The following is a 55,455-nucleotide window of genomic DNA, read 5'->3' as shown; positions in this document are numbered from 1 at the left end:
GAAATAGCGGTTCTCGCGGGCGACCTTCAGCACATCCCACCAGGTGCACAGCTCGTGCAGGCGGACGCCGATACGGTCCATGTTGGTCTTCGACTGCGGGAAGATGCCGTAATGGAAGATCACGAAGCTGTCGGTCACCGTGGCCCCGCCGTTGCGCAGCGCCGTGACGAAGTTCTCCTTGCTCTTGCCGTCGGTGGCGAGGTCCTCGACCAGGATGACCCGCTGCCCCTCGGTCAGCACGCCCTCGATCTGGGCGTTGCGCCCGAAGCCCTTCGGCTTCTTGCGGACATACTGCATGGGCAGTTCCAGCCGCTCGGCGATCCAGGCGGCGAAGGGGATGCCCGCCGTCTCGCCGCCGGCCACCGCGTCGATGCTCTCATAGCCGATCTCGCGCTCGATGGTCTGGACGGCGAAGTCCATCAGAGCCTTGCGGGCGCGCGGGAAGGACACGATGCGCCGGCAGTCGGTGTAGACCGGGCTCGCCCAGCCGGAGGTGAAGATGAAGGGCGTCTCGGCGTTGAAATGCAGCGCCTTGATTTCCAGCAGGATCTTCGCGGCGGTGGCGGCGATGGTCGCCCGGTCACCATTGGTCGGGACGGGCAGGGCAGCGGCGGTGGTCATGGCCTAACGGCTCCCAGGGAGGCTCAAACTGTCCCGTGTGTAGCCCCCCGGCGTGCGAATCGCAATGGCCGGTCCTTGCCGGACGACCGGCCATAGGGTAGGTAATGAGGTAATGAGGTAAGGAGTCGGCGCATGGGAATGATTCGCAACGCCAAGGTGACGGAAAAAGGGCAGGTGACCATTCCCGTGGAGATCCGCCGCCTGCTGGGCATCGAAGACGGCGGCGGACCGGTGACCTTCCGCGAGGAGAACGGGGTGGTGGTGATCCAGTCGGCCCGGAAGCCGACCCTGCGGGAACTGGTCGCCGGCTTCGACCCGGAGCGCCACCGCCATGCGCCGGAAGAGCGGACCTGGGACGACGAGCCGAAGGGACGCGAACGGCTGTGAGCGGCTATGTGCCTGATGCGGGCGACATCATCTGGATCGACATGAGCCCGCAAGCCGGGCAGGAAACGGCCTTCCGTCACCCCGCGGTCGTCCTGACACCGTCTTATTACAGTGTGGCGACCGGTCTGGCACTGATCGTGCCGATGACGACCAAGGCGAAAGGCGGCAGCTTCGAGGTGCCGATGCGAGGGGAGCAACGGGCCAAGGGCGTTGTTTTGGCGAACGAGTTGCGCACCGTCGATTACGCCGCCCGGAACGCCGAGAAATTCGACCGATGCCCCAGCGATGTGCTTCGGACGATCCGTGACATCGGCGAAGCGCTGGTGCGCGGCGAATAGCCCGTCACTTCCCCGGCAGCGCCAGCGTGATGCAGCGGGTCAGCACAGGGTTGCCGGTCATCTCGCGGTAGGCCTGGACGATGGTGGGCTCGGCGGCCTTGCACTGCTCCATCGTGGCGAACTCGATGGTGGTCGGGCCGCCCTGGTTCAGGATGAACAGCAGAAGGATCACGCGGTCCATCGCTCAGCCCTCCGTCCGGTCGGGCGGTTCCTTGGCGAGAACGGCGCGGGCCGCCGCGGCGTCCTGGACGATCTGGTCCTTCAGTTCGGTGAAGCTGGCGAACTTGCGCTCCGGCCTCAGGAACTCGATGAGCTGCACGCGCAGGTGCTGGCCGTAGAGGTCGCCGTCGAAATCGAGGATGTGGGTCTCCAGCCGTTCCACCGTTCCGCCCACGGTCGGGCGGCGGCCCAGGTTGGCGACTCCGTCGCGCCAGACGGTGGACGGCCCCTGGTCGACGCCGGTCCGCACCGCATAGACGCCGAAGGCGGGGCGCAGATAGTCGGCCAGTTCCACGTTGGCGGTGGGGAAGCCGATGGTGCGTCCCTTGTGGTCGCCATGCTCGACGCGGCCCTCGATTTCCCAGGGGGAGCCGAGCAGCCGGGCCGCCTCGCGCGGGTTGCCGGCGACCAGCGCGTCGCGCACGCGGGTGGAGGAGTAGACGCCCTCCGCATCGTCGGACACGGGTCCGACCTCCGTCACGCCGAAGCCGTGCGCCGCTCCGGCCTGCCGCAGCAGGGCGGGGTCGCCGCCGCGCCCGTGGCCGAACAGGAAGTCGTAGCCGCAGACGACGTGCCGCACGCCCAGCCCGGCCACCAGATCCTCCCGGATGAAGGCGTCGGCGGTCTTGTGCAGGAAGCTGTCGTCGAAATGGCAGACGAACAGAAGATCGACCCCCAGCGCCTCGATGTGGCGGGCCTTGACGCGGAAGGGCGACAGGCGGAAGGGGGCGTCGTCGGGGCGGAAGACGGAGCGGGGGTGCGGTTCGAAGGTCATCACCGCCGACGGCGCGCCGAATTCGCGGGCGATCCGCTGGGCGGTGGCGATCACCGCCTGATGGCCGCGGTGCACCCCGTCGAAGTTGCCAAGGGCGACGACGGCCCCGCGGGCGTCCTCCGGCAGGTCGGCGGTGTGTCGGAACAATCGCATGCGTGCACGCCCTGATGGTCTGCGGGCCACGGACGGCCCCCGGAAACGATGGCGGCCCGCCATCGGGCGGGCCATGCCATGGGCGTCTTATATAGACCGGAGCCGGCGCGTGGTCTACGCACCGGCGACCGGCAAGACATTTCGGCGGAAAAAGGCTTGTCGGTGGAAAAAGGCTTGCCCGGAGGGCGGTCAGCCGCGGGTGGGGACCATCAGCGTGGCCTCGCCCTCGATCACCACCGTCTCGCCCACGGTGCAGACCGTGCGGACGATGACGCGGCGCTTTTCCGGGATCACCTCGGTCACGGTGGCGCGGGCGGTCACCGTGTCGCCGGCGCGGACCGGCGCCTTGAAGCGCAGGGTCTGGCCCATGTAGATGGCGCCCGGCCCCGGCAGCTTGGTGCCCAGAACGGCGGAGATGAAGCTGACGCTCAGCATGCCGTGGGCGATGCGGCCCTGGAACATGGTGCCGCTGGCGTATTCCTGGTTCAGGTGGACCGGGTTGGTGTCGCCGGAGATGCCGGCGAACAGAACGATGTCCGCCTCGGTGACCGTCTTCGCGAAGGACGCCGTCATGCCGACGGAAAGATCCTCGATGCAGTGGCCTTCGTTGTCCCTCTGGATCTGGCGAACATCGTCCATAACGCGGTTCCTTTTCATCAAGCACCGGCGAGGCGGCGCGACAACACGTATGGTGCGGTGCGATATATGCACTGCAACCACATGATGGCAACACGAGTCGCCTGAAATAGTGAAAAAATCTCTAACCTCTTTCGAAAGAGGAGGACAGTCGACGCGCTCCGCCTATTTCGGCGGTGCCGGCGATTTCAGCTCCGTGACAGTAAAGGGTCGGCGCGCGGTCAATTGATTTGTGTACTGATAAAAGGGCGTGCTGCGCCGCGGAATGCGGGGCGACTCGGGGGCGGCGGCTTGACTTCCCGGCTCCGCGGCCAACCGTCACCTTTCATCCACCGAACCGCTACGGAATCCGACCCATGCCCCACCGCTTCGCGCTGGTCACCGGCGGCACCTCCGGCATCGGCGCCGGTTTCGCCCGTGCCCTGTCCGCCGACACCGGCCTCCTGCTGGCCGCCCGCAACGCCGAGGCCCTGACCGCCACCAAGGCGGACCTGGAGACCGCCGGTCGCCGGGTGGAGGTGCTGGCCGCCGACCTGACCACCGACGAGGGGCGGAACGCCCTGATCCAGAAGGCGGAGACGCTGGAGATCGACCTGCTCATCAACAACGCCGGGTCGGGCGCCTTCGGGCCGGTGCTCGACAACGCACCGGAGGCGGAGCGGGCGACGGTGGAGCTGAACGTGGTGGCGACCACGGTGCTGACCCGCGCGCTGCTGCCCGGCATGATCGACCGGGCGGCCCGCGACGGACGGCGTGCCGGGCTGATCCTGCTGTCGAGCACGGCGGCCTTCCAGCCCATCCCGTTCCTTGGGACCTACTGCGCCAGCAAGAGCTTCATCCTGGCCTACGGCGAGGCGCTGGCGGCGGAGCTGAAGCGCAAGCCGGTCGATGTGCTGGTTCTGTGCCCCGGCGCCACCCGCACCGACTTCGGCAAGCGGGCCGGCTTCGCCCTGAACGCGCTGCCGGGGGCCGCCGACCCGCTGGACGTGGCGCGGGAGGGGCTGCAGGCGCTGGGGCGCCGCACCGTGCATGTGCACGGCTTCGGCACCCGCAACATGCTGCGCCCCTTCCTGTGGTCGCGCCACGCGGCGTCGGGTGGGCTGGGTGCCCTTCTGGCCGCCTTCGACCGCGGCCAGCGGGCGGGACGGACCTTCCGCCCGCCAAGGGTTTGAGCGCCCCGGATTTGAGTCTAGCGGTCCGATCCGGAGCCGGATTGCCGGTCGGCGCCGGACGAACCGGACCCGGACGAACCGGACCCGGACGAACCGGACCCGGACGAACCGGACAGGGCGGCGCCGTTCCTCTTCCTCTCGGACCCCGGCTGCTCCGCCACCTGTGTTTTGTCGGCGGTCTTGTCGGCTTTCTCGGCCTTGGCCTCGACCTTTTCCTTCACGGCTTCGGTCGGCTGCTCGGACGGCTTGGCCTCGACGCGGACCGGGGCCACGCCGTCCTCGATCATGTCGATCTGCTTGGCGGCCTTCTTCGAAAGGTCGATGACACGCCCATCCACATAGGGGCCTCGGTCGTTGACGATGACGTCGACGCTCTTGCCGTTGTCCTGGTTGGTCACGGTGACCTTGGTGCCCAGCGGCAGTTCGCGCGAGGCGGCGGTCGGCTTGTTCTGGTCGAACCGCTCGCCGCTGGCCGTCTTCCTGCCGTGGAACGAGCCGCCGTAGAAGGACGCCTCTCCCTCATGGACGATGACCGGTTCGCCCTCCTCGGTCCGCTCGACGGCGATCGGCGGGACCGACGCGTCCTTGGGGCTTTGCGATTTGGATGAGGGCTGTGCCTGGGCGACGGCCATGGGGGACAGGGCCAGGGACAGGGCGCAGAGCGCCACGGACAGTTTATGCGCCATGTGCATTCGCATGTACCTCCCATTCGGACATGGACAACATCCAAGGGAGGACGGGGGTTCCGCCGGATGGCCGGCCTCATGCCACGGGCTGGACCCGCCCGGCCCGTTGATGCTTCAATCATTCCCTCGACGATGGAGAGCGCAGGAATGGCCTTGTCCGTGGCTGATCTGGGGGCTGATCTGGGGGCTGATCTGGGGGCTGATCTGGGGGTGGAGCCGCGGTTCGGCTGGGTGACGATGGAAGACGGGACGCGCTTGCGCACCGCCCATTGGCCGGCGACCGCAAGCCCGCCGCGCGGCACCGCTCTGCTGCTGACCGGACGCGCGGAGTTCATCGAGAAGTACCGGGAGACGGCGGGGGAACTGCTGGCCCGCGGATTCCAGGTCTTCGGCTTCGACTGGCGCAACCAGGGCCTGTCCGACCGGCCCCTGTCCAACCCGCAGATCCATCATTTGGACAGCTTCGACACGCTCGCCGGCGATCTGGAGGAGGTGGTGGAGCGGCTGGTCCGGCCGCGGCATGAGGGGCCGCTGCTGCTGGTCGCCCACAGCATGGGCGGGCTGGTCGCCCTGATGGCCCTGCTGCGCGATCCCGACCTGTGCGACGCGGCGGTTCTGACGGCGCCCATGTTCGACATCTTCACCGGCCCGGTGCCGCGCCGCATGGCGGTCTGGCTGGCCGAGCGCCTCTGCACCCGCGGGCGTGCCGCCGAATACGCCTTCGGACAGAGCGACTACAACCCGGTGGAGGGGCTGTTCACCCCCGTCAACCCGATCACCTCCGACCCCCGCCGCTACGCCGCCTTCCACGACGCCTTCCGCGACCGGCCCGAGCTTCGGGTGGGCGGGGTCAGCTTCGGCTGGGTGCGGGCGGCGCTGCGCGCGTCCGACCACATCCGCTTCACGGCGCCGCTGGAGCGGGTGACGACTCCCATCCTGCTGCTGAGCGCCCCCGCCGACGCCGTCGTCCGCTCGGACTCGCACCGGCTGGCCGCGGCCCGGCTGGGCAACGCCGTTCTGAGGGAGTATCCCGAGGGCAGGCACGAGCTTCTGATGGAGCGCGACGGCATCCGCGACCGGGTGTGGGCGGACATCGACGAGTTCCTGGTCTCCGTGCATCTGTAGGCCGGGCTGTGCTAGGTCCTTGGCGCGGGCCGTCACCCGCCCACATGTGAAACGTTTCACGCCTAAGGGTCTGCCTTCCATGTCCGATTTTTGGCCCATGTCCGATTTTTGGAAAGAGTCCGGTTTCCATCTGCTGACGCGCGACGCCGACGGCTGGCTGGCGGTCACGCCGGACTTCCTGCGCGCCTATCTGATGCGGCCGGAGATGCGCCCGCCCGAGGACGCCTGCGAGACCGAGCACACGCTGTTCGCCGGTCTGCTGGACGATCCCGCGCGCCCCGTCCCGCCGGGCATGGTGGAGGCGCTGGCCGATGCGGACGCGCGGGAGAACTGGGCGGTCTGGCTGGGCTTCCGCGACCGGCTGCTGGCCGCCGGCACGGTCGAGGGCTGCTACCTCCGCCTGTTCCGCGAGGGCGCGCGGGGCGTGCCGGGGCTGTTCATCGACCAGATGGCCCATGTGATCCTGCGCAGCGTCCTGGACGGCACGCCGTCCGGCCTGCGGGCGCGGGCGGGGGAACTGTTCTTCCGGCCCCAGACCGTGTCGCTGGACGACGGGCGGGTCCGGCTGGCCGACAGCGAGACGGTGGAGATGCTGGCCGCGACCGGCGGCTTCGGCAGCCTGGGCCGGCTGGTGGTGGAGGCCGGGACCGCCCCGCGCTCCGTCGATCTCGACATCCTCGACGAGACCAATCACTCCCGCTACTGGGAGCGCGATTCGCGGCACGACACCGTGCTGGACGTCACCTTCGCCGCGGCGGGGCTGGACGCGCTGTGCCGCGTGCTGGAAGGCTGGGTGAAGCATTTCCTGGGGGTGGGGGTGTCGATCCAGCCGGTGCAGCGGATCAGCGACGAGCGCTGGGTCTGGCATGTCGGTCTGGACGGGGAGGCCACGGCGATCCTCAACGACCTCTACAACGGGGCCGACGTGGGGGAGGAGCGGCTGGCCCGCATCCTGTCCCTGTTCCGGCTGGAGTTCGCCGATCCCTCGGCCATGCGCGCCGACATCGCCGGGCGGCCCGTCTATCTGGCCCTGGCGATGACCGCCGACCGCAAGCTGCGCCTGAAGCCGCAGAACCTGCTGGTCAACCTGCCGCTGGCGCGGGCGAGCTGAGCGGCGGGCTCATATCCATAGTGTAAGTGTGTCTATTTGCCGCCCCCGGTTGCGGGCGGGCGCGCGTTTATAACGTCGTTTCCTGAGGGGGAAACGCCATGCAATTAAAAACAATGCAGCCAAAAACGATGAAACCGAATCTTGCCGATCCGCGTTGGGAGACGGTGGCTTGGCAGGATGGTTTCGGGGTCGGGCATCCGGTGATCGACGCCGACCACCGGCGCCTGTTCGAACTGTTCAACGAATTCGTCACCGCGGTGAACCAATACCGCGCGGACAGCGAGATCCAGGACGTTCTGGCGGAGCTTCTCGACTACACCGACACCCATTTCGACCGGGAAGAGACGCTGATGCGCCAGCACGGCTATCCCGGCTACGACGCGCACAAGGCGCTGCACGACAGCTTCATCCGCCAGCTTCACGACGTGAACAGCGCGCTGGACGCGGGCGGCGAGAAGGGCGCCTTCGTGCTGGGCTTCCTCGCCAAATGGCTGTCCGGCCACATCCTGGGCGTGGACAAGACGCTGGGCGCCTATCTGCGCGAGCGTGGGGTGGAGGCGTAAACTGGAAAACCCCCTCCCGCCTCGGGACGGAAGGGGGAATGGCCGCTTGCGCCGTTACTGCTTGTTCTGCTCGCCGCTGCCGCTGTTCTTCGGGCCGCGGTTCAACGAGGTCATGCTGTCGCTGTACTCGAACGCCGGCATGTCGCGGACGCTCGCCTGGGTGACGTCCCGCAACGTGATCGGGCCGTTGCCCGGCAGGACGTCGGCCAGAGCGATGTCCGCCGCGATCTCCTTGCCGCCGATGCCGAGGAAGCCGCCGCTCTGGATCACCAGGAGCTGGGCGTTTCCGTCCGGGCCGAGAATCACGTCCGTCACCTTGCCGATCCGCTCGCCGTCGGCGCCGATCACCGTGCGGCTCATCAGATGCTCGACGCTGGCCCCCTGCGGCGCGGCGCCCGGACGGGAGGTCTCGCTCTGGTCCATGATGACCGAATTCTGGGCCGGGGCGGAGCCGCCGGCGCCGGTCTGGGCCACCGCGGCGCCGGTTGTCAGCGCCAGGGCGGACAAGGTCGCGATCACCGTCTTGTGCATGGAAGGTCTCCTCTCTCCACGGAACCGCCCCTTCCAACCGGGGGGAGCGCGAAAGGTCACGCCCGCGCGCCTGTGACATGAAGGAGCGACTCGGGGACCGTTCCGGAGGCTCCGCGGCGGGGCCGGTCCAGGGCGCAAAGGAGGGGCGATGGGGGAGGGGCGGGAGAAGGGCGTACCGCCGATTCGCTCCCCGTGAATCCTGCGGTTCCACGGCCCCGCCGACCCCGCGAAAATGACGGATTCCCTACAGGAAGCGGCCATCGGGGACCTGCGCCGCGGCTCTAAATGTAGGGGGTCGGCGGTTTGCCGCGGGAACCGCTCGGGGGGTGGCCCGTTGTACAGGGCGCGCCATATCTAGGAGGCAAGCCCGCGTCAAGCACACAATATGTTGGGTCGGGTCTTGCTTGGCCCAAAGCTTGAGGCTAGGATGCGCACCAACATACAGGGTGTTGCGTTCGTCAGCCAGCGCGAGCTGAGCCGCACGGAGCGCGACGCCTTTGTTCGCCAGCCAGAGGGAGCACGAGTCACATGCGGGTCCAGCGTCGTTTCACCAAAGAGGGTCAGGATGCTTACGCCGCTCTCGGCTTCCGCCGCACGACGAGCGAGATCCGCAACCCTGACGGCTCTGTGGTCTTCCAGCAGACGGACATCGAGGTTCCCGACAACTACAGCCAGGTCGCCAGCGACATCCTGGCCCAGAAGTATTTCCGCAAGGCCGGCGTTCCGGTCGCCCTGAAGGCGGTCGAGGAGAACACCGTCCCGTCCTGGCTGTGGCGCAAGACCGCCGACGAGGCGGCGCTGGCGGCCCTGCCGAAGGAGAAGCGCTATTCCGGCGAGAAGTCGGCCAAGCAGGTCTTCGACCGTCTGGCCGGCACCTGGACCTACTGGGGCTGGAAGGGCGGCTATTTCGACACCGAAGCCGACGCCCGCGCCTTCTTCGACGAGATGCGCTTCATGCTGGCCGCCCAGATGGCCGCCCCGAACAGCCCGCAGTGGTTCAACACCGGCCTGCACTGGGCCTACGGCATCGACGGCCCGAGCCAGGGCCACTTCTACGTCGATTTCAAGACCGGCCTGCTGACCTCCTCGGCGTCCGCCTACGAGCACCCGCAGCCGCACGCCTGCTTCATCCAGTCCGTCGCCGACGATCTGGTGAACGAGGGCGGCATCATGGACCTGTGGGTCCGCGAGGCGCGCCTGTTCAAGTACGGCTCCGGCACCGGCTCCAACTTCTCCCGCCTGCGCGGCGAGGGTGAGAAGCTGGCCGGCGGCGGCAAGTCGTCGGGCCTGATGAGCTTCCTGAAGATCGGCGACCGCGCGGCGGGCGCCATCAAGTCGGGCGGCACCACCCGCCGCGCGGCCAAGATGGTCACGGTGGACATGGACCATCCGGACATCGAGGCCTACATCGACTGGAAGGTGACCGAGGAGCAGAAGGTCGCCGCCCTCGTCACCGGCTCCAAGATCTGCCAGCAGCACCTGACCGCCATCATGGCCGCCGCCCAGGACGGCCAGGACCCGAAGGTCAACAAGGAGCTGAAGAAGGCCGTCGGCGCCGCCCGCAAGGCGCAGGTGCCGGAGAACTACGTCCAGCGCGTGATCCAGTTCGCCGGGCAGGGCTTCACCAGCATCGAGTTCAAGACCTACAACACCGATTGGGATTCGGACGCCTACCTGACGGTGGCCGGCCAGAACTCCAACAACTCGGTGCGCGTCTCCGACGACTTCATCCAGGCCGTCCTGAACGACGACGAGTGGAACCTGATCCGCCGCACCGACGGCAAGGTCCACCGGACGCTGCGCGCCCGCGACCTGTGGGACAAGGTCGGCTACGCCGCCTGGGCCTGTGCCGATCCGGGCGTGCAGTTCGACACGACCATCAACGACTGGCACACCTGCCCGGCCTCGGGGCGCATCAACGCCTCGAACCCGTGCTCGGAGTACATGTTCCTCGACGACACGGCCTGCAACCTCGCCTCGCTGAACCTGATGTCGTTCCGTCTGAAGGACGGGTCCTTCGACGTCGAGGCGTTCGAGCACGCCTGCCGCCTGTGGACCATGGTGCTGGAAGTCTCCGTGCTGATGGCGCAGTTCCCGTCCAAGGAGATCGCCCAGCTTTCCTACGAGTTCCGCACGCTGGGCCTGGGCTTCGCCAACCTCGGCGGCCTGCTGATGGCGTCGGGCCTGTCCTACGACTCGGCGGAAGGCCGCGCCTACTGCGCCGCCATCTCCGCGGTGATGACCGGCGTCGCCTACGCCACCTCCGCCGAGATGGCGCAGGAGCTGGGCGCCTTCCCGGCCTATGAGCAGAACCGCGACCACATGCTGCGGGTCATCCGCAACCACCGCCGCGCCGCCTACGGCGAGATGGAGGGCTACGAGGGCCTGTCGGTCAAGCCGGTGCCCTTCGTCGCCGACGAGTGCCCGGAGCCCGAGCTGGCGATGGCCGCCGTCCGCGCCTGGGACATGGCGCTGGAACTGGGCGAGCAGCACGGTTTCCGCAACGCCCAGGCCACGGTGGTCGCCCCGACCGGCACCATCGGTCTGGTCATGGATTGCGACACCACGGGCATCGAGCCGGACTTCGCTCTGGTGAAGTTCAAGAAGCTGGCCGGCGGCGGCTACTTCAAGATCGTGAACCGTCTGGTGCCGGAGGCCCTGCGCACGCTGGGCTACACCCCGGACCAGATCGCCGCGATCGAGCGCTACGCGGTCGGCCACGGCACGCTGAAGGGCGCGCCGGGCGTCAACCACGAGACGCTGGCGGCCAAGGGCTTTCCGGCGGAAGTTCTCGAGAAGCTGGAGGCCGGTCTCGCCACCGCCTTCGACATCAAGTTCGCCTTCAACCGCTGGACGGTCGGCGCCGACGTCATCGTCGACACGCTGGGCATCCCCGCCGAGCAGATGGACGCGCCGGGCTTCGACCTGCTGACCGCCCTGGGCTTCACCAAGGCCGAGCTTGAGGCGGCGAACACCTTCTGCTGCGGCGCCATGACGCTGGAGGGCGCGCCCTTCCTGAAGGACGAGCACCTGCCGGTGTTCGACTGCGCCAACCCCTGCGGCCGCATCGGCAAGCGCTTCCTGTCCTGGGAATCGCACATCACCATGATGGCCGCCTCGCAGCCCTTCATCTCCGGCGCCATCTCCAAGACCATCAACATGCCGAACACGGCGACGGTGGAGGAGTGCAAGGACGCCTATCTGCTGTCCTGGCGCCTGGGCATCAAGGCCAACGCGCTGTACCGCGACGGCTCCAAGCTGAGCCAGCCGCTCTCCGCCGCCCTGCTGGACGACGAGGAGGACGCGGTCGAGGAGATCGTCGAGGCGTCGAACGCCGCCCGCAGCCAGATGGTGTCCGAGCGCATCGTCGAGAAGGTCATCGAGCGCATCGTCGAGCGCAAGCGCACCGAGCGCGAGCGCCTGCCGCACCGCCGCAAGGGCTACACCCAGAAGGCGACCGTCGGCGGCCACAAGATCTACCTGCGCACCGGCGAGTATGAGGACGGCCGCATCGGCGAGATCTTCATCGACATGCACAAGGAAGGCGCCGCCTTCCGGTCGCTGATGAACAACTTCGCCATCGCGGTGTCCATCGGCCTGCAGTACGGCGTGCCGCTGGAAGAGTTCGTGGAGGCCTTCACCTTCACCCGCTTCGAGCCGTCGGGCATGGTGACCGGCAACGACACCATCAAGATGGCGACCTCGGTCATCGACTACATCTTCCGCGAGATCGCCATCTCCTACCTGGGCCGCACCGATCTGGCGCACGCCACGCCGGAGGATCTGGTGCCCTTCACGGTCGGCAGCGGCGACAAGCAGGGCGACCTGCCGGAGACCGGTTCGGTTCAGCCGTCGGACATCGTCCGCAAGGTCGCGTCCACCGGCTATGTCCGCAACAACCTGCGCGTCCTGAACGGCGGGCAGACCCAGCGGGCCTCCGCCGCGGCGGCCCTGGCCGCCACCGGCACCGCCCAGGCCACGGCGTCCGCCGCCCACGCGGCGGTGGTGACCAGCCCGGCGGTCGGCGCCGCGGTGGTCCATGCCGGCGGCACGGCCCCGGTCGGCGGCACCACCGGCACGGCCTACGGCGGCAGCAGCAGCGACCAGCGCTACGACCGCATCCGAGAGGCGCGCGCCCGTGGCTACGAGGGGGATCAGTGCGGGGAGTGCGGCAACATGACGCTTGTCCGCAACGGCACCTGCCTGAAGTGCGACACCTGCGGCTCCACCACGGGCTGCAGCTGAGGCCAGCCGGTTCCATCCCCGGCATGGCGTGGAAAAGGGGAGGTCCTCGGACCTCCCCTTTTTTCATGCGCGCCCCGCCGAGGGCGCGTTCCGGCGCGGGACTGAAATCAGACGGATCAGACGGGGATGTTGGGGAAGACCCGCCCGGAGATTTGGGCATCGGCCGGCTCCGCCGGAACGGCGCCGCGCTCCTTCAGCCAGCGGGCGAACTGGCGGTCGGCGGAGTTGATGTGCAGCATCAGCCATTGCGGCAGGAAGGTCGCCAGATAGTCGGCGATGTTCTCCTCCGGCACGTTGCCGGTGGTGAAAACGTGCAGTTGCTCCCAGGCCAGGGAGTGCTGGACCAGATGATCGGGCAGGAAGGGATAGCCGGCCTCTTCCATCACCTTCTGCTCGCTGGCGAAATGGATCTCGGTGTAGACCACCGCCTCGGCCAGCGTGCGGTAGACCTCGTCGCGCGAACGGCCTTCGGCGACGGCGGCCTGGAACGCCTGGACCAGCCCGATCCAATGCTTGTGCTGGTCGTCGATGTCCTCGATGCCCAACGCAAGATCCTCGCTCCAGACGAGATCCTGGAAATTCTCGACGGGCATGTCCATGATCGGCAAGGCTCGGCCTAAAGTGTTAATGATTCGGTCATAATAGTTCGGGTTGTAAGTGCATCAACGGTTTGGGCTGAGATAAATTGTCGCAGGATCGAGCGATGACCGTGGCGTGAGTCCGGGGAGCGTCCTTGCCGGACGGTGGCTGCGGGTCAATATGCGGGGCCTGTGCCGACACAGCCGACGGGATGCGCCATGAACCGCCGACTCCGCCTTCTGCCGCTGCTCGCCCTGATGGCGCCGCTGGCCCTGCCGCCGCTCCACGCCGCACAGGCGCAGGAGCCAACGCCGAAAGCGGCGGAGCGGTCCGGCGGCGCGTTCGACGCCCAGCGCAGCGAGACCCAGCACCAGTTGCCGCTGCCGTCCGGCCCGGTCGCCTATACGGCGGTGGCGGAGTTCCTGCCCCTGCGCGACGGCCCGCGCGACGAGGTGGCGGCCCGCGTCTTCACCGTCTCCTACACGCTGAACGGCGCGCCGCGCGGCCGGCGGCCCGTGGCCTTCGTGTTCAACGGCGGGCCGGGGGCGTCCTCGGCCTATCTGCATCTGGGGGCGCTGGGGCCGAAGGTGGTGGGCTTCAACGAGGACGGGTCGCTGACGCGTCCGCCGGCCCCGCTGCTTGACAATCCGGACAGTTGGCTGGCCTTCACCGATCTGGTCTTCGTCGATCCGGTCGGCACCGGCTACAGCCGCGGCGTCCGGCAGGATGGCGACCGCGAGGAAGGGAACCGGAAGGACGAGGACCCCGGCAAGCGCTTCTGGTCGGTCGATGCCGACAGCCGCTCCATGGCGGAGATCGTCCGGCTGTGGCTGACCCGCAACGGGCGCTGGGAGTCGCCGAAATTCCTGGTGGGGGAGAGCTACGGCGGCTTCCGCATCGCCAAGATGGCGAACCGGCTGATCGACGACACCGGCATCGCGGTCAACGGGCTCATCATGGTCTCCCCGGTCGTGGATTTCGCCACCATCCGCGGCGGCGGGGGGCTTCTGGTTCCGGCGCTGCGGCTGCCCTCCTACGCCGCCTCCGCCGCCGCCAACGGGCTGGTCCCCGGCACGCCGGAGCAGGCGGCGGAGGCGGCGGAGCGCTACGCGTTCAACGGCTATCTCACCGGGCTGGCGGGGCTGGACCATCGCCGGGCCGACGCCGCGCGGGGCTTCTTCGCCGAGGTGGCGCGGACCACCGGCCTGCCGGAGGATCTGGTGACCCGATTCCGCGGGGACGTTCCCATCGACATCTTCGCCCGCGAGCTGCTGCGCGGGCAGGGGCGGATCGCCAGCGTCTACGACGGCACCTTCACCGCCGCGGACCCCGATCCGTCGGCGGCCCGCATTCCCTTCGATCCCTTTCTGAAGGGCACAGTGCCGACCTACACCACCGCCTTCGCCACCTACGCCCACGAGTGGCTGGGTGTGCGGACGGAGGTGCCGTTCGACCTTCTCAGCGACCGGGTGAACCGGGGCTGGGAATGGCCGCGCTCCGGCCAGCCGAGCGCGGTGGACGACCTCCAGACCGCCCTGACGCTGCAACCCGCGCTGCGGGTGCTGATCGCCCATGGGCGCACCGACCTCGTCACGCCCTACATGGCGTCGCGCTGGGTGGCGTCCCGCCTGGAATTGCCGGAAGGACAGGCCGACCGGGTGGCGGTGACCGTCCATGAGGGCGGGCACATGATGTACACCCGCGCCGCCGGCCGGGCGGCCCTGGCCGCCGACGCGCGGGCGCTGGTGGAGGCGGCGCTGCGGTAGCGGGGCAAAAAGAAACAGGCGCCCCGGTGGGGGCGCCTGCTGCGCAATGCGTTGCTTCGGCCTGTGGTCGCCGGCTGACCTTGCCGGTTAGAACAGACGCAGGATCGACTGCTGCGACTGGTTGGCCAGCGAGAGGGCGATGGTGCCGAGCTGCTGACGGGTCTGCAGCATCAGCAGGCTGGCGCCTTCCTCGTTCTGGTCGGCCAGCGTCAGCTTGTTGGCGCCTTCGACCAGCACGTCGCTGAACTCCTTGGTGAAGGTCTCGCGGGTTGTGATGATGTTCAGGTTGGTGGACAGCGTCTGCGACGCCGACCGCAGCGTCTGCTTGGCGTAGTCGATGCTGGCCACCGCCTTGTCGATGTCGGAGCGGTCGGTCCAGTCGTTCTGCGCGTAGTCCAGACGCAGGCCCTGGCCGCTGGTCGACAGGTTCTGGGCCTTCACCGTGATCGCGTTGGTGTTGCGCTCGTTGAGCTGCACCGTCAGGTCGTTCGAGGTGTTGGCGTCGGTCACCTGCACCGTCACCAGGTTGGCCGCCGAGTTGGCCGAGGCCGCCTGCTTGATGGTCTTCTGGTCGACGTTGAAGCGCACCGTGCCGGTGTCGAACGCGAAGGCGTTCTCGCCTTCGGACAGCTTGCCCTCGCCACGGTTGGACATGCCGTCGCGGGTCACCGTCGAACCGTTCAGGTTGCTGACCTGGATCTGGATGTCGACCTTCTTCTCGATGGTCGAGATGCCGTTGCCGCCGTTGGAAGCCTGCTCCAGCAGCTTGCGGTCCACCGTGAAGGACACGACCGTGCCCGACGCGAAGCTCTCGGAGATGCGCTTGGTCAGCGAGTTCTCGGCGCTGGCCTTGACGGTCATCTCGCGGGCGGCGTTGGTCGTCGTCGCACCGGACAGGGTGATCGTGCCGGTGGCGTTGACCGACACCGTCTGGACGTCCTTGCCGCTGAGGCGGCCACCAGTGTTCAGGGCGTTGGAGATCGAGGCCTGGAGCTGCGAGGCGATGTTGGCGCGGGCGTCCTGGCCGACCGCGACGTCACCGGAGGTGGCGGTGTAGGTGAAGGTCTGGTCTTCGACCGTGATGGTGAAGCTGTCGCCGGCTTCGACCGTGCCGCCCAGAGCCACCTGGGTGACCTGCGCCGTGCCCGTCCGCGCCGCTTGGGTCATGTTGGCGGCGATGGACTGGCTGTTGTCGAAGTAGGTGATGGTGCGCGATTCCTTCCCGTCGGTGACGATGAAGGACCGTTCGCGGCCCGCGGCGCCGCGGACCTCGATCTGCACGTCGGAGAAGCTGCCGAGCGAGGTGGTCATCGTGCCGGACAGCTTCAGGCCGACCAGGCCGTGGGCCATTTCGGCGCTGTTGATGTCGCCGGCCGCACCCTCGATGGAGCCGTCGCCCTTGACGCGCACCGTGTAGATGTCCGGGGACACCACGTTGGTGACGCGGGCGTTCTCGATGCCCTGGATGGTGTTGACGGCGCGGCGCGACGCGCTGGTGGAGTCCATGCGCAGGCCGTTGCCGGCCAGCAGGTTCTTGCCGGCATAGCCGCTGTCGCCGGCGAGCTTGTCGATCTGCTCCTTCAGCGCGTTGAACTGCGAGGCCAGAGTCTTGCGGGTGGCGACGGAGCCGGCGTCGTTGCCCAGAGCGGAATAGGCGGCGGTGGTCAGACCGCGAGCCTGCTCGATCATGCTTTCGATCGCGGTCACGCCCTTGTCGGCGGCCTTGATGGTGCTGATCGACTGACCCATGGCGTCCTTCAACGACGACAGGTCACCGGCGCGCTGGTTCAGGCTCTTCGCTGCGAAGAACGAAGTCGGGCCGTCGAGCGCCGAGTTGATCTTGTTGCCGGTCGAGAGGATGTTCTGCTTGACACCGATCTTGTCGTTCACGCTCTGCAGTTGCAGCAGATTCGTGCGCATTGACGCGGTGAGTGTGACGTCGTTGATGGCCATGGTTCCAAGTCTCCTTCTGAGGCTCGCCCCGCGGCTGGTGCTTGAAACCGAAGCGAGGCAACGTGCATTTGCGCAGCCCTCCTCTATCAAGACCCGTGCCAACTTCGAGACAGGTTGGTAAGTGACTGTTGTAAAAGGAAATGACCGAAGCTTACGCGGCGGGCCGCCCGTCGGCGGCGGGACGGTCCTTTCCGGGGCGGCGGAAAGTTTTGCCGGGCAGGAACGGCGTTGCCGCCCAGACTCCGGGACAAATCTTCCCAGTTGGACGGTGTGCGAACGGTGCCGGTAAGCCCTTGGTGGCGGCGTCCGGGGCGGCTATCGTCGGTCTGTTCCGGGCGCCGGGGCGCCCGCAAAGAAGACGGAGGGATGAAGCATGGCCGGACGCATCGAGGCGCGGCTGAAGGAACTGGGGATCGAGCTGCCGCAGGCGGCGGCCCCGGTGGCGGCCTATGTGCCCTACACGCAGTCGGGCAGCACGCTCTACGTGTCGGGGCAGGTCACCGTGTGGAACGGCGAGCGCCGCTTCATCGGCAAGCTGGGCCAGGATTTCACGGTGGAGCAGGGGCAGCAGGCGGCGCGGCTGTGCGCCCTGAACATCATCGCCCAGGCAAAGGCGGCCTGCGGCGGCGATCTGGACCGGGTGGTGCGGGTGCTGCGGCTGGGCGGGTTCGTGAACGGCACCCCGGACTTCCACGACCAGCCCCTGGTCATCAACGGCGCGTCGGAACTGATGATGGAGGTGTTCGGGGATGCCGGGAAGCACGCCCGCGCCGCCGTCGGCGCCCCGTCGCTGCCGGGCAATGTGGCCGTCGAGGTGGACGCGATCCTCGAACTGGCCTGATCGCGGCCCGGCTTGAGGATGGGGAGGCGGGCCTTGCCGCAGCGCGGCGGCGCGCCCACCTCCCTCGGCGTAGCCGCGAAGGAGGGAGCATGCCCGTCGGCAAGGACACCGGCGCCGGGGACGGCATCACGGTCAAGGTCCTGACCGGCATCGGTCTGGCCGACCCGCAGGACTGGGACGCCTGCGCCGGGCCGGGCAACCCGTTCCTCAGCCACGCCTTTCTTCTGGCGCTGGAGGAATCGGGATCGGTCACCGGCCGCACGGGATGGCAGCCCAGCCATCTCGCGGCGCTCGACGGGGCGGGCCGGATCATGGGGGCGGTGCCGCTCTATCTGAAGAACCACTCCTACGGCGAGTATGTCTTCGACCACGCCTGGGCGCATGCCTACGAGCGGGCGGGAGGACGCTACTACCCGAAGCTCCAGTGCGCGGTGCCCTTCACCCCGGTGCCGGGGCCGCGCCTCCTGGTCCGGCAGGATGTGGGGAGGACGGGCGCGGGGGAGGCGGTCGCCAACGCGCTGATCCAGGGGATGGAGGAGGTGGCGCGGCGCTACGGCGTGTCCTCCGTCCATGTCACCTTTCCGGAGGAAGGGGACTGGCGCCGGCTGGGCGAGGCCGGCTGGCTGCTGCGCGAGGGCGTGCAGTATCATTGGGAGAACCGCGGCTATGCCAGCTTCGACGACTTCCTGGGGACGCTGAATTCACGCAAGCGCAAGGCCATCCGCAAGGAACGGCGCGAGGTCGCGGACAGCGGCGTGCGGCTGCACAGCCTGACCGGAGCCGACCTGAAGCCGGAGCATTGGGACGCCTTCCACCGCTTCTATCTGGAGACCGCCGACCGGAAATGGGGCGGCGGTTACCTGAACCGCGCCTTCTTCCGCTTGCTCGGCGAGACCATGGCCGACCGGGTCATGCTGGTGATGTGCGAGGACGGCGGGGAGTGGGTGGCCGGCGCCTTGAACCTGATCGGGACGGAGGCGCTGTACGGCCGCAACTGGGGCTCCGACGGGCGTTACCGCTTCCTGCATTTCGAGGCTTGCTATTACCGCGCGCTGGACTTCGCCATCGAGCGCGGCCTGCGCCGGGTCGAGGCCGGCGCCCAGGGCGAGCACAAGATCCAGCGCGGCTATCTGCCGGTCCCGACCTACAGCGCCCATTGGGTGGCCGATCCCGGCTTCCACCGCGCGATCGCGGATTACCTGCGCCGCGAACGGCCCGGCGTGGCGGCGGAGCGGGAAGCGTTGATGGAACTGTCGCCCTACCGCCGGGGCGAACCGGGAAGCGATCAGTAAGGCACGCGGTCGGGCTTGGCGGCCCATTCGTCGAAGACGGCGCGGGCCTCGTCGGCCAGAAGGCGCTGCATGGGAATCGCCCGCCGCTCCAGCGGCAGGGCGATCTCCGTGTAGAGGAAGGCGTCGTCGAAGCCGATGGCCGCCGCGTCGTCGCGCGCGTTGGCGTAGACGATGCGGTCGATCCGTGCCCAGTAGATCGCCGCGAGGCACATGGGGCAGGGCTCGCAACTCGTGTAGACGGTCGCCCCTATGAGGCTGAAGGTGCCGAGATCGCGGCAGGCGTTGCGGATCGCGACAACCTCGGCGTGCGCCGTGGGGTCGTTGGAGGAGGTCACGCAATTCCAGCCCTCGCCGATGATCCGCCCGTCCCGCGCGATGACCGCGCCGAAGGGGCCACCGGCGTTTCCCTGCATGTGGGCGCGGCTGAGTTCGATGGCGCGGCGCAGGCACTCGGTGTCGAACGTCGTCATACGCTGTCTCTCCCGACCATGACCATGATGGCGTTCAAGGGGTTGGCGGTCACCGGCACCGGCGGGCCGGCATGAGCGCTCGGCAATGCAGGGGCGGCGGACAATCGGGGATTTCCTCTTTACTGATAGTACACAAGGGGTAGTGTGGGGGGAACAGCCGACCGACGGAACCGCCCGATGACCGACCGCACCATGGAATTCCTGAAGCAGGTGCGGGATCATCTACTCTACCTCAAACTGAAGCCGGGCGGCGTGCGTCTTCAGGCGAAGGGCGTGGATCTGTCGAGGCTGCGGCTGAAGGGATTCAACCTCCAGACCGCCGTCCTCACCCAGGGCAATTTCTCCGATGCCCAGCTCGAAGAGGTCAGCTTCGCCATGTCCGACCTGTTCGGGGCGAATTTCAGCCGGGCGAAGCTGGCGGGCTCCTCCTTCGCGCGGGCGGACCTGCGCGGGGCGAATTTCCAGAAGGCCAACCTGACCCGAACCGACTTCGAAGGCGCCGACCTCCGCCCCGGTCAGATCCTGGCCTATCGCGGAAGCCGTGACGCGGACGAGGAGGACAGGCTGCCCGCCAACCTGACGGGCGCGCGGATGGACGGCGTCAGCTTCAAGGGGGCCGACCTCAGCCACGCCGAACTGGCCGGCACATCCATGGCCGGCGGGGATTTCAGCAACGCCAACCTGTTCGCCGCCAATCTGGCGGGCGCCGACCTGACCGAGGCGAACTTCACCGGGGCCAAGCTGAAGCGCGCGGTGCTGAACGGCGCCACCCTGACCCGCGCCGTCCTGCGCAACGCCGACCTGCGCGAGGCGACCCTGCGCAACGTGGACCTGACGGTGGCGGACACGCTGGGCGCCAACCTGAACGGCGCCGTCTATATGAGAAACGCGGACGCTCTGCCGATGCCGGTCCGCAGCGTGCTGGACGCGCACATCCTGTGGATCAACAGCGGCGGGCGCGCCGGGCTGCGGGCGGACTTCTCCGGCATGGAGCTGCGTGGGTTGGACCTGACCGCCTGCGACCTGTCGGGCGGCGTCTTCCGCAACGCCAATCTGGACGACGCCCGGCTGTCCAACGCTTCGCTCTCGCTGGCCGATTTCGGCGGAGCCAGTCTGCGCCGGGCGCGGCTGGACCAGGCGGTGCTGACGGGGGCGAACCTGAGCGGGGCCAACCTGAGCGGGGCGGACGCCCATGGCGCCGATTTCGGCATGGTGGACCTGCGCAACCCGGACGGCACCCCGACCGGGCGGAGCTGGCCCGCCAACCTGATGGGCGCCACCCTGGCCGCCGCCGACCTGCGCGGCGCGCGGCTGACGGGGGCGAAGCTGGCCGGCGCGAGCTTCGAGATGGCCAACCTCGCCTCCGCCGACCTGCGCGGCTGCGACGACGCGGCGGCGGACCTGTCGAAGGCCAGCCTGACGGGTGCCCGCCGCGGCCCCCTGGAGACGCGCCCGCCGCGCGAGGGCGGCGGGCTCATCGCCCTCTGATGGCAGGCTTCAGCCCCAGGCGGAGAGCACCGCGGCGGCGGTGGATTCGCGCAGAGGGGTTCGCTCGGGCGGGGTGCCGCCATCGACCCGCAGACCCATCAGGGTTTCCACCAGCGGCTCCGGCCCCGTCGTGATGCGAATCTGGCGGCGGGCGGCGATGTGCGGATGGTCCGGCATCTCCGTCAGCGTCGGCAGCGCCTCGAAGCAGCAATCGACGGGGTCGAGCAGCGCCTTCCAATCGGCGAGGCTGCGGCCGGCGAACAAAGCGGCCACCTCTTCGATCAGGGCGGTCTGGGGGAGCGGGTCGGCCTGCCGGGCGATCCAGTCGGGGCGCTCCACCGCCTCGCAGAAGCCTTGCCAGAACTTCGCCTCCAGCGCCGACAGCGTGGCGAAGCGCCCGTCCGCGGTGCGGTAGATGCGGTAGCAGGCGGCCCCGCCGGACAGCAGCGCCTCGCCGCGGGCCGAAACCTGCCCGCGCGCGTCGGCGGTCAGGTTGAAGCCCTGCCAGCCCAGCACCGTTTCCATGATCGACAGGTCGAGGAAACAGCCCTCGCCGCTGCGCTGGCGCCCGAACAGGGCGGCGACCACCGCCAACGCCGTCTGATGGGCCGAGGCGAAGTCGGCGACGGGAGGGTGGCTGATCGAGGGGTGGTCCGGCGTGCCGGAGGAGTCCAGCCCGCCGCCGACCGCCATGTAGTTCAGGTCGTGCCCGGCCCGCCGGGCGTAGGGGCCGGTGCTGCCCCAGCCGGACAGGCTGGCATGAACCAGCCGCGGGTTCAGAGCGCGCAGCCGCGCATGACCCAGCCCCAGCTTGTCCAGCACGCCCGGCCGGTAGCTTTCCACAAGCGCGTCGGCCCCGGCGATCAGCCGTTCGAAGGAGCTGCGGTCGCCCTCGTCCTTCAGGTTCAGGCGGATGACGGTCTTGCCGGCGTTCAGCAGCTTGTAGGCGGCGGTCATGCCGTCCGCATCGGTGGGACCCATCTTGCGCAGCGGGTCGCCGCTCGGAGCCTCCACCTTCACCACCTCCGCGCCGAGGTCGGCCAGCATCTGGGCGGCGTAGGGACCCGGCAGATACTGGCCCAGGTCGATGATGCGCAGTCCGGTCAGGAAGGGCAGGGGCATGGTGCGTTTCCTCAGTGTTCTTTGTCGTGGGGACGGCCTATCCGTCGCTTTTGCGGATTGTCCGTGATGCGGCAGTAAGCGCGCAACCCTCCGGAAGGTTCCCTTCTCGCCACGAGGGAGAGGGATGGAGTCTGTGCAACCTGTTTCCTTTCACGGTAGAACCCTTTCCATCGTCATTATCCAGGCCGATGGCAAGGAGAAGAGCATGTTCAGGACCAAAGAAAAGAAGGTTGGCAAGTACAAGGTCTACAAGGATCACCGCGGCGAATGGCGATGGACCTTCTACGCCGTCAATGGGGAGGTCATCGCCGTCAGCAGCGAAGGCTACAGAGATGAGCGCAACTGCCAGCACAGCATCACCCTGATGAAGACATCCGGTGATGCGACCGTGGTGGTCGAGGAATGATGGCCGAGTGAATAAAGGCCGGGTGAAAAAGGAAAGGGGGCCTTGCGGCCCCCTTTCCTTCACGTTTCTTGCGGACCGGCGTCATTCCGCCAGTTCGTGCACGACCTCGTCCTCGTCCTCGTCGCCGGAGCGCCGCTTGCGCGACCCTTCGGTGTACTCGAAGGCGGGCTTGTCGTCCTTCACGGTCACCTTGACCAGGCCGCCCTTGGCGAGCTTGCCGAACAGAAGCTCCTCCGCCAGCGGCTTCTTCAGGTGCTCCTGGATCACGCGGCCCAGCGGACGCGCGCCGTAAAGCGGGTCGTAGCCCTTCTTGCCCAGCCACTCGCGGGCCAGATCGTCGAGTTCGATCGTGACGCCGCGGTCTTCGAGCTGCGCTTCCATCTGCATGATGAACTTGTCCACCACGCGGTTGATGACCTCCCGGGTCAGCGGCGCGAAGGGGATGATCGCATCCAGACGGTTGCGGAACTCCGGCGTGAACAGCTTCTCGACCGCTTCCATGTCCTCGCCGACCCGGCGCTCGCGCTCGAAGCCGATGGCCGGCTTGGCCATGTCCGCGGCGCCCGCGTTGGAGGTCATGATGAGGATGACGTTGCGGAAGTCCACCGTCTTGCCGTTGTGGTCCGTCAGCTTGCCGTGATCCATGATCTGCAACAGGATGTTGAACAGATCCGGATGCGCCTTCTCGATCTCGTCGAGCAGCAGCACGCAATGCGGATGCTGGTCGATGGCATCGGTCAGCAGGCCGCCCTGGTCGAACCCGACATAGCCCGGAGGCGCGCCGATCAGGCGGGAGACGGTGTGCCGCTCCATGTATTCCGACATGTCGAAGCGGGTCAGCTCGATGCCCAGCGTGAGGGAGAGCTGGCGGGCCACCTCGGTCTTGCCGACGCCGGTCGGGCCGGTGAACAGGTAGTTGCCGATGGGCTTCTCCGGTTCGCGCAGGCCGGCGCGGGCCAGCTTGATGGCGGAGACCAGCGCGTCGATGGCCTTGTTCTGGCCGAAGACCATGGTCTTCAGGTCGCGCTCCAGGTTGAGGAGCGTTTCCTTGTCGTCGCGGCTGACCGACTTCGGCGGGATGCGGGCGATCTTGGCGACCACCGCCTCCACGTCCTTGACGGAGATCTTCTTCTTCCGCTTGTTCTCCGGCAGCAGCATCTGCGCGGCGCCGACCTCGTCGATGATGTCGATGGCCTTGTCCGGCAGCTTGCGGTCGCCGATGTACTTCGCGGACAGTTCCACCGCCGACCGGATCGCGTCGTTGGTGTAGCTCACCCGGTGGTGCTTCTCGTAGTAGGTCTTGATCCCCTGGAGGATCTTGATCGCATCCTCGACCGTCGGCTCGTTGACGTCGATCTTCTGGAAGCGCCGGACGAGCGCCCGGTCCTTCTCGAAATAGTTCCGGTACTCCTTGTAGGTCGTCGAACCGATGCAACGCAGGGAGCCGGAGGCGAGGGCCGGCTTCAGCAGGTTCGAGGCGTCCATCGCACCGCCCGAGGTCGCACCGGCCCCGATGACCGTGTGGATCTCGTCGATGAAGAGGACGGCACCTTCCGTGGCCTCCAGTTCGGAGACGACGGCCTTCAGGCGCTCTTCGAAGTCGCCGCGGTACCGCGTACCGGCGAGCAGGGAGCCCATGTCGAGCGCGAAGATGGTGGCGCCCTTCAGCACCTCCGGGACCTCGCCATGGACGATGCGGCGGGCCAGCCCCTCGGCGATGGCGGTCTTGCCGACACCGGGGTCACCGACATACAGCGGGTTGTTCTTCGACCGCCGGCACAGGATCTGGATGGTCCGTTCGACCTCCTGCTCCCGTCCGATCAGCGGATCGATCTTCCCGCTGGCCGCCTTCTTGTTCAGGTTGACGCAATAAGCCTCTAGGGCTTCGCTGCCTTTCTTCACGACCTTCTCCGCCGCCGCGTCCTCGTCGGCACCGGTGACCCGCTTGGTTTCGGAGCGGCCCGGAGCCTTCGCGATTCCGTGAGAGATGTAGTTCACCGCGTCGAAACGGGTCATCTCCTGCTCCTGCAGGAAATAGACCGCGTGGCTTTCGCGTTCAGAGAACAGGGCGACGAGCACATTTGCTCCCGTCACCTCCTCACGCCCCGACGACTGGACGTGGATGGCCGCGCGTTGCAGCACCCGCTGGAAGCCAGCCGTCGGCTTCGCATCATCGGGCCTGTTCGTGATGAGGTTCGCAAGCTCGTTGTCGAGGTAATCCGACAGTTCGGCGCGCAGGCGGTCCAGATCGACTCCGCAAGCGCGCAAGACGGCCATGGCATCGGCGTCCTCGGTCAATGCGAGCAGCAAGTGTTCGAGCGTCGCGTATTCGTGCCTGCGCTCGTTCGCATGGGCCAGGGCTCGGTGCAGCGTCTGTTCCAGGTTACGCGACAGCATCTGTGGCCTTAATCCTTTTCTAGCGTACATTGCAGCGGATGCTGGTGCTGGCGCGCAAAATCCATCACCTGCGTGACTTTCGTCTCCGCCACCTCGTAGGTGAACACGCCGCACAAGCCCACACCCCGCCGGTGCACATGCAGCATGATCCGTGTCGCCTCCTCGCGCGACTTGGCAAAGAAGCGCTCCAAGACATGAACGACGAATTCCATAGGTGTGTAGTCGTCGTTCAACATCAAGACCTTATACATCGAGGGCTTTTTAGTCTTAGGCTTGGTTTTTATGACCACGCCCGTGGTGGTGCCCTCGTCGCCGTGCTTGTCGTTTTCGGCCATGGTCTCAACAGGTCAGCATCGCGATGTACGTCGCATGAATGATATGAGAACTCCGGGCGCGGTGGGAAGGGTCCGTTTTCGGTGTCTCCCCATTTGGGAGAGGCCCTTTCGGAACGGAACCAGCCCGATTACCCCGGAATTGGTGGAATTCGCGTGTGTTGCGGCGGAACCGCCGCACCGGCGTGCCAAAAATGGCACGCACCGCACCCGGACCATGTCCGCCGGCCCCAAAATGAACAAGCCCGGCGGTCAGGACCGCCGGGCTTTCCCGGAATTTCACAATGCCGTGAGGCGGCAGGATTTTAAGCGGTACCGCCTCGTGCCGCCCGCACCCCCGGACGGTAGTGTCCCGGAGGTGACGGACTCGGGAGCCGCCCCGGCCCTGCGGCCGGGTCTGCGGGATTGTGGGCTCCGGGTCATTTTGTCTCAGGCCGCCGGTATCAGGCCGCCTTCGTCACGACCGGCTTCGACAGCGTCGCCACGGTGAGCTGGACGCGGTCGTTGATCGGCGCGAAGGCGTCCTTGGCGGTCTTCAGCGACAGCTCCTGCAGCTTGGCGCTCTCCTTCACGAAGGTCTCGAAGCTCGCCTTGGCGAAGCTGCTCTGCAGCTCGACCAGCTCCTGCACGGTCTTCACGGCCAGCAGGGCCTTGCCGGTGGCGGCGCCCTTCTCCAGCGAGGACTGGGTGTAGGAGGCGACCTGCTTGCCGGCTTCCTCGGCGCCCTTGGCGACGATGGTGCCCGACTTCACGACGGCGTCGACGTTGCCCTTGGTCAGCGCGGTCAGTTCGTCGAAGCTCTTCATGATCTGAGCGGAGGCCTTCTCGAACTGCTCCTGCTGGGACTTGACCAGGCCGTCCACGTTCTGCTTGGCGGCGGACACGGCGTCTTCGAAGGTCTTGGTGGCGGCGGCGAACTTGTCGGTCATGGAACGGCTCCTCGGATCTTGTCGGGTTGACCCGCGCCGGACCCACCGATTGGCGACCGCGCGGATGTTCGGTCGGGTGACCCCGTGGTTTCGGGCGTCGGACCGATGCTGCAATGCAGCATGACTAAACTTAGGGCAGGCTCCCGTGCCTGTCAACGGGTTTTTGTGCGGTGCACAAAAACCCTGGCGCGTCCCGGCGGCCCTTTCGACACGCGAAACCCGACCGTCGGGAAACGGCCGGGTTTCGCGGTTCGGCGCCGGTGCCGCGTCAGGCGGCCAGCGGCTTGGACAGGGTGCTGACCGTGACGGACACGCGGTCCTTCAGCGGGGTCAGGGCCTCGGTCGCGATGCGGGTGCCGAGATCCTGGAGGCGGGAGGATTCCGCGACGAAGGCGTCGAAGCTGGCCTTCACGTAGTCGCTCTGGAGATCGACGACCTCCTTCAGCGACTTGGCGGTCAGCAAGGCCTTGCCGGTGGTGACCGACTTGTCGAAGGACGCCTGGGCGTAGGCGGTCACTTCGCGGGTCAGCTCCTCCGCGCCCTGGGTGGCGATGCTGCCGCTCTGGATCAGCGCCTCCACGTTGGCCTTGTTCAGGGCCTGAAGTTCGGCGGAGATCTTCAGAAGCTGGGACGACAGCTTCTCCACCTGCTCCTTAGTGACGGAGGCGGTCTGCTCGAACGTCTTCGCGGCCTGCTCCTGGCCGGCCTTGACGAAGCCTTCGACCTGTTCCTTGGCCTGGATGGCGGCGCTTTCGAAAGCCTGGGTGGGGGCGGTGGCCGGCTTGGCCTTCGTCACGGTCGTCATGCCTTGCGTTCCTTCCTTCTTCGAAGCCCGGCGCGCGCAGGATTCGGGACGGCGGACCGTCCGCCTGCGGGGCGCTGGTCGGCTGCGTTGGGGATGGCCCGGACGGGGCCGGGCCGGAAATGCTGCGGTGCAGCAATGGCTAAACTATGGGCAATCGTTCGTGGTGTCAACAAAGAATCTTGTGCATTGCACAATATATCAGTCGTCGCTCACCCAAATGCTTGCCGGTACAGGGCAAGCCCTTCCGTTCCGCAAAGCGGGAAATCCGATCCACTTCGCATCGACTTGAGCGGTGCCTTTACCAAAGCTTTACCGTCGGTCGCGCCCAATCCTATCCTGCCCGCCGAAGGGATGCGCTTCGGCCAAAGGTCAGACCAACCGCGGCGAAACGCCGCAGCTTCCAGTTCGGGAACGTCCTTTCATGACCTACTGCCTCGGCATCAAGACCCGTGACGGCCTGATCGGCCTGTCGGACGGGCGCATCACCAGCGGTTCGCAGCTTTCCTCGGCGCGCAAGGTGACCATGGTGGGCGGCGGCGGCGACCGCTTCTTCATCCTGAACTCCGGCCTGCGCAGCGTGCGCGACAAGACGCTGGCCTACCTGCGCCGCGACATGTCCCGGCGCCGGGGCGAGAGCTACCCGACCATGCTGGACGCGCTGTCGGCCTTCACGGCCTGCCTGCGCCAGGTGGCGGCGGAGGACAAGGAGGCGCTGGAGGCGTCCAAGCTGGCCTTCAACCTGCACGCCATCATCGGCGGCCAGCTCGCCGAGGACCGGGAGCCCTACATGTTCCTGGTCTATCCGGAGGGCAACTGGATCGAGGTGGACGAGCGCACGCCCTACCTGTCCATCGGCGCCACCGCTTACGGCAAACCGATCCTGGACCGCGCGCTGTCCTACAGCACGGACATGCGGACGGCGCTGAAGATCGCCTACCTGTCCTTCGACAGCACGCGCTTCTCGTCCAACGACGTCGGCTTCCCCATCGACATGGTGACCTTCAACACGCAGGAGCGCCTGTGGCGCCAGTCGAACTTCGATTACGACGATCTGGTCGAGCAGCGCCTGTGGTGGAACCGGAACATCACCGAACTGGCCCGCCGCATGCCGGACGGCCCGTGGGTGGACACGTTGCTGTCCGAGGGCGCCCGGGCGGCGGTCGCGGAGGAAGAGGTCGTGTAACCTCTTGCCTCCTCTACTTCCCGGCGAACAGCCACGCCCCGAAGGGCGCGGTGGGGCCGACCAGACCGTCGCGCCCCACCTGGACTTCGAACACCACCCCCGCGCCGTCCACCCGACCGCCGGTCGGCAGGGTGCGCGGCGCGTCCTGGGGGCGTGGCAGGGCGGGGTAGGGCACGCCGGTCCCCTGGCCGCTTCCGTCCAGGTCCTTCAGCGGCCCGTCGAAGCGGATGTCGGCGAAGCGGTCCGAGGGGTATGGATAGGCGTTGAAGAACCAGCTTCCCCGCCGGCAGCCGTTGATCAGCCAGTAGACGCCGTTGGACGGCAGCCGCACGCCGCTGGGCGCCGGTTCGAAGGCGCCGCTTTCGTAGAGACGCAGGACGAACAGGGCGAACTGGCGCGGCGAAAGCTGGGCCTTGGCCACCGGGCCGCGGGCGACCGCCGCCGGGTCGTCCAGGTCGATGCGTGCGAGGTCGGTCGCCTCCAGCACGCGGGCTTCGACGACGGCGCCGCCGGTGCTGCGGTCGCCGACGATGTCGTAGGTCCGCACATGCTTCTGGTAGTCGGCGTTGAAGACCAGCCGGTAACGGTCGGTCCCGCCCTCGGTGCAGGCGGCGCGCAGGTCGTCGCCGTTGAGGTAGCTGACCCAGGTCAGCTTGCGCGCCACGGGGTTGTCCGTCGGCCCGACCGAGGCGCAGCCGGCGAGAAGCCCCGCCGCCGCCAGCGCCGCCAGCCCGATGCCTTTTCCTCTTCGTCCATCCCGGACGGCAGCGCGCGGAATCGTCGGACGTCGCTTGGGCGGGCGTCGCTTGGGCGGGCGTGTCATGAGGTGCCTCGCGTCCGGTCAGGAGGGATGGGGTCGTCCTGCGCTTCGGAAAAACTCGCTTGTCGGGAAAATGGATTGGCGGTCGCGCTCCTTCAACGCGGTTCGCCCCCGACGGGTCCCCGCCCTATCCAATTTCGTCACAGCGTTGCCCAAGAAGTCGAAGCGGGAAATTAACGAATTGTCGCTAGACACTGTTTTGCATGGAATTTACCATTGCGCCAAACAGCAAGTATTAGCCTTTGGCGGGGGCATCATGAACGTAACGGGCCGGACCGTTCGAAGCCTGCTTTTGTCGTTCGCTTGGCGCGGGCGCGAAACGAAGGGAGAACAGGCCAAAGAACGTTTGGCGGATCGACGTTCGACTCTGGGGCGTGCCTTCGGCATTACCCCTTTCGTTCGATGGATGCATGGGGCCGTGCCGGCCGCGCTGGTCCTGGCCGCGCTCCTCCTGGCGCCGCTGCCGGCGCTGGCCGCCAAATACGCGGCGATCGTCGTGGACGCGCGCACGGGTGAGGTGCTGCACGAGGAGAACGCGGACACCCTCACCTATCCGGCGTCGCTGACCAAGATGATGACGCTCTACCTCACCTTCGACGCGTTGGACGAGGGGCGGCTGCGGCTGGACCAGGCGCTGCCGGTGTCGGCCTGGGCGGAGGCGCAGTCCCCGACCAAGCTGGGGCTGCGCGCCGGCAGGACGCTGCGGGTGGAGCAGGCGATCCTCGGGTTGGTCACCAAGTCGGCCAACGACGCCTCCGTCGTCCTGGCCGAGGCGCTGGGCGGCAGCGAGGCCAAGTTCGCCGAGATGATGACCCGCAAGGCCCGCGAGCTGGGCATGCGCAACACCGTGTTCCGCAATTCCAACGGCCTGCCGAACATGGAGCAGGTGACCACCGCGCGCGACTTCTCCATCCTGTCGCGGGCGATGCTGTCCGACCATTCCCGCTATTACCCCTATTTCAGCCGCCGCAACTTCGTCTATGGCGGACGCAGCCTGCACAACCACAACCGGCTGATGTCCCGCTACGAGGGCATGGACGGCATCAAGACCGGCTACACGGTGGCCAGCGGCTTCAACCTCGCGGCGTCGGCGGTGCGCGACGGGCGCCGTCTGGTGGCCGTGGTGCTGGGCGGCAAGTCAGCGGCCTCGCGCGACGCCCGCATGGAAGCGATCCTGGACAAGGCGTTCAACAAGCCGAGCCGCGGCCAGGAGGCGCCGGTCGTCGCCCGTGCCGGAGATGACGACGAGGCGCCGCGCTCCACCGCCAAGGGCAGGCCGCCGGCCAAGCCGGAGACCATCGCGCAGCTCGCCTCCACCGTCTCCACCCCCGCCGCGGTCCGCCCGCCGGCCCGCGACGAGGAGACCGCCGGCGGAAAATGGGGGGTGCAGGTCGGCGCCTTCTCCACACGGGAGGCCAGCAACCGGGCGCTCAGTCAGGCGACCAAGCAGGCCCCCTTCCTGCTGCGCGCCGCCAAGCCGGCGGTGACCCCGGTGAAGGCCAACGGTTCCACCGTCTTCCGCGCGCGCATGGTCGGGCTGGACGAGAAGACCGCGCGCAAGGTCTGTTCGGAGCTGACCCGCAGCGGCCACCGCTGCGTCCCGGTGTCGCCGAACGAGAAGCTGTAGGCCATCAGACCCGCCGCGCCTCCCGCACCAGCGCGGCGGCGAGGTTCACGGACAGCGACAGGATCATCAGGATGACGCCGAGGCCGAGCGCCAGCGGCAGGTCGCCCTTGCTGGTCTCCAGCGCGATGGCGGTGGTCATGACTCGGGTGACCCGGTCGATGTTGCCGCCGACGATCATCACCGCCCCGACCTCCGCCGAGGCCCGGCCGAACCCGGCCAGGACGATGGTCAGCAGGCTCCAGCGTGCCTCCGACAGCAGGGTGACCAGCGTGGTCAGCGGCCCGGCCCCCATCACGCGCAGCAGGTCGGCGTAGTCCTCCAGAAGATCCTCGACCACCTGCCGGGTCAGGGCGGCGACGATGGGAACGATCAGCACGGTCTGCGCCACGATCATGGCCGTCGGGGTGAACAACAGCCCCAGCACCCCCAGCGGGCCGGACCGCGACAGGATCAGGTAGACGATCAGCCCCACCACCACCGGTGGAAGTCCCATCGTCGTGTTCAGGAAAAGCGTCACCGCGCGCCGCCCCGGAAAGCGGAAGGCCGCCACGGCGGCGCCCAGCGGCAGCCCGATCAGGGCCGACAGAAGGACCGCGGTCAGGCTGACGCGCAGCGACAGGGTGACGATCCCCACCAGGCCGGGGTCGAGGTCGGCGATCAGGTGGAAGGCGGTGACGAAAGCCAGACCGAACTCATGCATACCGGTACTCGTACGTGGAAACGGGGTCCCATCGCTTCCATCTTGCGGGAGCCGATCATCCGCCGCTTGCCCCGGCGCGCGATCTTCCCCACTCTTCCGCTCATGGACCTCTCGGAATTCACCATAAAGCCGGACCCGGCGAATCCCAAGCTGACGGAGCGTGTTTCCGGGCTGGATCAGGACGGGCGCCCGGTGGAAGCGTCGGTCACCGTGGAACGGCCGCTGACGCTGTACCTGAACGGGCAGGAGATCGTCACCATGATGACGATCGCCGACTACCCAGACTATCTGGCGGTCGGCTATCTGCTCAACCAGAACATGCTGAAGCGCGACGACCGGATCACCGGCATCGACTATGACGAGGAGATCGACACCGTCGTCGTCCGCACCGAGCGCGCCACGAATTACGAGCAGAAGCTCAAGAAGAAGACGCTGACCTCCGGTTGCGCCCAGGGCACCGCCTTCGGCGACGTGATGGAGACCTTCGAGTCGGTGCGGCTGAACCCCGACGCGCGGCTGAAGACCTCCTGGATTTACGCCCTGTCGAAGAAGATCAACCTGACCCCCAGCCTGTATCTGGAGGCGGGCGCCATCCATGGCTGCGTGCTGTGCCAGGAGGACCGGCCCCTCATCTACATGGAGGACGTCGGGCGCCACAACGCGGTGGACAAGGTGGCGGGCTACATGCACCTGCACGGCGTTCCCGCGCACGACAAGATTTTCTACACCACCGGGCGCCTGACCTCGGAGATGGTCATCAAGACGGTGCAGATGGGCATCCCGATCCTGCTCTCCCGCTCCGGCTTCACGGCCTGGGGGGTGGAACTGGGGCGGCAGGCCAACCTGACCATGGTCGGGCGGGCGAAGGGCAAGCGCTTCCTCGCCCTGGCCGGCACGGACCGTCTGGACTTCGACGCCGATCCGGCCTCGGTCGGCGACGAGGGCGGGCGCCACCAGCGCAAGGGGAGCCGGGATGAGGCCCGCGATGAGGAGTGAGGGCATTGCCGGCGTTCTGCTGGCCGGCGGCCTGTCGCGGCGCATGGGCGGCGGGGACAAGAGCCTGCGCACCCTCGGCGGGCGCAGCATCCTGGAACGCATCGTCGCCACCGCGCGCCCGCAGGTCGGGCCGCTCGTGCTGAACGCCAACGGCGACCCGGCGCGCTTCGCCGCCTTCGGCCTGCCGGTGGCGGCGGACGTGGTGGAGGGCTTCGCCGGGCCGCTCGCCGGGGTGCTGACCGGCATGGAATGGGCGCGGGCCAACGCGCCGGACTGCCGCTGGGTGGCCAGTTTCGCGACCGACGCGCCCTTCATTCCCGCCGATCTGGTCGCCCGCCTGATGGCGGCGGTGGAGCGCGAGGGGGCCGACCTTGCCTGCGCGCGCTCGGACGGGCAGGAGCATCCGGTCTTCGGGCTGTGGCGGGTGGACCTCGCCGACGACCTCCGCCGCGCCATGGTGGAGGAGGACATGCGCAAGGTGGACGCCTGGACGGCCCGCTACCGGCTGGCCGTTGCCGACTTCGCCACCGATCCGGTAGACCCCTTCTTCAACACGAACCGTCCCGACGATCTGGCGGAGGCGGAACGGCTGATGGCGGCAGGGCTGGTGCGATGAGCGAGACCCTCAATAAAACCGAGACGATGGCCCTGGGCATCGTTCTGGAACGCCGCAAGGGCGTCGGTCCCTGGGCGGAATGGGTGTGGCGTCCGGTGTCGGTGATCCCCGGCGCCCCGGCGGTGGACGGCCCGTGGCGCCTGCTCCGCGAGGGGGATGACTGGGCGCAGTTCCACGCCGCCACCCTGCCGCTGGAGCTGTTCCGCAGCGACACGGAAGGGTACAAGCTGAACCTGTCGCAGGAGCCGCCGCGCCTCTGGGTCGTGCTGCGCCCCGACGAGACGGGGGAACCGGGGGGCGTGGTGCCCTTCGTCGTCACCGCCTCCGCCCATGAATGCGAGGCCTATCAGGTGAGCGGCGTGGAGACGGTGGAAACGGTGCCCATGCCGCCGGAGGTCGCGGCCCTGGTCCGCGACTTCGCCGAGCAGCACCATGTGGATGTCCCCTTCGTGAAGCGCGAGCGCAAGCGGCACTTCCCGAAGCAGGGGTGATGAGGTTCCGGCGCTGGGCCCCCTCCCTAACCCTCCCCCACCTTCGGTGAGGGAGGGGACTTGAAGCCCTCCCCCGCGAAGTGGGGGAGGGTTGGGTGGGGGCCCAGCGCGACACCCGAAGTCCCCCGCGACCGCTTCCGAGACACAGCCATGACCGACGAACCTTTCCTTTCCCGCTGGTCGCGCCTGAAGCGGCAGACCGCCGCCCCCGTCCCGCAACCGGTGGAGCCGCCGTCCGAGGAGCCGCCCGCGCAGCTTCCGGCGGAGGCCGCCGCATCCGCGGAAGCCGCTCCGGACGCCGCCCCCGAAGCGGAAGACCCGCTGAAGGACCTCCCGCCCGTCGAGGACCTGACGCTGGAGTCCGACTTCACCCCCTTCCTGCGGACGGAGGTTCCGGAGGACCTGCACCGGCAGGCGCTGCGCAAGCTGTGGACCTCGGACCCCGTCTTCGCCAACGACGACGGGCTGAAGGACTACGCCGACGACTACGCCAGCCTGTTCACCGGCTCCTCGCCCGTGAAGACGCTCTACCGCGTGGGCAAAGGGTTCCTCGACGCCGTGGACGAGGCCGCCGAGAAGGTCGACGAGGCCGTGCCTCAACCGACGGCTGCGTCCGCCGCCGAAGACGGGAATGAAAAAGCGGCCATCCCCGAAAGTCCGGAACCGCAGCAGATCGCCTCTGCTTCGCAAGAACCGGACGGCAATATGATAAAAAAAGCATAACGCCAGTCCAGCCAAAGACCCGATACACACGCTTCTATGTCAACCTTTGTTGACAAGCGCCGCGATTCTGCCCTTTAATAGCCCTATCCCAAATGTTAAGCCCCTGATATGGCGAGGCTTTTCGCGGGTGCAATATGAGGTTGTCGGTCCAGGGCGTCTCGGGCGCCGGCCCATGATGCCGTGAGCCTTCAACGGGCGAGCCAATGCGCCGCCGTTGTTGCGACGGATGGGGCCGGGTGCCGGGGTTTTGCCGAACTGGTCCTTTTGTCGTGTCGGGAGGGATGAACGCCGTGTCCGTGACCGGTGAACATGATCCGTCGGCCTTGCCGCCGGAGGAAATGCAGCGGGCGCAGCTCTACGCCCTGCTGGCGCGCCTGCTCGCCCGCCCGCCCGGCGGGGAGTTCCTGGCGGCGCTGGCGGCGTTGGAGGGCGACGGCAGCCCCCTCGGGCAGGCGCTGACCGGTCTGGCGGAGTCCGCCCGCGGCACCGGCGCCGCCGCGGTCGAGGAGGAGTTCAACACCCTCTTCATCGGCGTCGGCGGCGGCATCCTGTCCCCCTACGGGTCCTACTATCTCACCGGATTCCTTCACGAAAAGCCGCTGGCGGAGCTGCGCGGCGACATGGCGCTGCTGGGCATCGCCCGCGCCGACGAGGTGAAGGAACCCGAAGACCACATCGCCGCCCTGGCCGAGATGATGGCGGGCCTCATCACCGGGGCCTTCGGCGCCCCGGCGGATCTGGAGGCGCAGCGCCGCTTCTTCGACCGCCACATCGCCTCCTGGGCCGGCGCCTTCTTCACCGATCTGGAATCCACGCCGTCCGCCGCCTTCTACCGCGCGGTGGGCACGCTGGGGCGCCGGTATCTGGAGGTCGAGGGGAAAGCCTTCGATATGGCGGCGTGACCGGACACCGGCACCGCCGCCGCAAGGACAACAAGAACGAGGCCGGCCCGCGACAAGGCCGGTCCAACCATGAAAGCCCGGAAACCGGGCGGCACATCGGTCTTCAGTCTCGGGGAAGCCGCGAAGAATAGGGTGAAGCAATGATCGACAAGAAGGAAAAGACCACGCTTGCGCGGCGCGACCTGTTCCGCGCGGCCGGGTTGGGCGTCGGCGCTCTGGGCGCCGCCGCCGTTGGCGCCGTGACGGGCGTGGAGCCGGCGCAGGCCGCCGAGCCCGCCCCCTCCAAGGGCTACCGCGAGACCGACCATGTCCGGACGGTCTACGAACTGAGCCGCTTCTAAGAAGGACCGCCGCACATGCTGACAAAGAAGAAGGCGGCTGCTTCCGGCGGCCGGTCGCTCGCGAAGATGGTTTCCGGCTTGACCGGTAACACCGTCGACCGTCGTTCGTTCCTCCGCACCTCCGGCATCGCCGCCGGTGGCGCCGCCATCGCCGCCACGATGCCCTTCGGCATGGTGAAGAAGGCCGAGGCGGTGACCGCCACCCCCGCCGCGGGCGCGCCGCTCAAGCTGGTCAAGAACGTCTGCACCCACTGCTCGGTCGGCTGCACCGTCACCGCCGAGGTGCAGAACGGCGTCTGGGTCGGCCAGGAGCCGAGCTTCGACAGCCCGATCAACCTGGGCGCCCATTGCGCCAAGGGCGCTTCGGTGCGCGAGCACGCCCACGGCGACCGCCGCCTGCGCTACCCGATGAAGATGGTGGACGGCAAGTGGACCCGGATTTCCTGGGACCAGGCCATCCAGGAAGTCGGCGACAAGCTGCTGTCCATCCGCGAGAAGTCCGGCCCGGATTCGGTCTTCTGGCTCGGCTCGGCCAAGCACAGCAACGAGCAGGCCTATCTGATCCGCAAGTTCGCCGCCTTCTGGGGCACGAACAACGTCGACCATCAGGCCCGCATCTGCCATTCCACCACCGTCGCCGGCGTGGCGAACGTGTGGGGCTACGGCGCCATGACGAACTCGTACAACGACATCCAGAAGTCGCGCGCGATGTTCTTCATCGGCTCCAACGCCGCGGAGGCGCACCCGGTCGCCATGCTCCACATCCTGAAGGGCAAGGAGCAGAACAACGCGCCCCTGATCGTCGCCGACCCGCGCTTCACCCGCACCGCGGCCAAGGCCGACGAGTACATCCGCTTCCGTCCCGGCACCGACGTGGGCCTGATCTGGGGCATCCTCTGGCACATCTTCGAGAACGGCTGGGAGGACAAGGAGTACATCGCCAAGCGCGTCTACGGCATGGACGAGATCCGCGCCGAGGTCGCCAAGTGGACTCCGGAAGAGGTCGAGAAGGTCACCGGCGTTCCGGGCTCGCAGCTCAAGCGCGTCGCCCGCACCCTGGCCTCCAACCGTCCGGGCACGCTCGTCTGGTGCATGGGCGGCACGCAGCACCACATCGGCAACAACAACACCCGCGCCTACTGCGTGCTCCAGCTCGCGCTGGGCAACGTGGGCGTGATGGGCGGCGGCACCAACATCTTCCGCGGCCACGACAACGTGCAAGGCGCCACCGATTTCGGCGTCACCTCGGACTCGCTGCCCGGCTACTACGGCCTCGCGGAAGGCGCGTGGCGCCACTGGGCGCGCGTCTGGGACGTCTCCTATGACGAGGTCCTGGCCCGCTTCAAGGACAAGAAGCTGATGGAGGCCACCGGCATTCCGGTGTCCCGCTGGTTCGACGGCGTGCTGGAAGCCAAGGAGAACATGGACCAGCCCGACGCCATCAAGGGCATGGTCTTCTGGGGTCACGCGCCGAACAGCCAGACCCGCCTTCCCGACATGAAGAAGGCGATGGAGAAGCTGGAACTGCTGGTCGTCGTCGATCCGTACCCGACGATGACCGCCGTCCTGTCCGACCGCAAGGACAACTTCTACCTGCTGCCCGCCGCCACCCAGTACGAGACCGTCGGGTCGCGCACCGCGTCCAACCGGTCCGTCCAGTGGTGCGACAAGATCTTCGAGCCGCTCTTCGAATCGAAGACCGACCACGAGATCATGTACCTGTTCGCGAAGAAGTTCGGCTTCGCGGAGCCGATGTTCAAGAACATCAAGCTCCACGGCAACGAGCCGGACATCGAGGACATCACGCGGGAATGGAACCGCGGCATGTGGTCGGTCGGCTACACCGGCCAGTCGCCGGAGCGTCTGAAGCTGCACATGCAGCATCAGGGCACCTTCGACAAGACCACGCTGCGCGCCAACGGCGGTCCGTGCGACGGCGACTTCTACGGCCTGCCGTGGCCCTGCTGGGGCACGCCGGAGATGAAGCATCCGGGCACCGCCAACCTCTACGACAACTCCCTGCCGGTCGCCGAAGGCGGCGGCGCCTTCCGCGCGCGCTTCGGCGTGGAGCGCAACGGCGTGACGCTGCTGGCCGAGGGCGCCTATCCGGTCGGGTCGGAGATCAAGGACGGCTATCCGGAAGTCACCTACGCCATGCTGGAGAAGCTGGGCTGGACGGGCGACCTGACCGAGGCCGAGATGGCCGTCATCAAGAAGATCGGCGGCGAGAAGATCGGCGCCGTGTCCTGGACCACCGACCTGTCGGGCGGCATCCAGCGCGTGGCGATCAAGCACGGGCTGAACCCGCCGGGCAACGCCAAGGCGCGCTGCGTGGCCTGGAACTTCCCGGACCCGGTGCCGGTGCACCGCGAGCCGCTCTACACGCCGCGCCGCGATCTGGTCGCCAGCTACCCGACCTACAAGGACACCAAGTCCTGGCGCCTGCCGACGCTCTACAAGTCCATCCAGGACCGCGACGTGTCGAAGGAGTACCCGATCATCCTCACCTCCGGCCGTCTGGTCGAGTATGAGGGCGGCGGCGACGAGACCCGGTCGAACCCCTGGCTGGCCGAGCTGCAGCAGGACATGTTCGTCGAGATCAACCCCTTCGACGCCAACAACGCCGGCATCAAGGACGGCCAGATGGTCTGGGTCGAAGGCCCGGAAAAGGGCAAGGTGAAGGTCAAGGCCATGCTGACCGAACGTGTGGGCCGCGGCGTCGCCTTCATGCCCTTCCATTTCGGCGGCCATTTCCAGGGCCAGGATCTGCGCGCCAAGTACCCGCAGGGCGCCGACCCGATCGTGCTGGGCGAGGCGGCGAACACCGCCACGACCTATGGCTACGACTCGGTCACGCAGATGCAGGAAACCAAGACCACCCTCTGCCGGATCTCGGCGGCCTGAGACGCTAGGAGTTCATCACCATGGCCCGCATGAAATTCCTCTGCGACGCGGACCGCTGCATCGAATGCAACGCCTGCGTCACCGCCTGCAAGAACGAGCACGAGGTGCCCTGGGGCATCAACCGCCGCCGCGTCGTGACCATCAACGACGGCAAGCCGGGTGAGCGGTCGATCTCCGTCGCCTGCATGCATTGCTCCGACGCGCCCTGCAAGGCCGTCTGCCCGGTCGATTGCTTCTACCAGACCGAGCAGGGCGTGGTCCTGCACAACAAGGACCTGTGCATCGGCTGCGGCTACTGCTTCTACGCCTGCCCGTTCGGCGCCCCGCAGTACCCGCAGGCCGGCAACTTCGGCACCCGCGGCAAGATGGACAAGTGCACCTTCTGCGCGGGTGGTCCGGAGGCAGACAACACGGACGCGGAGTACAAGAAGTACGGCCGCAACCGTCTGGCCGAGGGCAAACTGCCGCTCTGCGCCGAGATGTGCTCGACCAAGGCCCTTCTCGCCGGCGACGGTGACAAGGTGTCGGACATCTACCGCGAGCGCGTGGTCGCCCGCGGCTTCGGTGCCGGCGCCTGGGGCTGGGGCACCGCCTATCAGACGAAGGCGGGATCGTGAGCGTGATCCGTCGCACCGTCTGTCTGATGGCGCTTCTCGTCGGCACCCCGCTTCTGGCGGGGTGCAACGAGGAGGAGCAGGCGCGCCCGATCCATATGGAGAAGGGCGTCTACCGCGGCGCCGCGGACACCAACCTGTCCGTGGACCAGATCCGGGCGCTTCAGCAGCGCTCGGACGGCCAACGTTTTTGAGGGGCCGTTTCTGATGGGCGCGGTTCTGAAGGGAAGGGCTGACGCTATGACGTCGAATCATTCCAAGGGTCGGCTGGGCAGGACTCTGCACATCGTGCTTCTGGGCGTCGCCATGCTGGCCCTGACGCTGGTCATGGCCAACGTCTCCTCCGTTTCGGCGCAGACGATGCCACCCGTCGCCAGCCAGCCGGCGGGCGGTGGCTCCGAGGTCGACATGTGGCGCGGGGTCCGCTCCGGCGAGCAGGGGTATGTCTCCATCCCCAACAAGAGCGCCGGCGTCCTGGTGCAGTCGGAAGGGGAGGCGTGGCGGTCGGTGCGCAACGGCCCGCTGTCCACCTATGGCGGCTGGGTGCTTGGCGGCATGCTGGGTCTGCTGGTCCTGTTCTTCCTCGTGCGCGGGCGCATCCGGATCGACGGGGCGAAGACCGGACGGACCATCCAGCGCTTCAACGCCTTCGAGCGGGGCGTGCACTGGCTGACCGCCGGGAGCTTCATCGTCCTGGCCGTCACCGGGCTGAACGTGCTGTACGGGCGCTACACCATCCTGCCGCTGCTGGGGCCGGAGGCGTTCGCCGCGATGACCCAGTACGGCAAGTTCGCCCACAATTACCTGGGCTTCGCCTTCATGCTGGGCATCGTCCTCATCTTCGTGATGTGGGTGAAGCACAACATTCCGGAGCGCAACGACATCACCTGGGCGCTGAAGGCCGGCGGGCTGTTCAGCAAGGGCGTCCATCCGGCGGCGAAGAAGTTCAACGCCGGGCAGAAGGTGATCTTCTGGGCGACGGTGCTGGGCGGTGCGGCGCTGGGTTACACGGGCGTGCAGCTCCTGTGGCCCTTCTCCTTCGCCTCGATGGCCGACATGCAGCTTTACCAGCTCATCCATGCGGCGGTCGCGGTGGTTCTGACCGCGGTCATCATCGCGCACATCTATATCGGCTCCGTCGGTATGGAAGGCGCCTTCGACGCGATGGGTACGGGCGATGTCGAACTCCAGTGGGCGCGCGAGCACCATTCGCTGTGGGTTCAGGAGGTGACGGGCGAGACGCCCGGTCGCCATGGGGGCCATCACCATGGCCGTCACCGCGCACCCGCCGAGTAAGGACACCATCCATGCGTTCTTTCCTGATCGGCCTGCTGTTGGCCGGGGCGGCTGCCGCTCCGGCCTTCGCCCAGAACGCGCCCGTGCTCAAGCCGGCGGCCGAGGTGAAGCGGGTCGTCGAGCAGACCTACAACGTGCAGGTTCTGCGCGTCACGGAAGCGGAACTGGAGGACGGCACCCCCGTCTACAAGGTCGCCGCGATGATGCCGGGGACCGCCGGGAACGCCGCCTTCATGGTCAACACGCTGACCGTCGATGCGGCGACCGGCCTCGCTCTGCCGCCCTTCCGCCACCACGCGGCGGGCTACAGCCTGCCCCTGGGCGGCAGCTACGAGCCGAACCGGACCTCGAACAACCCCGCGGTCGCGCGCGGGCACACCTGGCGCTGATACCTGTTACTCCCTGACCGGTGGCTGCGAGGCCGCCGGTCTTTTGCCTTTCGGGAGGTGGATCGGGCATGGGGATGGGGCACCGTTCGGAAAGTCCGCCTTGTCATGCCCGTCATCGGCTGTTCGCTCTGGCCGTTCTGGCGCCGCTCCTGATCGTTTCCCTGCCGTCCCGCGCCGCCGATCTGGTCGGCCACGGCGCCATGGTCAACGCCGTCGCGGTGTCGCCGGACGGCGCCCGCGCCCTGACCGGAAGCTGGGACTATTCCGCCATTCTGTGGGACCTTCCCACCGGCGTCCGGAAGGCGTCCTTCCACGAGCACGCCGCTGGAGTGACCGCCGTGGCCCTGTTGCCGGACGGCAAGCGCGGCCTGACCGGCAGCCGCGACACCGCCATCATCCTGTGGGACCTGGAAAGCGGACGCCCGTTGCGCCGTTTTGACGGGCACACCGGCACCGTCGCCGGTCTGGCGGTCGCGCCGGACGGGCGGAGCTTCGCATCCGCGGGCTGGGACTCGGTGATCCGCCTCTGGGACCCGGAGAGCGGCGCCCTGCTGCGGACGCTGGAAGGGCATGGCGCCAACGTCAACGCCGTGGCCTTCACGCCGGACGGCGGGCGTCTGGTCTCCGCCGGGTATGATTTCCAGATCCGCGTCTGGGACGCCGCGACCGGGCAGGAGAAGGCCGTTCTGGAAGGGCACGAGGGCAGCGTGAACGGTCTGGCCCTGTCTCCCGACGGACGGCTGGCCGCCACGGCTTCCAGCGACGAGACGGTCCGGTTGTGGGATCTGGAGAGCGGCACGCTCCTGCGCACGCTCTACGGGCATACGGGATTCGTCACCTCCGTGGCTTTTTCGCCCGACGGCAAGACCCTGCTGTCCGGTGGGGGAGGGGACCGGCGCGTCCGCCTGTGGGACGCCGCGACCGGGCGCTCGCTCGCCTCCTTCCGCGGGCATGAAAAGCCGGTTCTGGCGGTCACCTTCACGCCGGACGGGAAGAGCGCCCTGTCCGCCGGCTACGACGCGGTGGTCCGCCATTGGGACCTGACCAAGGCCGAAACCGACAAGGCGGACGGCGGCCGTCCGTGATCCCCTCTTCCGCCCCGGGAGAGGGTGGCCCGAAGGACCGGGTGAGGGTAAAATCGAGAATCCAGGCGCAGATCCTTGGCTGTACCCTCACCCTCCCGCCGCGTTGCGGCGGGTCCCTCCCTCTTCCGGGGCGGGAGAGGGGGCTGGGAGCATGCCCGCTCCGCTGACGAGACCGCATCCCATGACCAGCCTGTCCCACGCGGCGCAGCGCCGTTCCATCATCGACACCTGCCTTGCCATGAACGGGGCGGGCATCAACCAGGGGGCGTCCGGCAACCTGTCGGTCCGGGTGGAGGACGGCTTCCTCATCACGCCCAGCAGCCTGCCCTATGACGAGACGACGCCGGAGGACATCGTGGAGATGGGCTTCGACGGGACCTACGTCGGCCGGCGCCGTCCGTCGTCGGAATGGCGTTTCCACCGCGACATCCTGAAGGCGCGGCCCGACGCCGACGTGGTTCTGCACGCCCACTCCACCTTCGCCACGGCTCTGGCCGTCCATGGCCGGGGCATTCCCAGCTTCCACTACATGGTGGCGCTGGCCGGGGGCGATTCGATCCGCTGCGCGCCCTACGCCACCTTCGGCACGCAGGAGCTGTCCGACCACGCCGTGGCGGCGCTGGACGGGCGGCTGGCCTGCCTGCTGGCGAATCACGGCATGATCGTTCTGGGCAAGACGCTGAAGGGCGCGCTGGCCCTGGCGGTGGAGGTGGAGACGCTGGCTCGCCAGTACCTCTACGCCCATCTGCTGGGTGAGCCGGTCATCCTGCCGCCCGAGGAGATCGAGCGCGTCGCCGAGAAGATGCGCCGCATGAAATACGGGCTGCCCCCCGATGAGGATGCGGCGCCCGAGGACACCGCCCGCCCGCGCGACGCCTGACGGCCAGAACGCTCCGACGGTCAGGAGGCGAGGCGGGCGACCGGGCGCAGCGCGCCGATGGTGACCAGCGGGCGCTTCGACGCTCCGGCGGTGCCGACCTGGAGCGGACGCTCCTCCGCCGGGGGCCGATAGTAGGCGGGCAGGGCCACCGTGATGCGCGTGCCCTGGCCGGGTTCGCTCGCCACCTCGATGTCGCCGCCGAGCATGGCGGCGTAATGGCCGACCAGCGTCAGGCCGAGGCCGGCACCGCGCCGCTTCCCGTTCGATCCGCCTTGGACGAAGGGCTGGAAGAGGCGGGCGGTCTGGCTGCTGGCGAAGCCGCTGCCGCTGTCGGTCACGGTGAAGCGCAGCCAGGGCTCCCGGTCGCGCTCGACCCGCTCGGCGGCCAGCAGGACGGTGCCGTCCCGGGTGAATTTGCAGGCGTTGTCCAGCAGGTTGAGAAGCGCCTGCCGGACCTTGCCGAAATCCGAATGCATCTGGCCGAGCGTCGCGGCCTCCGCCTGGAGCGTCACCTCGTTGCCGTTGAGGTCGGCGGCGGGCAGCGTGCGCTCCCGCGCCTCGATCAGCAGCCGGTGCACGTCGAAGTCCTGAAGCACGACGTCCATGTTGCCGGCCTCGATCCGGGCATAGTCGAGGATCGCATCGACCAGGGTCAGCATCTGTTCGCCGGTCCACTGGATCTGTTCGACGTCGGTCGCCAGCTCGCCGGCGCCGAGGCGGTGCAACTCGCTCATCAGCGATTGGCTGGAGGCGACGATCCCGTTGATCGGGGCGTGGAGTTCCTGCCCGATGTTCACCAGGAAGTTGGTCTTCGCCTCGTTGGCGGCGTCGGCTCGCTCCTTGTCGCGCAGAAGCTGGCCGTGCCGGTCGGCGGCCTCCTGCCGCTGGCGCTCCAGTTCCGCGGTGTTGTCGCGCAGGATGCGGACGGCGCGGGCCATGGCGGCCACCTCGTCCGCGCCCTCGTCGGGAGGCAGGGCGAGGTCGGTCCGCCCGGCGGCGAGCGCGGTGACCGCGGCGGCCATGGTCGAGACGGGGCGGGCGACCCGGCGGTTGACGAACCAGACCATGGCCAGCCCGGCCAGGGTCACGCCCAGGGCCGCCCATAGGGCGATCCGCAAGGTGCGCCAGGACTGGTCGGCCAGCCCGCCGCGCAGCCCGGCCGCGATGGCGTCGTTGCGCTGCCGGATCTCCGCCGCGTGGACGGCCATGGCGGCGGCGTTGGGCGTCAGCCGCTCGGCGCGCAGGGCATCCTCCTCGGACAGGGACGCCTCGATGCCGTCCAGCACCCCGTCGATGCCGGCCAGGGCCGCCTCAACCTCGTCGATGGTCTGGCGGGTGCCGGGGACCCAGAGATAGCGGTTCATCTCGGCCAGCTTGGCGCGGGCGTTGCCGAGTTCCGCACGCATGCGCAGCGAGTCGCGGTCGTCGCGCCGCGCGATGTAGCGGCCGAGATGATCCTGCATCATCAGGATCGCGACGGCTGCATCCCCGGCCAGCGCCGCGGAATCGACGCCGCCAGCGTCCTTCAGCCGGCCCAGCCCGGAGCGGATCTGGGAAATCTGCGGCTCCAGCACCGACTCGGTCAGGCGGGCGCGCTCGCCGCGCAGGGCGACCAGCGATTCGAAGCCGCTCCAATAGGCATCCAGCGCCGTCCGCGCCTCCTCCACCGACCGGCGGTCGGCGTCGCCGCCCGCCATGGCGGCCAGCGCGGTCAGCCGGTCCAGCAGTCCGTCCCGGCGCAGCCCGGCGTCGAGCAGGCTCTGCTGGTCGCCCTCGGCCAGATGGTCGCGCACGGAGACCTCCAGATCGCGCAGACCGATGTCGAGGTCCGCGGCGGTCCGGGAGGTGTCGGCGTAGGCGGAGAAGGTGCCGACCTCGCGGCTGACGCCATAGAGCGAGGCCACGCCGATCAGCGCCAGCAGAAGCACCAGCCCCAGCACGACGCCGAAGCCCAGCCCGACGCGCGCGGCGAGCGTCAGTTCATCCAGGCGGCGCAGGAGGCCGAGTCCCGGAAGGGAGTGCGTGAGGCGGGCCGGGGCACCGAGGGGGAAGGGGGGGGCGCCGGACCGGGGCAGGGTTCCGTTCCGCTTCACGCCACGTCCCGTACGCGCTGTCGTTCGTAAGCCACGAGATCCGGCCGAAGGTTGCGGGCAGGAGAAGCCCGACGTTGTCAGAAACCCCTCCGTGTGCACGGACGGGTGGCGCGGATTGTAGCTTGGCGACGCAACGGCGCAAACAGACAAGTGCGTCGGGTTCAGCCCCCTTTAAACATCTCCGGCACGATCTCAGGCCGAGCCATGAAAGGCGTAGGCTTGCATGCCGATGCTGCCATGCTCGAACCCGGTGTGAAGCCGCTCCGTCCGCACCGCGCTCCCGGCGGCGCCGAAGGCCACGGGCAGGGGCAGGAAATGCTCGTCGGTGGGATGCGCCGCCTTGGCCTGCGGGCAGAGGGCTTTCCAATCCGCCAGCGCCTGAGCGTCGCCCGCCGCCAGCACCCCGTCGAGCCAGCCGGCGAACTCCTCCGCCCAGCCGGCCACGCCGCTCTCGCCGAAGCGGAAATCGCCGAGATTGTGGACGGCGCCGCCGCTGCCGAGGACCAGCACCCCCTCGCGCCGCAGGGGCGCCAGGGCGCGGCCCAGGGCGATGTGGTCGGCGGCGGAGGCGCCGGGCTGGACCGAAAGCTGGGCGACGGGGATGTCGGCCTCCGGGTACATCAGCATCAGCGGCACCCAGGCGCCATGGTCGAGCCCCTGTTCGGGCTCCACCGAGGCGCCGGTCAGATCCCGCACGCGGTCGGCCAGGGCCGGGGCGCCGGGCGCGGCGTAGCGCAGCGCGTAAAGCGCACGGGGAAAGCCGTAGAAGTCGTGAACGGTCTCCGGCTGCGCGGCCCCGCTGATGGCCGGGGCGTGGGTCGTCCAATGGGCGGAGACGGCGATGACCGCGCTCGGACGGCCCAGCCGCTTGCCCAGACCGGCAAGGAAGTGGCGGCCCGGCGAATCCTCGATGATGAGGGTGGGGGCGCCGTGGGAGACGAAGGCGCTGGGAAACGGGGAGGGCGGGGCGGCGGCCGGCTGGGTCGTGGTCATGAGAGTGGCTCTTGGGGAATGGCTCCGGGTTGCGGCTCCATTCGACCAAAGAAAAACCCCGGCGCCTAGGCCGGGGTTTCTCGAAAGACCGTTGCTGGTGAGGCAACGATCTCAGTGCAGGTGCTTCGGCAGCTCGGCGATCGACTGGTCGATCAGCTTGTCCGCCTGGGCCGGCTGGATGCCGGTTTCCAGGATGCGGCGGCTGGCGTCCATGGCGATGTCGACGGTCAGGTTGCGGACCTCGGCCAGCGCCCCGGCTTCCGCCTGGGCGATGCGGTCCATGGCCTGGGCCTCGCGGCGCTTCAGGGACGCTTCGAGGTCGGCGCCGGCCTGCGAACGGAGACGGTCGGCCTCCTCGCGGGCGTGGGCGATGATGGCCTCGGCCTCCTTCAGCGCGTCGCGCTGACGGCGCTGGTAGTTGGCCAGCAGGGCCTGGGCGTCTTCACGCAGGCGCTGGGCCTCGTCCAGCTCGGCGCGGATCTTCTCGGCGCGGGCGTCGAGAAGGCCGGTGATGGCGGCGGACGCCTTCTTCCACACCAGCGCGACGAAGATGAGGAAGGCTACGGCGACCCAGAATTCAGGGGTATTCATGACCGGCGCTCCTCGATCACGGCGGCGACCGCCGCATCGGCCTGGGTCGCATCGACGTCCAGCCCGGCCAGACGGCCGGCGACGTCGCGGGCGATGTCGGCGGAGATGGAACGGACATTGGCGACCGCCTGCTCCTTGGCCGCGGCGATGTTCGCCTCGGCGCTGCGCAGACGCTCGGCGATGTCGGCGGCCAACTGGGCCTGACGGGCCTGGTTGTTCGCGTCGATCTCGGCGGCCACCTGGGCGATCAGGGCCTGGGCGTCGGAGCGGGCCCCGGCGAGGGACTGATCGACCTGGGCCATGACGGCCTCGGCCTCTTCCTTGAGCGAAGCGGCCTTGCTCAGGTCGCGCGAGATGCGCTCCTGGCGCTCCTCCAGAACCTCGCCAACGCGCGGCAGCGCTTTCTTGGACAGGAGGTAGTAGAGGGTGATGAAGGTCAGCGCCAGCCAGAAGATCTGGGTGGGGAAGGTGGCGGGATTGAGCTGCGGCAGGCCGCCGGCGGCATGCTCGCCGCCATGGGCGGCGTCCGGCGCGTGCTCCGCCGTCGCCGCCAGGACGTTACCGGCAAGCACGGTCAGAGTGGCGAGCGAGGCGCCCGCAGCACCCGACCAGCGGACCAGCCGTCGCTTGGCCAACAGGTTCGGCATGGATCGGTCCCCCTAGGCAAGAATGCGGCGCCGAAACTTCGAGAGCCCGGCGCCGCGTCAGAGCGAAGTTTGAAGTTCGCTCGGGCCTTAGGCGAACAGGATCAGGAAGGCGATCAGCAGGGCGAACAGCGCGACGGCTTCCGTCAGCGCGAAGCCCAGAATGCCGATCGGGAAGACCTTCGGCTGGACGGCCGGGTTGCGGGCGATCGAACCGATCAGGGTCGAGAAGATGTTGCCGATACCCAGGCCGACGCCGGCGAGGGCGATAACGGCCAGACCGGCACCGACGTACTTGGCGGCTTCAGCTTCCATGGTACTCATTCCTCTAGGTAAGGGTGAACTGGTGGAGAAAGGTGAAAGGATGATCCGTGTCGGCGCTGGTGCTCAGTGCAGTTCCAGCGCGTCGCGGATGTACAGGCAGGTCAGGATCGAGAAGACGTAGGCTTGCAGGAACGCGACCAGGAACTCGAAGCCGGTCAGCGCGATGTTGATGGCCAGCGGGACGAGGCCGGCGAGGAAGCCGACGGCGCCCAGACCGCTGATCATCATGACCGTGAAGCCCGCGAACACCTTCAGCATGGTGTGACCGGCCATCATGTTGGCGAACAGTCGGATCGACAGGCTGACGGGACGCATCAGGTAGGAGATCACCTCGATCGGGATGAGGATCGGGGCGAGCGCCACCGGCGCGCCGTGCGGCATGAAGAAGCTGAAGAAATGCAGGCCGTGCTTCATCAGGGCCAGGACGGTCACGAACACGAACACCGTCGCCGCCAGCGTGAAGGTCACGATGATGTGGCTGGTGAAGGTGAAGGTGAACGGGATCATGCCGACGAGGTTGCCGAACAGCACGAACATAAAGATCGCGAACACGAACGGGAAGTAGGGACGGGCGTCGTGCCCGGCGTTGTCCCGAACCATGTTGGCGACGAATTCGTAGAAAATCTCGGCCAGGGACTGGAGGCGGCCCGGAACCAGGGCGCGGCCAGACATGCCGAAGACGAGCAGCGCGTAGATCAGCGCGACCGCCACGACCATGAAGAAGGCCGAGTTCGTGAAGGACACGTCATACCCGGCGATCACGATCTGGAGGATCGGGTTGATCTGGAACTGGTGCAGCGGATCCAAGGTCGTCCTCGCTCAGTGTGCGTCGCCGTTGGGGCGCTCGTTGTCATCCTCACGGGCCCGGCGGTAGCCGGGGGCGAACCCGAGCCCGGTGATGGCCCGGTAGACATTCAGAATTCCGGCCGCCGCGCCGAGGAAGAACATGACGATCAATCCCCAGGGCGCCGTTCCGAGCCAGCGGTCGAGCAGAAGCCCGCCACCGACGCCGACGATCATGGCCGCGACCAGCTCGGTCCCGATGCGGAAGGCGATGCCGAGAGGACTCTGCGGCAGCCGGTGATATTTCCCCGGACCGCTCTGCGATTCCTTCCCTTCACGCGCCTTCTTCAGCCGGGCTTCAAGGTCTACCAGAGACGGCGGGGGCTTTTCGTCGCTCATGTCGCTTCGTTATCCCCCGTTGGCTCGCAGCCACGCGAAAGCGGCGAGACCATACGGACAGGGCTCAACCCTGTCAAGTCGCAAAACCCATAATACAAGTGCTTGAAAACCCAACGAAACCGCGCCGAAACCTTGGTAATACCGGGTCGAAGGGCACGGCTCCGCTCCTGTTTTCCGTCAGCCGGCAATACGGGTGCCCAGATCCTGGGCCACCCGGTCGGCGGTGGTGCCCGCCGGGTACACCCCCAGGAAGCGCCCGTCGGGCCCCATCAGGTAAAGAAAACTGGAGTGATCCATCAAGTAATCCTCCGGCTTTCCATCCTTCTGCGGCGCCTTGGCGTAGTAGACCCGGTAGGCCTTGGCGGCGGCCTTCACCTGCTCCGGCGTGCCGGTCAGCCCGACCAGGGAAGGGTGGAACAGGCCCACATAGTCCTTCAGATGCGCCACCGTGTCGCGCTCCGGATCGACGGAGATGAACATCGGCTGCACCTTGTCCGCCTGCCGGCCCAGCAGATCCATGGCGCGGGCCATGGTCCCCAGCTCCGTCGGGCAGACGTCGGGGCAATAGGTGTAGCCGAAATAGATCAGCAGGTACTTGCCGCGGTAGTCGGCGTCGGTGACCGTCCTCCCGTCCTGATCGGTCAGGGTGAAGGGGCCGCCGATGGGCACGCTGCTCTGCACCGTGCTGGCGGCGTTCTCGACCTGCCACCAGGCGATTCCGGCGGCGATCACGAGCCCCACGGCGGAGGCGGCGGCGATGCGGATGAGTCGGGCTTTCATGATGGCCTGGAATGGGGCGGCGCGCGGCCCAGGTCAAGGGGCGATGTGCGCGCCGTCCCGTTTCCGCGCGGCGGGGCGCCGGTTCAGGCCGCGCGCCGCACCATCCCGTCCGTCCGCCCGTCCTCGCGATGCACGCCGGGGCCGCTCCCGTCCAGATGGTGGCCGATGCGCTTGTCGAAGCGCTGGATGTGGCCGGTCAGCCAGTCGCGGAAGAGGGCCAGCAGGTCGTCGCCGATCTGCGTCTCCCCCGCTTCGAAGCGTTGCTTCAACTCCGACACGCGCTTGCGCAGGGCGTCGTGCTGCGCCTTGTGCTGGACGAAGTCGGGATAGGCGGACCGCTCCATCACCTGCTCCTCCTGCTCGAAATGCAGGACGGTGTAGGCGACGAGCTGGTCGATGGCCGACCCGATGGCGTGCGGCACTTCGCCGCCGCGGATGCGCCGGGCGGCCCGGTTGATCAGCGCGACCAGGATCATGTGGTCGTTGTCGATGTCCTCCTGCCCGACGGCCAGCGTGTCGTTCCACGGCATGAAGACGTCCTCCCCGGTGGGGGTGAAGAGGGAGGCCAGCTCCGCGCTGTTGATCGCCTCCACGTTGACCAGGAAGGCATCCACCAGGTTGCGCAGGGACCCGGCTTCCTGCGCGAGGCTCTCCGCGGCGTCGAGCAGGCCGTTGGCCGCCTTCTCCGTCTCCAGGGCGGAGGACGACACCCCGTTGATGCTCGCGGACACCTGCCGCGTGCCCTGGGCGGCTTCTCCGGCGCTGCGGGCGATCTCGCCGGTCGCGGCACCCTGCTCCTGCACGGCGGCGGCGATGGAGGTGCCGATCTCGTCGCTTCGGGCGATGATCCCGGCGATCTCGCGGATGGCGGTGACGGCGGCCTGGGACGCCTGCTGGACCTCGGTGATCTGGGCGGCGATCTCCTCCGTCGCCTTGGCGGTCTGGCCGGCGAGGTTCTTCACCTCGCCCGCCACGACGGCGAAGCCCTTGCCCATCTCGCCGGCCCGCGCCGCCTCGATGGTGGCGTTCAGCGCCAGAAGGTTGGTCTGGCTGGCGATGCTGGTGATGAGGTCGGCGACCTCGTTGATCTTCTGGGCCGCCTGGCCCAGCCCGTCGATCCGGTCGCTGGCCAGACGGGAGGCGTTCACCGCCTGCATGGAGATGTGCGAGGAGGTGGCGACCTGCGTGCCGATCTCCGCGATGGCGCTGCTCAGCTCCTCGGCGGCGGAGGCGACGGTCTGCACGTTCACCGATGCCTGCTGCGACGCCCCGGCGACCGACGCCGCCTCGCGCATGTTGCGGTCGGCGGTGTCGGACAGGGAGCGTGCCGTGTCCTCCAGCGCCAGCACCGCCTTTCCGACCGTGCCGACCATCGCGGTGACCGTGGCGTCGAACCGCTCCGTCAGCCGCTCCAGAGCGCGGGCGCGCTGCCCGGTCACGCGGTGCTCCACCTGCTGGCGCTCCCAATGGCGCCGCAGGTCGATCTGGTTCTTGCGGAAGACCTCCACGGTGCGGGCCATGACGCCGATCTCGTCGCCGCGCTCCGTGCCGGCCACGGTCACCGCCGTGTCGCCGTCGGCGAGCGTCTGCATCACGCCGGTCATGGTGCGCAGCGGGCCGACGATGGCGCGGCTGACCAGCAAGGCGATCCCCGTCGCCACGAGGCCGATCAGCAGCCCCAGCCCGCCCAGGAACAGCGCGGCCTCGCGGAAGGCTGCGGCCACGTCGTCCACATAGATGCCCGACCCGATCAGCCAGCCCCAGGATTCGGAGGCGCGGACATAGGAGATCTTCGGCACCGGCTCCGCCTGGCCCGGCTTCGGCCACAGGTAATCGACGAATCCGCCCTGCGCCGCGAAGCCGACGCGGGTCATCTCGACGAACAGCAGCTTCCCGTTCGGATCGGCGGTGCGCGACTGGTCCTGCCCCTCCATATCCGGCCGGATCGGGTGCATGATCATGCGTTGCGAGCGGTCGGTGATGAAGAAGTATTCCGATCCGGCGTAGCGCAGGCGGCGCAAGGCGTCCTTGGCCGCGGCCTGGGCGGCATCGCGGGTCAGGGTGCCCTTGCGCTCCATCTCCTCGTAATGGGCGACGAGGCTGTGCGCGACCTCCACCACGCTGCGGGTCTTGTCCTGGCGGTCCTTCATCATCTCGGCGCGCAGGCCGAACAGGCTGACGACGGCGATCAGGACGAGCCCGGCCGCCGCCGCGCCCAGGATGACGGAGATCTTACCCTTGATGCTGATGCGCTCGAACACCTGACGTTCCTCCGATTTCCCTTTCTTCCGGCGCTGAGGCGCCGTCTCCGGACGGGGATGCCGCCGTTTCCGGAGATTCTGCTAAATTTTTTGTTACTTTTGCTCCGACGGACTGACCGTCGTCAAGGCGGAGCAACCGGAGGTGAGAAAACGTCGCAGACCCGCTGCTCAAAGTTAAGGGGGCATTTGTTTCGCAATGCACAAAGGAAAGGGGAGGCCCGAAGGCCTCCCGCAGTTGCGAACGGATGCGCCGACGATTGGGCGGCCGTTGCTTGCGGCCGGCGAAAGTCTTCAGAGCACGGTCAGCATGCTGGCGACCAGGGGATGGCGGACGATGTCGGTGTCGGACAGGCGGACGACAGCGATGCCCTCCACCGCCTCCAGCCGGCGCGCGATGTCGGCGAGGCCCGACAGGTTGTCCAGCAGGTCCGTCTGGTCGGGGTCGCCGGTCAGCACCATGGTGGAATGCCAGCCCAGCCGGGTCAGCAGCATCTTGATCTGGGCGTAGGTGCAGTTCTGCGCCTCGTCGATCACCACGAAGGCGTTGTTCAGGGTGCGTCCGCGCATGAAGCCCACGGGCGCGATCTCGATGGTGCCGTCGGCCATCAGAGCGCGCAGGCGCTTGGCGCCCATCCGCTCGCTCAGCGCGTCGTAGAGCGGGCGCAGGAAGGGGGCCATCTTCTCGTGCATGTCGCCCGGCAGATAGCCGATGCTCTCGCCCGCTTCGATGGCCGGGCGGGACAGCACGATGCGGTCCACCTTGCCCTCCTCCAGAGCCTCCACCGCGGAGGAGATCGCCAGATAGGTCTTGCCGGTGCCGGCGGGGCCGAGCGCCACAACGAGGTTATGGTCCCTGATCGCCTCCATCAGCCGCTTCTGGTTGGGGCTCTGGGGCTTGACCTTGCGGAGATAGCTCTGGTCGCGGCGGTCGGCTCCGCCCACGGGGTCCCAGCCGGCGGCGGGGAACAGCGGGTGGACCGTCGACTCGGACGCTGAAACGGCGCTGCCTTTGGTCTGGCGTCTGGCCATATCGCTCTCCTAACGTCACGTTGGTGGGCGGCGGCTCCGGGCACAAAAAAACCTCCCGCAAGGGGGAGGCGATCATGTCGCAGGGCGACGGTTTGGCCGGAGTCCGGCTTGCCGGTGCGAGGCGTGCGTCCCGTCCGCCGCACCCAAGGTGGGGTGCCGGAGGAAATCGGACGCTCGGAAACGAAGGAGGATGCAAGCGGACCTCTTCGTCAGGAAATGAACCTCGCTCTAGCAAGATAGGTCTTGCAGGCGCGAACGTCAGTCGGAATTGAGGGCATCGCAAAAGATTCACACAAGATGTTGTGGTGGCGCCGCCGGGGGAGGCCGGTGTTGCGATGGGCTACCCCCAGAGGCGGAACCGCTGGGCGGGCACGGCTCCGTCAGGCTGCGTCGGACACCAGGAAACAATCAATGAGGGTGGCGCGGATGACAGGGAATGCCGTGGGGTGAAATGGGCATAGTCTTGCAAAACCCTTTGCCCGGCGAATCCGGTTCCATTACCATACTTTGTGGTGAGACTTGCCGTTGACGCAACACATGGGCAATTAGGATGGGCTTTCGGGCCGGTCGGAAAACCGCTGTTCTGGCCCATCGCGCGTGTGGCCAGCGGTTGTCACTCCATCGGCACCGGGAAAGGCTTGTACGGATGGGGTCCGCGCCGCTAGAACGCGGGTGGTTGACCCTTCCGCCCTGGCGCCCTGCCGATGGCTCCAGACATGCGGACGAAGCGGATTCGGCAGGAACACAAGCAGGATGGCAGCGGTGAGCAGCGCCAGGCAGGGTGCCGATCGGGACGGTCCGTTCCAGTTGCGGGGCAACTCCTTCACCATGATGGTGCTGAAGGTGAGTGATCCGGCCTCGCCGGACTTCTTCACCCAGCTCGCCGTCAAGGTGCGGCAGGCGCCCAATTTCTTCCGGAACGCGCCGGTCGTCCTCGATTTCGAGGATCTGACCGAGGAGACCCCGCGCTTCGACATCGCCGCGCTGGTGACCAACCTGCGCGCCCTCTACCTGTTGCCGGTCGGCTTCCAGGGCGGGCCGCGGGCGGTCCAGGAGGGCGCCTTGGCCGCCGGGCTGACGCCGATGCCCGCCGGGCGAGCCGCCAAGCTGGAGTCCGCCGCCCGTCCGGCCGATCCCCAGGCGGACGCCGCCGCGGTGCCGGCGCCGCCGCCCGAGCCGGTCTACCGTCCGACGCTTCTGGTGACGGAGCCGGTGCGGTCCGGCCAGCAGATCTACGCGGAGAAGACGGATCTGGTCATCACCGCCCCGGTGTCCCCCGGCGCGGAGGTGGTGGCCGACGGCAACATCCACGTCTATGGCGCGCTGCGCGGCCGTGCGCTGGCGGGGGTGTCCGGCGACGCGAACGCGCGCATCTTCTGCCACAGCCTGGAGGCCGAGGTGGTTTCGGTGGCCGGGCTGTACCGCGTCAGCGAGGATTTCGGGAACGACGTGCTGAAGAAGGCCGTGCAGATCTTCCTGCGCGACGGCTATCTTCACATGGAACCCTTGTGATCGTACTTCTGAAAGCTCTTCATCGAATGGCCCCCTGTGCAATCCTTCCGATGGCGGCGGTGTCACGCAAAGCGTGCCCGGCACAGGCCCTGATCTGCGTAACCCGGTAACCGGACCTTGGCGGCAACTTTTAGGAACGTGGGAGAAGCTCCGTTGGGCAAGATCATCGTCATGACTTCCGGCAAGGGCGGCGTCGGCAAGACGACCTCCTCCGCCGCTTTCGCGACCGGACTCGCCTTGCGCGGCTTCAAGACGGTCGTCATCGATTTCGACGTCGGGCTGCGCAACCTCGACCTCATCATGGGCTGCGAGCGGCGCGTGGTGTTCGACTTCATCAACGTCATCAACGGCGAAGCGAAGCTGAGCCAGGCGCTGATCAAGGACAAGCGCATCGACAACCTGTCGATCCTCCCGACCTCGCAGACCCGCGACAAGGACGCCCTGACCCGCGAAGGCGTGGAGAAGGTTCTGAACGAACTCTCCAAGGACTTCGACTACATCGTCTGCGACAGCCCGGCGGGCATCGAGCGCGGCGCCCTGATGGCGCTGTACTTCGCCGACCACGCGGTGATCGTGACCAACCCGGAAGTCTCCTCGGTCCGCGACAGCGACCGCATCCTGGGCGTGCTGGCTTCCCGCTCGCGCCGGGCGGAGCAGGGGCTGGAGCCGGTGACGCAGCAGCTTCTCCTCACCCGCTACGACCCGGAACGGGTGGAGCGCGGCGAGATGCTGAAGGTGGACGACGTTCTGGAGATCCTGGCGATCCCGCTGCTCGGCGTGATCCCGGAAAGCCAGGCCGTGCTGCGCGCCTCCAACGTCGGCATGCCGGTCATCCTGGACGAGGCGTCCAACGCCGGTCAGGCCTATCTGGACGCGGTCTCCCGCTTCCTGGGCGAGGATGTGGAGCACCGCTTCGTCACGCCGCAGAAGAAGGGCCTGTTCAGCCGCCTCCTCCGGAGGTCCGCATGAGCATCTTCAGCTTTTTCCGGTCCGCCCCGCGCGCGTCCGCGGTCCAGGCCAAGGAGCGGCTCCAGATCGTCATGGCGCACGAGCGCGCCGGGCGGACCGGGCCGGACTATCTGCCGATGCTCCAGCAGGAGCTTCTGGCCGTCATCGCCAAGTACATCGACATCGACCAGAACAAGGTCGAGGTGAAGCTGGACCGCGGCGGCGACTGCTCGACCCTGGAACTGAACATCGAGCTGCCGGCCCGCGAGGCCGCCGCGAAGGCGCTCAAGGAGAGCGCCAAGCTGGCGGTCGCCGGGAACCGTCCGCAGCCGGCCAAGGACGCGGACGAATCCGACGCCGTCAAGATGGCCGCGGGCAGCGCCCTGACCAACGGCGGCGTCAAGAAGCGCCGCTGAGGGCTTTGGGCGGGCGGGGAAGGTCGTCGACGGTGCCCCCACCCTATCCCTCCCATAGGCGCTAACATGAGGCTGATGCGATAGATGTGTCCGGCGTAACGGAGTGCGCCGGGCTCTGTTTTCCGGGGATGCTTTCAACTGATCCCGCCGATGCCCCCTGGCGCACGGTTGAG

The 55,455-nt window shown here is 68.0% G+C and carries 55 protein-coding genes and 1 pseudogene (1 of these 56 only partly in view); 30 read left to right on the top strand and 26 right to left on the bottom strand.

The window, feature by feature from the left end; translation table 11 throughout:
* Window positions 1-621 carry the 5' portion of an orotate phosphoribosyltransferase gene (locus DS843_RS26445; protein WP_149471819.1) on the bottom strand. Its footprint begins 90 nt before the window's first position, so the window shows 621 of its 711 coding nt (coding positions 1-621); its start codon is at window positions 619-621; the stop codon falls past the left edge of the window.
* 132 nt (window positions 622-753) lie between these two features.
* On the opposite strand from DS843_RS26445, the gene DS843_RS26440 reads away from it, so the two are divergent.
* Together DS843_RS26440 and DS843_RS26435 are read left to right on the top strand one after the other, a co-directional pair.
* Entirely contained in the window at window positions 754-1,008 is a 255-nt protein-coding gene (locus DS843_RS26440) for an AbrB/MazE/SpoVT family DNA-binding domain-containing protein (RefSeq protein WP_149471818.1), read from the top strand.
* Window positions 1,005-1,346, top strand: coding sequence for a type II toxin-antitoxin system PemK/MazF family toxin (locus tag DS843_RS26435; protein ID WP_149471817.1), 342 nt, complete (start codon window positions 1,005-1,007; stop codon window positions 1,344-1,346). Before DS843_RS26440 ends, DS843_RS26435 begins: the two co-directional genes overlap by 4 nt.
* A 4-nt stretch (window positions 1,347-1,350) precedes the next feature.
* Here the strand turns inward: DS843_RS26435 and DS843_RS31400 are convergent, their stop codons facing one another.
* The 3 genes from DS843_RS31400 to DS843_RS26425 all read right to left on the bottom strand — a co-directional run bounded on the left by DS843_RS31400 (window position 1,351) and on the right by DS843_RS26425 (window position 3,132).
* Window positions 1,351-1,527 carry a hypothetical protein gene (locus tag DS843_RS31400; protein WP_167525478.1) on the bottom strand — a complete coding sequence of 59 codons (177 nt, stop codon included), beginning with the start codon at window positions 1,525-1,527 and terminating at the stop codon, window positions 1,351-1,353.
* A 3-nt stretch (window positions 1,528-1,530) separates the two neighbouring features.
* Complete coding sequence (locus DS843_RS26430) at window positions 1,531-2,493, bottom strand: bifunctional riboflavin kinase/FAD synthetase (RefSeq protein WP_149471816.1); 963 nt, start codon at window positions 2,491-2,493, stop codon at window positions 1,531-1,533.
* Window positions 2,494-2,682: 189 nt separating this feature from the next.
* Window positions 2,683-3,132 carry a MaoC family dehydratase gene (locus tag DS843_RS26425; protein WP_149471815.1) on the bottom strand — a complete coding sequence of 150 codons (450 nt, stop codon included), beginning with the start codon at window positions 3,130-3,132 and terminating at the stop codon, window positions 2,683-2,685.
* A gap of 353 nt (window positions 3,133-3,485) precedes the next feature.
* Between DS843_RS26425 and DS843_RS26420 the strand changes: the two genes are divergently transcribed.
* Window positions 3,486-4,301 (top strand): SDR family NAD(P)-dependent oxidoreductase, encoded by an 816-nt coding sequence (locus tag DS843_RS26420; RefSeq protein WP_149471814.1) that lies wholly within the window; start codon window positions 3,486-3,488, stop codon window positions 4,299-4,301.
* A 17-nt stretch (window positions 4,302-4,318) separates the two neighbouring features.
* Here DS843_RS26420 and DS843_RS26415 read toward each other — a convergent pair whose 3' ends face one another.
* Window positions 4,319-4,993 carry a septal ring lytic transglycosylase RlpA family protein gene (locus tag DS843_RS26415; RefSeq protein WP_149471813.1) on the bottom strand — a complete coding sequence of 225 codons (675 nt, stop codon included), beginning with the start codon at window positions 4,991-4,993 and terminating at the stop codon, window positions 4,319-4,321.
* Between the two features lie 141 nt (window positions 4,994-5,134).
* Here DS843_RS26415 and DS843_RS26410 point away from each other — a divergent pair, with 141 nt between their 5' ends.
* From DS843_RS26410 to DS843_RS26400, 3 genes are all read left to right on the top strand, one after another.
* A complete protein-coding gene (locus DS843_RS26410; protein WP_149471812.1) occupies window positions 5,135-6,112 on the top strand; it encodes an alpha/beta fold hydrolase in 978 nt (325 codons plus the stop codon).
* Window positions 6,113-6,209: 97 nt separating this feature from the next.
* Window positions 6,210-7,223: a DUF6352 family protein gene (locus DS843_RS26405; RefSeq protein WP_149471811.1), complete on the top strand. Its 1,014-nt coding sequence runs from the start codon at window positions 6,210-6,212 to the stop codon at window positions 7,221-7,223.
* A gap of 128 nt (window positions 7,224-7,351) precedes the next feature.
* Entirely contained in the window at window positions 7,352-7,786 is a 435-nt protein-coding gene (locus DS843_RS26400; protein WP_167525477.1) for a bacteriohemerythrin, read from the top strand.
* A gap of 54 nt (window positions 7,787-7,840) precedes the next feature.
* On the opposite strand, the gene DS843_RS26395 is transcribed toward DS843_RS26400, so the two are convergent.
* Window positions 7,841-8,317: a PRC-barrel domain-containing protein gene (locus DS843_RS26395; protein ID WP_149471809.1), complete on the bottom strand. Its 477-nt coding sequence runs from the start codon at window positions 8,315-8,317 to the stop codon at window positions 7,841-7,843.
* Between the two features lie 528 nt (window positions 8,318-8,845).
* Here DS843_RS26395 and DS843_RS26390 point away from each other — a divergent pair.
* Window positions 8,846-12,562, top strand: a complete 3,717-nt coding sequence (locus DS843_RS26390; RefSeq protein WP_149471808.1) for a vitamin B12-dependent ribonucleotide reductase — start codon at window positions 8,846-8,848, stop codon at window positions 12,560-12,562.
* Window positions 12,563-12,678: 116 nt separating this feature from the next.
* Here the strand turns inward: DS843_RS26390 and DS843_RS26385 are convergent, their stop codons facing one another.
* The gene (locus DS843_RS26385) at window positions 12,679-13,161 is read right to left on the bottom strand and encodes a bacteriohemerythrin (protein ID WP_149471807.1); all 483 of its coding nucleotides are present in this window, start codon (window positions 13,159-13,161) and stop codon (window positions 12,679-12,681) included.
* Between the two features lie 198 nt (window positions 13,162-13,359).
* Here DS843_RS26385 and DS843_RS26380 point away from each other — a divergent pair, with 198 nt between their 5' ends.
* Complete coding sequence (locus DS843_RS26380) at window positions 13,360-14,907, top strand: S10 family peptidase (RefSeq protein ID WP_149471806.1); 1,548 nt, start codon at window positions 13,360-13,362, stop codon at window positions 14,905-14,907.
* Window positions 14,908-14,994: 87 nt separating this feature from the next.
* On the opposite strand, the gene DS843_RS26375 is transcribed toward DS843_RS26380, so the two are convergent.
* Window positions 14,995-16,860 (bottom strand): flagellin N-terminal helical domain-containing protein, encoded by a 1,866-nt coding sequence (locus DS843_RS26375; RefSeq protein WP_149471805.1) that lies wholly within the window; start codon window positions 16,858-16,860, stop codon window positions 14,995-14,997.
* A gap of 373 nt (window positions 16,861-17,233) precedes the next feature.
* On the opposite strand from DS843_RS26375, the gene DS843_RS26370 reads away from it, so the two are divergent.
* Together DS843_RS26370 and DS843_RS26365 are read left to right on the top strand one after the other, a co-directional pair.
* On the top strand, window positions 17,234-17,701 hold the full coding sequence (locus tag DS843_RS26370) for a RidA family protein (protein ID WP_149471804.1): 468 nt from the start codon (window positions 17,234-17,236) through the stop codon (window positions 17,699-17,701).
* 89 nt (window positions 17,702-17,790) lie between these two features.
* Window positions 17,791-18,993: a GNAT family N-acetyltransferase gene (locus tag DS843_RS26365; protein WP_149471803.1), complete on the top strand. Its 1,203-nt coding sequence runs from the start codon at window positions 17,791-17,793 to the stop codon at window positions 18,991-18,993.
* Here DS843_RS26365 and DS843_RS26360 read toward each other — a convergent pair.
* Window positions 18,987-19,463 carry a nucleoside deaminase gene (locus tag DS843_RS26360; RefSeq protein WP_149471802.1) on the bottom strand — a complete coding sequence of 159 codons (477 nt, stop codon included), beginning with the start codon at window positions 19,461-19,463 and terminating at the stop codon, window positions 18,987-18,989. The genes DS843_RS26365 and DS843_RS26360 overlap by 7 nt on opposite strands.
* A gap of 177 nt (window positions 19,464-19,640) precedes the next feature.
* Here DS843_RS26360 and DS843_RS26355 point away from each other — a divergent pair, with 177 nt between their 5' ends.
* Entirely contained in the window at window positions 19,641-20,951 is a 1,311-nt protein-coding gene (locus DS843_RS26355; protein WP_149471801.1) for a pentapeptide repeat-containing protein, read from the top strand.
* Between the two features lie 9 nt (window positions 20,952-20,960).
* Here the strand turns inward: DS843_RS26355 and DS843_RS26350 are convergent, their stop codons facing one another.
* Window positions 20,961-22,073, bottom strand: coding sequence for a CaiB/BaiF CoA transferase family protein (locus DS843_RS26350; protein ID WP_149471800.1), 1,113 nt, complete (start codon window positions 22,071-22,073; stop codon window positions 20,961-20,963).
* A 205-nt stretch (window positions 22,074-22,278) separates the two neighbouring features.
* On the opposite strand from DS843_RS26350, the gene DS843_RS26345 reads away from it, so the two are divergent.
* Entirely contained in the window at window positions 22,279-22,479 is a 201-nt protein-coding gene (locus tag DS843_RS26345) for a YegP family protein (protein ID WP_149471799.1), read from the top strand.
* 81 nt (window positions 22,480-22,560) lie between these two features.
* Here DS843_RS26345 and clpA read toward each other — a convergent pair whose 3' ends face one another.
* From clpA to DS843_RS26325, 4 genes are all read right to left on the bottom strand, one after another.
* Window positions 22,561-24,876, bottom strand: coding sequence for an ATP-dependent Clp protease ATP-binding subunit ClpA (gene clpA, locus DS843_RS26340; protein WP_149471798.1), 2,316 nt, complete (start codon window positions 24,874-24,876; stop codon window positions 22,561-22,563).
* Window positions 24,877-24,884: 8 nt separating this feature from the next.
* On the bottom strand, window positions 24,885-25,211 hold the full coding sequence (gene clpS, locus DS843_RS26335) for an ATP-dependent Clp protease adapter ClpS (protein WP_038529118.1): 327 nt from the start codon (window positions 25,209-25,211) through the stop codon (window positions 24,885-24,887).
* 440 nt (window positions 25,212-25,651) lie between these two features.
* Window positions 25,652-26,137, bottom strand: a complete 486-nt coding sequence (locus tag DS843_RS26330) for a phasin family protein (protein ID WP_149471797.1) — start codon at window positions 26,135-26,137, stop codon at window positions 25,652-25,654.
* 268 nt (window positions 26,138-26,405) lie between these two features.
* Window positions 26,406-26,942: a phasin family protein gene (locus DS843_RS26325; protein ID WP_149471796.1), complete on the bottom strand. Its 537-nt coding sequence runs from the start codon at window positions 26,940-26,942 to the stop codon at window positions 26,406-26,408.
* A gap of 421 nt (window positions 26,943-27,363) precedes the next feature.
* Here DS843_RS26325 and DS843_RS26320 point away from each other — a divergent pair, with 421 nt between their 5' ends.
* Window positions 27,364-28,125, top strand: a complete 762-nt coding sequence (locus DS843_RS26320; RefSeq protein ID WP_149471795.1) for a proteasome-type protease — start codon at window positions 27,364-27,366, stop codon at window positions 28,123-28,125.
* 13 nt (window positions 28,126-28,138) lie between these two features.
* On the opposite strand, the gene DS843_RS26315 is transcribed toward DS843_RS26320, so the two are convergent.
* Entirely contained in the window at window positions 28,139-28,948 is an 810-nt protein-coding gene (locus DS843_RS26315) for a hypothetical protein (RefSeq protein ID WP_149471794.1), read from the bottom strand.
* 415 nt (window positions 28,949-29,363) lie between these two features.
* Between DS843_RS26315 and DS843_RS26310 the strand changes: the two genes are divergently transcribed.
* The gene (locus DS843_RS26310; RefSeq protein WP_286192336.1) at window positions 29,364-30,572 is read left to right on the top strand and encodes a D-alanyl-D-alanine carboxypeptidase family protein; all 1,209 of its coding nucleotides are present in this window, start codon (window positions 29,364-29,366) and stop codon (window positions 30,570-30,572) included.
* Between the two features lie 4 nt (window positions 30,573-30,576).
* Here DS843_RS26310 and DS843_RS26305 read toward each other — a convergent pair whose 3' ends face one another.
* Window positions 30,577-31,272 (bottom strand): ABC transporter permease, encoded by a 696-nt coding sequence (locus DS843_RS26305; protein ID WP_149471792.1) that lies wholly within the window; start codon window positions 31,270-31,272, stop codon window positions 30,577-30,579.
* Between the two features lie 102 nt (window positions 31,273-31,374).
* On the opposite strand from DS843_RS26305, the gene fdhD reads away from it, so the two are divergent.
* The 13 genes from fdhD to DS843_RS26240 all read left to right on the top strand — a co-directional run bounded on the left by fdhD (window position 31,375) and on the right by DS843_RS26240 (window position 42,509).
* Window positions 31,375-32,268: a formate dehydrogenase accessory sulfurtransferase FdhD gene (gene fdhD, locus DS843_RS26300; RefSeq protein WP_149471791.1), complete on the top strand. Its 894-nt coding sequence runs from the start codon at window positions 31,375-31,377 to the stop codon at window positions 32,266-32,268.
* A complete protein-coding gene (gene mobA, locus DS843_RS26295; protein WP_286192335.1) occupies window positions 32,258-32,884 on the top strand; it encodes a molybdenum cofactor guanylyltransferase MobA in 627 nt (208 codons plus the stop codon). Before fdhD ends, mobA begins: the two co-directional genes overlap by 11 nt.
* Window positions 32,881-33,375 carry a DUF3305 domain-containing protein gene (locus DS843_RS26290; RefSeq protein WP_149471789.1) on the top strand — a complete coding sequence of 165 codons (495 nt, stop codon included), beginning with the start codon at window positions 32,881-32,883 and terminating at the stop codon, window positions 33,373-33,375. The genes mobA and DS843_RS26290 overlap by 4 nt, the downstream gene beginning before the upstream one ends.
* A gap of 150 nt (window positions 33,376-33,525) precedes the next feature.
* Window positions 33,526-34,098 carry a DUF3306 domain-containing protein gene (locus DS843_RS26285; RefSeq protein WP_149471788.1) on the top strand — a complete coding sequence of 191 codons (573 nt, stop codon included), beginning with the start codon at window positions 33,526-33,528 and terminating at the stop codon, window positions 34,096-34,098.
* A 296-nt stretch (window positions 34,099-34,394) separates the two neighbouring features.
* Window positions 34,395-35,000, top strand: coding sequence for a molecular chaperone TorD family protein (locus DS843_RS26280; RefSeq protein WP_475849394.1), 606 nt, complete (start codon window positions 34,395-34,397; stop codon window positions 34,998-35,000).
* Window positions 35,001-35,140: 140 nt separating this feature from the next.
* Complete coding sequence (locus DS843_RS26275) at window positions 35,141-35,341, top strand: formate dehydrogenase (protein ID WP_149471786.1); 201 nt, start codon at window positions 35,141-35,143, stop codon at window positions 35,339-35,341.
* 78 nt (window positions 35,342-35,419) lie between these two features.
* Window positions 35,420-38,245 (top strand): molybdopterin-dependent oxidoreductase, encoded by a 2,826-nt coding sequence (locus tag DS843_RS26270; protein WP_475849393.1) that lies wholly within the window; start codon window positions 35,420-35,422, stop codon window positions 38,243-38,245.
* Window positions 38,246-38,265: 20 nt separating this feature from the next.
* The gene (gene fdh3B, locus DS843_RS26265) at window positions 38,266-38,862 is read left to right on the top strand and encodes a formate dehydrogenase FDH3 subunit beta (protein ID WP_149471784.1); all 597 of its coding nucleotides are present in this window, start codon (window positions 38,266-38,268) and stop codon (window positions 38,860-38,862) included.
* Window positions 38,859-39,053: a hypothetical protein gene (locus DS843_RS26260; protein ID WP_149471783.1), complete on the top strand. Its 195-nt coding sequence runs from the start codon at window positions 38,859-38,861 to the stop codon at window positions 39,051-39,053. Before fdh3B ends, DS843_RS26260 begins: the two co-directional genes overlap by 4 nt.
* A gap of 46 nt (window positions 39,054-39,099) precedes the next feature.
* Window positions 39,100-40,155, top strand: a complete 1,056-nt coding sequence (locus DS843_RS26255) for a formate dehydrogenase subunit gamma (RefSeq protein ID WP_149471782.1) — start codon at window positions 39,100-39,102, stop codon at window positions 40,153-40,155.
* Window positions 40,156-40,166: 11 nt separating this feature from the next.
* Complete coding sequence (locus DS843_RS26250) at window positions 40,167-40,544, top strand: hypothetical protein (protein WP_149471781.1); 378 nt, start codon at window positions 40,167-40,169, stop codon at window positions 40,542-40,544.
* 74 nt (window positions 40,545-40,618) lie between these two features.
* Window positions 40,619-41,629 (top strand): WD40 repeat domain-containing protein, encoded by a 1,011-nt coding sequence (locus tag DS843_RS26245; protein WP_167525476.1) that lies wholly within the window; start codon window positions 40,619-40,621, stop codon window positions 41,627-41,629.
* A gap of 181 nt (window positions 41,630-41,810) precedes the next feature.
* Complete coding sequence (locus DS843_RS26240) at window positions 41,811-42,509, top strand: class II aldolase/adducin family protein (RefSeq protein WP_149471779.1); 699 nt, start codon at window positions 41,811-41,813, stop codon at window positions 42,507-42,509.
* 20 nt (window positions 42,510-42,529) lie between these two features.
* Here DS843_RS26240 and DS843_RS26235 read toward each other — a convergent pair whose 3' ends face one another.
* The 10 genes from DS843_RS26235 to DS843_RS26190 form a co-directional block, all read right to left on the bottom strand.
* Window positions 42,530-44,602, bottom strand: a complete 2,073-nt coding sequence (locus DS843_RS26235) for a sensor histidine kinase (protein WP_149471778.1) — start codon at window positions 44,600-44,602, stop codon at window positions 42,530-42,532.
* A 192-nt stretch (window positions 44,603-44,794) separates the two neighbouring features.
* Window positions 44,795-45,595, bottom strand: a complete 801-nt coding sequence (locus tag DS843_RS26230) for a DODA-type extradiol aromatic ring-opening family dioxygenase (protein WP_149471777.1) — start codon at window positions 45,593-45,595, stop codon at window positions 44,795-44,797.
* Window positions 45,596-45,706: 111 nt separating this feature from the next.
* Entirely contained in the window at window positions 45,707-46,186 is a 480-nt protein-coding gene (locus tag DS843_RS26225; protein ID WP_149471776.1) for a F0F1 ATP synthase subunit B family protein, read from the bottom strand.
* Complete coding sequence (locus DS843_RS26220) at window positions 46,183-46,833, bottom strand: F0F1 ATP synthase subunit B family protein (RefSeq protein ID WP_149471775.1); 651 nt, start codon at window positions 46,831-46,833, stop codon at window positions 46,183-46,185. Before DS843_RS26220 ends, DS843_RS26225 begins: the two co-directional genes overlap by 4 nt.
* A gap of 87 nt (window positions 46,834-46,920) precedes the next feature.
* Window positions 46,921-47,145 carry an ATP synthase subunit C family protein gene (locus tag DS843_RS26215; RefSeq protein WP_014239727.1) on the bottom strand — a complete coding sequence of 75 codons (225 nt, stop codon included), beginning with the start codon at window positions 47,143-47,145 and terminating at the stop codon, window positions 46,921-46,923.
* Between the two features lie 72 nt (window positions 47,146-47,217).
* Window positions 47,218-47,961, bottom strand: a complete 744-nt coding sequence (locus tag DS843_RS26210) for a F0F1 ATP synthase subunit A (protein WP_094305931.1) — start codon at window positions 47,959-47,961, stop codon at window positions 47,218-47,220.
* 12 nt (window positions 47,962-47,973) lie between these two features.
* Entirely contained in the window at window positions 47,974-48,336 is a 363-nt protein-coding gene (locus DS843_RS26205; protein ID WP_149471774.1) for an AtpZ/AtpI family protein, read from the bottom strand.
* Between the two features lie 177 nt (window positions 48,337-48,513).
* Window positions 48,514-49,116: an SCO family protein gene (locus DS843_RS26200; protein WP_149471773.1), complete on the bottom strand. Its 603-nt coding sequence runs from the start codon at window positions 49,114-49,116 to the stop codon at window positions 48,514-48,516.
* An 83-nt stretch (window positions 49,117-49,199) separates the two neighbouring features.
* Window positions 49,200-51,377, bottom strand: coding sequence for a bacteriohemerythrin (locus DS843_RS26195; RefSeq protein ID WP_286192334.1), 2,178 nt, complete (start codon window positions 51,375-51,377; stop codon window positions 49,200-49,202).
* A 291-nt stretch (window positions 51,378-51,668) separates the two neighbouring features.
* Window positions 51,669-52,406, bottom strand: coding sequence for a PhoH family protein (locus DS843_RS26190; RefSeq protein ID WP_149471772.1), 738 nt, complete (start codon window positions 52,404-52,406; stop codon window positions 51,669-51,671).
* A gap of 762 nt (window positions 52,407-53,168) precedes the next feature.
* On the opposite strand from DS843_RS26190, the gene minC reads away from it, so the two are divergent.
* From minC to minE, 3 genes and pseudogenes are all read left to right on the top strand, one after another.
* Entirely contained in the window at window positions 53,169-53,918 is a 750-nt protein-coding gene (minC, locus tag DS843_RS26185) for a septum site-determining protein MinC (RefSeq protein WP_208852329.1), read from the top strand.
* Window positions 53,919-54,071: 153 nt separating this feature from the next.
* Window positions 54,072-54,887, top strand: coding sequence for a septum site-determining protein MinD (minD, locus tag DS843_RS26180; protein WP_109068620.1), 816 nt, complete (start codon window positions 54,072-54,074; stop codon window positions 54,885-54,887).
* A pseudogene (gene minE, locus DS843_RS32105) lies at window positions 54,884-55,126 on the top strand (cell division topological specificity factor MinE); the annotation flags it as partial. The gene minD and the pseudogene minE, both read left to right, overlap by 4 nt.
* Between the last annotated feature and the right edge of the window lie 329 nt (window positions 55,127-55,455).

This window comes from Roseomonas genomospecies 6 (genome assembly GCF_008365375.1).
Classification (GTDB): Bacteria; Pseudomonadota; Alphaproteobacteria; order Azospirillales; family Azospirillaceae; genus Azospirillum.
Note: the sequence above shows the minus strand (reverse complement) of the source record. Positions and strands in the feature narration are given on the sequence as shown.

Excerpts from the sequence above, each read along its gene's own strand:
- DS843_RS26440 (WP_149471818.1), top strand. The coding sequence starts at position 754 with ATGGGAATGATTCGCAACGCCAAGGTGACGGAAAAAGGGCAGGTGACC.
- DS843_RS31400 (WP_167525478.1), bottom strand. The coding sequence starts at position 1,527 with ATGGACCGCGTGATCCTTCTGCTGTTCATCCTGAACCAGGGCGGCCCG.
- DS843_RS26430 (WP_149471816.1), bottom strand. The coding sequence starts at position 2,493 with ATGCGATTGTTCCGACACACCGCCGACCTGCCGGAGGACGCCCGCGGG.
- DS843_RS26425 (WP_149471815.1), bottom strand. The coding sequence starts at position 3,132 with ATGGACGATGTTCGCCAGATCCAGAGGGACAACGAAGGCCACTGCATC.
- DS843_RS26420 (WP_149471814.1), top strand. The coding sequence starts at position 3,486 with ATGCCCCACCGCTTCGCGCTGGTCACCGGCGGCACCTCCGGCATCGGC.
- DS843_RS26415 (WP_149471813.1), bottom strand. The coding sequence starts at position 4,993 with ATGCACATGGCGCATAAACTGTCCGTGGCGCTCTGCGCCCTGTCCCTG.
- DS843_RS26410 (WP_149471812.1), top strand. The coding sequence starts at position 5,135 with ATGGCCTTGTCCGTGGCTGATCTGGGGGCTGATCTGGGGGCTGATCTG.
- DS843_RS26405 (WP_149471811.1), top strand. The coding sequence starts at position 6,210 with ATGTCCGATTTTTGGAAAGAGTCCGGTTTCCATCTGCTGACGCGCGAC.
- DS843_RS26400 (WP_167525477.1), top strand. The coding sequence starts at position 7,352 with ATGAAACCGAATCTTGCCGATCCGCGTTGGGAGACGGTGGCTTGGCAG.
- DS843_RS26395 (WP_149471809.1), bottom strand. The coding sequence starts at position 8,317 with ATGCACAAGACGGTGATCGCGACCTTGTCCGCCCTGGCGCTGACAACC.
- DS843_RS26390 (WP_149471808.1), top strand. The coding sequence starts at position 8,846 with ATGCGGGTCCAGCGTCGTTTCACCAAAGAGGGTCAGGATGCTTACGCC.
- DS843_RS26385 (WP_149471807.1), bottom strand. The coding sequence starts at position 13,161 with ATGGACATGCCCGTCGAGAATTTCCAGGATCTCGTCTGGAGCGAGGAT.
- DS843_RS26380 (WP_149471806.1), top strand. The coding sequence starts at position 13,360 with ATGAACCGCCGACTCCGCCTTCTGCCGCTGCTCGCCCTGATGGCGCCG.
- DS843_RS26375 (WP_149471805.1), bottom strand. The coding sequence starts at position 16,860 with ATGGCCATCAACGACGTCACACTCACCGCGTCAATGCGCACGAATCTG.
- DS843_RS26370 (WP_149471804.1), top strand. The coding sequence starts at position 17,234 with ATGGCCGGACGCATCGAGGCGCGGCTGAAGGAACTGGGGATCGAGCTG.
- DS843_RS26365 (WP_149471803.1), top strand. The coding sequence starts at position 17,791 with ATGCCCGTCGGCAAGGACACCGGCGCCGGGGACGGCATCACGGTCAAG.
- DS843_RS26360 (WP_149471802.1), bottom strand. The coding sequence starts at position 19,463 with ATGACGACGTTCGACACCGAGTGCCTGCGCCGCGCCATCGAACTCAGC.
- DS843_RS26355 (WP_149471801.1), top strand. The coding sequence starts at position 19,641 with ATGACCGACCGCACCATGGAATTCCTGAAGCAGGTGCGGGATCATCTA.
- DS843_RS26350 (WP_149471800.1), bottom strand. The coding sequence starts at position 22,073 with ATGCCCCTGCCCTTCCTGACCGGACTGCGCATCATCGACCTGGGCCAG.
- DS843_RS26345 (WP_149471799.1), top strand. The coding sequence starts at position 22,279 with ATGTTCAGGACCAAAGAAAAGAAGGTTGGCAAGTACAAGGTCTACAAG.
- clpA (WP_149471798.1), bottom strand. The coding sequence starts at position 24,876 with ATGCTGTCGCGTAACCTGGAACAGACGCTGCACCGAGCCCTGGCCCAT.
- clpS (WP_038529118.1), bottom strand. The coding sequence starts at position 25,211 with ATGGCCGAAAACGACAAGCACGGCGACGAGGGCACCACCACGGGCGTG.
- DS843_RS26330 (WP_149471797.1), bottom strand. The coding sequence starts at position 26,137 with ATGACCGACAAGTTCGCCGCCGCCACCAAGACCTTCGAAGACGCCGTG.
- DS843_RS26325 (WP_149471796.1), bottom strand. The coding sequence starts at position 26,942 with ATGACGACCGTGACGAAGGCCAAGCCGGCCACCGCCCCCACCCAGGCT.
- DS843_RS26320 (WP_149471795.1), top strand. The coding sequence starts at position 27,364 with ATGACCTACTGCCTCGGCATCAAGACCCGTGACGGCCTGATCGGCCTG.
- DS843_RS26315 (WP_149471794.1), bottom strand. The coding sequence starts at position 28,948 with ATGACACGCCCGCCCAAGCGACGCCCGCCCAAGCGACGTCCGACGATT.
- DS843_RS26305 (WP_149471792.1), bottom strand. The coding sequence starts at position 31,272 with ATGCATGAGTTCGGTCTGGCTTTCGTCACCGCCTTCCACCTGATCGCC.
- fdhD (WP_149471791.1), top strand. The coding sequence starts at position 31,375 with ATGGACCTCTCGGAATTCACCATAAAGCCGGACCCGGCGAATCCCAAG.
- mobA (WP_286192335.1), top strand. The coding sequence starts at position 32,258 with ATGAGGAGTGAGGGCATTGCCGGCGTTCTGCTGGCCGGCGGCCTGTCG.
- DS843_RS26290 (WP_149471789.1), top strand. The coding sequence starts at position 32,881 with ATGAGCGAGACCCTCAATAAAACCGAGACGATGGCCCTGGGCATCGTT.
- DS843_RS26285 (WP_149471788.1), top strand. The coding sequence starts at position 33,526 with ATGACCGACGAACCTTTCCTTTCCCGCTGGTCGCGCCTGAAGCGGCAG.
- DS843_RS26275 (WP_149471786.1), top strand. The coding sequence starts at position 35,141 with ATGATCGACAAGAAGGAAAAGACCACGCTTGCGCGGCGCGACCTGTTC.
- fdh3B (WP_149471784.1), top strand. The coding sequence starts at position 38,266 with ATGGCCCGCATGAAATTCCTCTGCGACGCGGACCGCTGCATCGAATGC.
- DS843_RS26255 (WP_149471782.1), top strand. The coding sequence starts at position 39,100 with ATGACGTCGAATCATTCCAAGGGTCGGCTGGGCAGGACTCTGCACATC.
- DS843_RS26250 (WP_149471781.1), top strand. The coding sequence starts at position 40,167 with ATGCGTTCTTTCCTGATCGGCCTGCTGTTGGCCGGGGCGGCTGCCGCT.
- DS843_RS26245 (WP_167525476.1), top strand. The coding sequence starts at position 40,619 with ATGGGGCACCGTTCGGAAAGTCCGCCTTGTCATGCCCGTCATCGGCTG.
- DS843_RS26240 (WP_149471779.1), top strand. The coding sequence starts at position 41,811 with ATGACCAGCCTGTCCCACGCGGCGCAGCGCCGTTCCATCATCGACACC.
- DS843_RS26230 (WP_149471777.1), bottom strand. The coding sequence starts at position 45,595 with ATGACCACGACCCAGCCGGCCGCCGCCCCGCCCTCCCCGTTTCCCAGC.
- DS843_RS26225 (WP_149471776.1), bottom strand. The coding sequence starts at position 46,186 with ATGAATACCCCTGAATTCTGGGTCGCCGTAGCCTTCCTCATCTTCGTC.
- DS843_RS26220 (WP_149471775.1), bottom strand. The coding sequence starts at position 46,833 with ATGCCGAACCTGTTGGCCAAGCGACGGCTGGTCCGCTGGTCGGGTGCT.
- DS843_RS26215 (WP_014239727.1), bottom strand. The coding sequence starts at position 47,145 with ATGGAAGCTGAAGCCGCCAAGTACGTCGGTGCCGGTCTGGCCGTTATC.
- DS843_RS26205 (WP_149471774.1), bottom strand. The coding sequence starts at position 48,336 with ATGAGCGACGAAAAGCCCCCGCCGTCTCTGGTAGACCTTGAAGCCCGG.
- DS843_RS26200 (WP_149471773.1), bottom strand. The coding sequence starts at position 49,116 with ATGAAAGCCCGACTCATCCGCATCGCCGCCGCCTCCGCCGTGGGGCTC.
- DS843_RS26190 (WP_149471772.1), bottom strand. The coding sequence starts at position 52,406 with ATGGCCAGACGCCAGACCAAAGGCAGCGCCGTTTCAGCGTCCGAGTCG.